Origin of the sequence: Cronobacter sp. HA18006 (assembly GCF_011605445.1) — a bacterium.
Classification (GTDB): Bacteria; Pseudomonadota; Gammaproteobacteria; order Enterobacterales; family Enterobacteriaceae; genus Cronobacter; species Cronobacter sakazakii.
On sequence record NZ_JAANQB010000022.1, the window covers coordinates 228,703 to 286,373 of the forward strand.

Below are 57,671 nucleotides of genomic sequence, written 5' to 3' on the forward strand. Positions count from 1 at the left end.
TTTTTACGCTTATGCTTATTGGTAAAACTGGTTAGTCCATTTGGTTATTTATTATTTCCATCCCTTCTTTAATTGTTATTCTTGCCGCCGTTACCCTTACTTTCTCTTCTGTTTTTGCGATAAAAAACAGCTTTGCTACTGGAACATAACGACGCATGACGACTCAGGCCCCACCGAACGCTTTGCTCCCGCTCAGCCCGGAGCAGCTGGCTCGCCTTCAGACGGCGACTCATGATTTCACCCCCACGCAGCTCGCCTGGCTTTCGGGCTATTTCTGGGGAATGGTAAACCAACAGCCAGGTGCAGCGGTGATGCAAACGCCCGCGGCGCCGGCGTCGGTGATTACGCTGATTTCCGCTTCCCAGACCGGCAACGCGCGCCGCGTGGCGGAAGCGCTGCGCGACGATCTGCTGGCGGCGCAGCTCAATGTGAATCTGGTAAACGCGGGCGACTATAAATTCAAACAAATTGCCCAGGAAAAACTGCTTATCGTCGTGGCCTCAACCCAGGGCGAAGGCGATCCGCCGGAAGAAGCCGTCGCGCTGCACAAATTCCTGCTATCGAAAAAAGCGCCGAAGCTTGATGGCACGGCTTTCGCCGTCTTTGGCCTTGGCGACACCTCTTATGAACACTTCTGCCAGGCCGGTAAAGATTTCGATACCCGTCTTGCGGAACTCGGCGCCGAGCGCCTGCTGGATCGCGTGGATGCCGATGTCGAATACCAGGCGGCTGCCCAGGCGTGGCGTCAGCGCGTGGTAGATGTCCTGAAAGCGCGCGTGCCGAAAGAAGCGCCGTCCCAGGCGGCGATCACAGCCAGCGGCGCGGTCAATCTGGTCGATTCGACCCCTTATACCAAAGAATCGCCGCTTACCGCGACGCTCTCGGTGAATCAGAAAATCACCGGTCGTCATTCAGAAAAAGACGTGCGCCATATCGAAATCGATCTCGGCGATGCGGGCCTGCGCTATCAGCCGGGCGACGCGCTCGGCGTCTGGTATCAGAACGATCCGGCGCTGGTGCAGGAACTTCTTGAGCTGCTGTGGCTGAAAGGCGACGAGCCGGTGACGGTGGGCGAGAAAACGCTGCCGCTCAGCGAAGCGCTGCAATGGCATTTCGAGCTGACGGTGAACACCGCCGCTATCGTTGAAAATTACGCGACGCTGACCCGCAGTGAAGCGCTGCTGCCGCTGGTAGGTGATAAAGCGAAGCTGCAGGACTATGCCGCCAGGACGCCCATCGTCGATATGGTGCGCTTCGCACCGGCCCAGCTTGAGGCCGACCAACTGCTCGGTTTGCTGCGCCCCCTTACGCCGCGCCTCTATTCCATCGCTTCGTCACAGGCGGAAGTCGAAAACGAAGTGCACATTACCGTCGGCGTGGTGCGTTTCGACATCGAAGGCCGCGCGCGTGCGGGCGGGGCGTCGAGCTACCTTGCCGACCGTCTGGAAGAAGATAGCGAAGTGCGTGTGTTCATCGAGCACAACGACAACTTCCGCCTGCCGGCAACGCCTGAAACCCCCGTCATTATGATTGGCCCCGGCACCGGCATCGCGCCGTTCCGCGCCTTTATGCAGCAGCGCGAAGCCGATGGCGCGACCGGTAAAAACTGGCTTTTCTTCGGCAACCCGCACTTTACAGAGGATTTCCTCTACCAGGTCGAATGGCAGCGCTATGTCAAAGAAGGGCTGTTGACCCGCATCGACCTTGCCTGGTCACGCGATCAGGACCATAAAATTTACGTACAAGATAAAATCCGCGAGCAGGGCGCGGAGCTGTGGCGCTGGATCCAGGAAGGCGCACACCTTTATGTCTGCGGCGACGCTAATCGCATGGCGAAAGATGTTGAGCAGGCGTTACTGGAAGTGATTGCGGCTTACGGCGGGATGGATGCCGAAGCGGCGGATGAATATTTAAGTGAGCTGCGCGTTGAGCGCCGTTACCAGCGAGACGTCTACTGATGAGCGAAAAATACCCAGGACCTTTGGTGGTCGAAGGAAAACTTTCCGATGCGGAACGCATGAAGCGTGAAAGTAACTTCCTGCGCGGCACCATTGCCGAAGATTTACATGACGGGCTGACCGGCGGGTTTAATGGCGACAACTTTCTGCTGATCCGCTTTCACGGCATGTATCAGCAGGATGACCGCGATATCCGCGCCGAGCGTGCTGCCCAGAAGCTGGAGCCGCGTCACGCGATGATGCTGCGCTGCCGTCTGCCGGGCGGCATCATGACGCCGCAGCAGTGGCTGGCTATCGACAAGTTCGCTGAAGAAAACACCATTTACGGCAGCATTCGTCTGACCAACCGCCAGACGTTCCAGTATCACGGCCTGCTGAAGAAAAACGTCAAGCCGGCGCATCAGATGCTGCATTCCATCGGGCTTGACGCGCTGGCGACTGCCAACGACATGAACCGTAACGTGCTCTGCACGTCAAACCCGGTCGAGTCGCAATTGCATGCCGAAGCTTACGAGTGGGCGAAGAAGCTCTCTGAGCATCTGCTGCCGCGCACCCGCGCGTATGCGGAGATCTGGCTCGATCAGGAGAAAGTGGCGACCACCGACGAAGAACCGATCCTCGGCGCGACCTATCTGCCGCGTAAGTTCAAAACTACCGTTGTGGTGCCGCCGCAGAACGAGGTCGATCTGCACGCGAACGACATGAACTTCGTCGCCATTGCGGAAAACGGCAAGCTGGTAGGCTTTAACCTGCTGGTGGGCGGCGGGCTCTCTATTGAGCACGGCAACAAGAAAACCTACGCGCGCACCGCGACCGAGTTTGGCTACATTCCGCTGGAGCATACCCTGGCGGTGGCCGAAGCGGTGGTGACGACCCAGCGCGACTGGGGCAACCGCACCGATCGTAAAAACGCCAAAACCAAATATACGCTGGAGCGCGTCGGGCCTGACGTCTTTAAAGCGGAAGTGGAACGTCGCGCAGGCGTGACGTTTGAGCCGGTGCGTCCGTATGAATTTACCGGCCGCGGCGATCGCATTGGCTGGGTGAAAGGTATCGATGATAAATGGCACCTGACGCTGTTTATCGAAAACGGCCGTATTCTCGATTTCCCGGACAAGCCGCTGAAAACCGGCCTGAAGGAAATCGCCAAAATCCATAAAGGCGATTTCCGCCTGACCGCCAACCAGAACCTGATCGTGGCGGGCGTGCCGGAAGGCGATAAGGCGAAGATCGAACAGCTCGCCCGCGCGCACGGCCTGATGGCGGGCGTGACGCCGCAGCGTGAAAACTCGATGGCGTGCGTCTCTTTCCCGACCTGTCCGCTGGCGATGGCTGAGGCGGAGCGTTTCCTGCCGCAGTTTATCGATAAAGTCGACGGGATCATGGCGAAGCATGGCCTGGCGGAGGAGCACATTGTATTGCGCGTGACCGGCTGCCCGAACGGCTGCGGCCGCGCGATGCTGGCGGAGCTGGGCCTGGTGGGTAAAGCGCCGGGGCGCTACAACCTGCACCTTGGCGGCAACCGCATTGGTACGCGTATTCCGCGGATGTATCGTGAGAACATTACCGAATCGGAGATCCTCGATAATATCGACGAGCTGGTCGGCCGCTGGGCGCAGGAGCGCGAGCCGGGCGAAGGGTTTGGCGATTTCACGGTGCGCGCCGGGATTATCCGTCCGGTGCTCGATCCGGCGCGGGATTTCTGGGAATAAGCGGTTAGCGCGGTGGGCGGTAACGGTGGATGCGCTGCGCTTATCCACCCTACAACTGCCACACGAAAGGCTGAAATTTCGTAGGGCGGGTAAGCGTAGCGCACCCGCCGACGCGTGAAGGGTTCGCCATCGCCTGGCGCGTCACCGCCACACCGGTATCACATTCATGCAAGCGAGGTTCACATGTCCGTACTCGATCTACATGCGCTGAACGCACTGGAAAAAGACGCCCGTGCCGGGGCGCTGGCCGACACCAACGCGCAGCTTGAGGCGTTAAGCGCCGAGGCGCGCGTCAGCTGGGCGCTGGAAAACCTGCCGGGCGAGTTTGTGCTCTCCTCAAGCTTCGGCATCCAGGCGGCGGTCTGCCTGCATCTGGTCACGCAGCAGCGCCCGGATATTCCGGTGATCCTCACCGATACCGGCTATCTCTTCCCGGAAACCTACCGCTTTATCGACGAGCTGACCGAAAAGCTCAACCTGAACCTGAAAATCTACCGCGCCGAGCAAAGCCCGGCCTGGCAGGAGGCGCGCTACGGCAAGCTGTGGGAGCAGGGCGTTGAAGGGATCGAGAAATACAACGACATCAATAAAGTCGAGCCGATGAACCGTGCGCTGAAAGAACTTAACGCGCAGACCTGGTTTGCGGGCCTGCGCCGCGATCAGTCCGGTAGCCGCGCGAATCTGCCGGTGCTGGGCGTGCAGCGCGGCGTCTTTAAAATTCTACCGATCATCGACTGGGACAACCGCACTGTTTATCAGTACCTCCAGAAGCACGGGCTGAAATACCACCCGCTGTGGGACGAAGGCTATCTCTCGGTGGGCGATACCCATACCACCCGTAAATGGGAGCCCGGCATGGCGGAAGAAGAGACCCGCTTCTTTGGTCTTAAACGCGAGTGCGGCCTGCACGAAGGCTAATAAAAAGCGCGCCCTGAGGCGCGCTTTTTTACTTCTCCGCTTTCGCCAGCGTTTTCACCAGCGGCAGCAGTACGCGCATCACGTCGCGACAGCGTTTGTCGATACGCCCCGGCAGCGTCTGATCCAGATATTGCAGGCTATCCTCGCGGGCGTTGTGCGCCATCGCGAGCGCATGACGCCCGCGATGGCGGGTGGCGTCATTGACGGCGGCAATCGCCAGCACCGGGATACCCGCGTTATCAAACGCGGCGGCATCGTTATCCTCAGGCAGCACGCTGTTTGCCGCGACCGGAATGCCAAAACGGCGCGCAAGCTTCACCGCGCTGTCGCGCGTGAGCTGGCGCACTGCGGCAGGCGTACGCTTACCGCTGGTAAACGCGAGTTTATCGCCCGCCACCAGATGGCTGAGGTTAATCACCAGCAGCGTCTGTTTTTTCTCAATGTCGCTCATCCGCTTAAGCAGGTTCTCCGCGCCCATGCCGCCTTCTTCTTCGCCGCTGGTGGCGATAAAGCGCACGCCGTAGCGCGTCGGCACATCTTTAAGACGCTCCGCCAGCTCCAGCATCACGCCGACGCCCGCCGCGTTGTCATCCACGCCCTGTAGCGTCAGCCCGCCAAGATTGTTATCGACATCCGCGTCGCTCTGCGGCGCATAGGTATCAAAATGCGCCATCACGATAATCTGTTGCGGCGATGTGCCTTCGTGGGCGGCAATGACAGTGCTGCCGGTCACGTTCTGCCAGTTGGTACGATGGTTTCCGGCGGTGTAGATATAGCGGCTGTGAAACGCGCGAATATCGCTCTGGTAACCGAGACGCACAAATTGCTGACGCAGATAATCTGCAGCGAGCATCTCAGCGGGCGATCCGGTCATGCGGCCTGGAAATAACGTCGCGATATGACGGGTTTGCTCACTGGCGATATCGCCGGGATGAAGGGGTTGCGAAAAAGCGGGCAGGGTGAAGCATACGCTCAGCGCCAGGCTCAGGGTGCAGTGGCGCACTGCGGAAAACATAGAACGTCCTTACTCAAAAAAGCGCGACCAGTTAATGGCGCTTAGTATGAAACTGTGACGTCGGTTATACAATTTGATTTACCGTTAAACGCCAGAAATTTCACGGCTTAAGCACTTTTTGATATTTGCATTTCTGCGGCCTTATTCCTTTGTGGAACTATAAATGCCAATTCGTAATTTCATCTGCGATCGGCCTCCCCCTATAGTCCCCTCTGGTCCCCTGTTGTTAGCGAGTTGTATCGTCGTGGAATATCTCCCGTTATTTGCTCAACTGAAACACCGCCCGGTGCTGGTGGTCGGTGGCGGCGAAGTGGCGCTGCGTAAAATCGCGCTGCTGCGTCGCGCGGGCGCCTGCGTCTCTGTCGTGGCGAAAAAGCTGCACCCGGAGCTCGCAGCGCTTGAGCAGGAAGGCGCGCTGCGCTGGCTGGCGCAGACATTTGAGCCTGCGCAGCTCGACGCCGTGTTTCTCGTTATCGCGGCGACCAGTGACGCGGCGCTCAACTGCCGGGTCTTTGATGAGGCTAACGCCCGTCAGCGCCTGGTCAACGTGGTGGACGATCAGCCGCTGTGCTCGTTTATTTTCCCCTCAATCGTTGACCGCTCGCCGCTTATCGTCGCTATCTCCTCCAGCGGCAACGCGCCGGTGCTGGCGCGGCTGCTGCGCGAGAAAATCGAATCTCTGCTGCCCGCAAGCCTCGGACGAATGGCCGAGGTAGCGGGCGGCTTTCGCGATCGCATTAAAGCGCGCATTCCCACGACCGACGGACGCCGCCGCTTCTGGGAGAAAGCCTTTCGCGGACGCTTTGCGAGCCTGATGGCCGCAGGCGACACCCGCGCCGCCGAAGCGGTGCTGGAAGCCGAACTCGACGCGCCGCAAGGCCCGCAGGGGGAAATCATTCTGGTGGGCGCGGGCCCTGGCGACGCGGGGCTGTTGACGCTGCGCGGTTTGCAGGTGATGCAGCAGGCGGACGTCGTGCTTTACGACCATCTGGTGAGCGACGGCGTGCTGGATCTGGTGCGCCGCGACGCCGACCGCATCTGTGTGGGCAAACGCGCGGGCGCGCACGCTGTGGCGCAGCATGAAACCAACCAGATGCTGATTGATTTCGCCCGCGAGGGCAAAACCGTGGTGCGCCTGAAAGGCGGCGACCCGTTTATTTTCGGGCGCGGCGGTGAAGAGCTGGAAGCGGCGAAAGCCGCAGGCGTGCCGTTTCAGGTCGTGCCCGGCGTCACGGCGGCCAGCGGCGCCACGGCCTATGCCGGTATTCCGCTGACCCATCGTGATTACGCCCAGAGCGCGGTGTTCGTCACCGGCCATTACAAACCGGACAGCGAGCCGTTCGACTGGGCGCTGCTCGCCAAAAGCCGCCAGACGCTCGCTATCTATATGGGCACCATGAAAGCGGCGGAGATAAGCCAGCAGCTTATCGCGCATGGCCGCGACGCCAAAACGCCGGTCGCGGTGATAAGCCGCGGCACGCGTGAGGATCAGCGCGTTCTGACCGGCACGCTCGACACACTCAATATTCTTGCGAAAGACGCCCCCATGCCCGCGCTGCTCGTTGTGGGCGAAGTGGTGCAGCTCCACCAGCAGCTCGCCTGGTTTCAACATTCAACCGACGCGGAAAACCCTCGTTCTTCCGTGGTGAATCTGGCTTAAGGAAAGGTTATGGATCAAAAACGACTCACTCACCTGCGGCAACTGGAGGCGGAAAGCATCCATATCATTCGTGAAGTGGCTGCGGAATTCGCCAACCCGGTGATGATGTACTCCATCGGTAAAGACTCCAGCGTCATGCTGCATCTGGCGCGCAAGGCGTTTTACCCCGGCACGCTGCCGTTCCCGCTGCTGCATGTGGATACCGGCTGGAAGTTTCGTGAAATGTACGAATTTCGCGACCGCACCGCCAAAGCCTACGGTTGCGAGCTGCTGGTGCACAAAAACCCGGAAGGCGTGGCGATGGGCATTAACCCGTTCGTTCACGGCAGCGCCAAGCACACCGACATCATGAAAACCGAAGGGCTGAAGCAGGCGCTGAACAAATACGGTTTCGACGCGGCCTTCGGCGGCGCGCGCCGCGATGAAGAGAAATCGCGCGCGAAAGAGCGTATCTACTCCTTCCGCGACCGCTTCCACCGCTGGGACCCGAAAAACCAGCGCCCGGAGCTGTGGCACAACTACAACGGCCAGATCAACAAAGGCGAAAGCATCCGCGTCTTCCCGCTCTCCAACTGGACCGAGCTGGATATCTGGCAGTACATCTACCTGGAAAATATCGAGATTGTACCGCTGTACCTGGCCGCCGAGCGTCCGGTGCTGGAGCGCGACGGCATGCTGATGATGATCGACGACGATCGTATCGATTTGCAGCCGGGCGAAGAGATCAAACCGCGCATGGTGCGCTTCCGTACTCTGGGCTGCTGGCCGCTGACCGGCGCGGTGGAATCGAACGCGCAGACGCTGCCGGAGATCATCGAAGAGATGCTCGTCTCCACCACCAGCGAGCGCCAGGGGCGCGTTATCGACCGCGACCAGGCAGGCTCAATGGAGCTTAAAAAACGTCAGGGTTATTTCTAAGGAGCCGCCATGAACACCACTATCGCACAACAGATCGCCAAAGAAGGCGGCGTGGAAGCCTATCTGCACGCTCAGCAGCACAAAAGCCTGCTGCGCTTTCTGACCTGTGGCAGCGTGGATGACGGGAAAAGTACCCTGATTGGCCGTCTGCTACACGATACCCGCCAGATTTATGAAGATCAGCTCTCGTCGCTGCATAATGACAGCAAGCGCCACGGCACCCAGGGCGAGAAACTGGATCTCGCGCTGCTGGTGGATGGCCTTCAGGCCGAGCGCGAGCAGGGCATCACGATCGACGTGGCGTACCGCTATTTCTCCACCGAAAAACGCAAATTTATCATCGCCGACACCCCGGGGCATGAGCAGTACACCCGCAATATGGCGACCGGGGCTTCGACCTGCGATCTGGCTATTCTGCTGATGGATGCCCGTAAAGGCGTGCTGGATCAGACCCGCCGCCACAGCTTTATCTCCACGCTGCTCGGCATCAAGCATCTGGTGGTGGCGGTGAACAAAATGGATCTGGTGGATTTCAGCGAAGAGACGTTTGAGCGCATTCGCCAGGATTATCTGACGTTCGCGGGCCAGCTGCCGGGAAACCTGGACATTCGCTTTGTGCCGCTGTCGGCGCTGGAAGGCGACAACGTGGCGGTGCAGAGCCAGAATATGCCGTGGTATACCGGCCCGACGCTGCTGGAAGTGCTGGAAAATATCGAGATCCAGCGCGTGGTCGATGAGCAGCCGCTGCGCTTCCCGGTGCAGTACGTTAACCGCCCGAACCTCGATTTCCGTGGTTACGCGGGCACCGTCGCGGGCGGCGTGGTGAAAGTGGGCCAGCGCGTGAAGGCGCTGCCGTCCGGCGTGGAGTCGAGCGTGGCGCGCATCGTCACCTTTGACGGCGATTTAGAGGAAGCGGGCGCGGGCGAAGCCGTCACGCTGGTGCTGAAAGATGAAATCGACATCAGCCGCGGCGACCTGCTGGTGGACGCCTCCCAGACGCTGGCCGCGGTGCAAAGCGCGGCGGTGGATGTGGTCTGGATGGCCGAGCAGCCGCTGGTGCCTGGCCAGAGCTACGACATCAAAATCGCCGGGAAGAAAACCCGCGCGCGCGTGGATAACATCCACTATCAGGTCGATATCAACAATCTGACCCAGCGCGTGGTGGAAAACCTGCCGCTCAACGGCATCGGCCTTGTGGATCTGACCTTCGACGAGCCGCTGAACCTCGATAAATACCAGGAAAACCCGGTGACCGGCGGGCTTATCTTTATCGACCGCCTCTCTAACGTGACGGTCGGCGCGGGTATGGTGCGCGAGCCGCAACAGAATGTGTATCAGGAGCCTTCCGCGTTCAGCGCGTTTGAGCTGGAGCTGAATCAGCTGATTCGCCGTCACTTCCCGCACTGGGGCGCGCGCGATCTGCTGGGAGGCAAATAATGGCGCAGCATGACGAAAATGTCGTCTGGCACGCCCACCCGGTGACCGCGGCGCAGCGCGAGCAGCTCCACGGCCACCGCGGCGTAGTGCTGTGGTTTACGGGGCTTTCGGGCTCCGGAAAATCCACCGTCGCGGGGGCGCTGGAAGAGGCGCTGCATCAGCTTGGCGTCAGCACCTATCTGCTGGATGGCGACAACGTGCGCCACGGCCTGTGCAGCGATCTGGGCTTTAGCGACGACGATCGTAAAGAGAACATTCGCCGCGTCGGTGAAGTGGCGAAACTCATGGTGGACGCCGGTCTTGTTGTATTGACCGCGTTTATCTCGCCGCACCGCGCCGAGCGTCAGATGGTGCGCGATCAGCTGGGCGAAGGGCGCTTCATCGAAGTGTTTGTGGACACGCCGCTTTCGGTGTGCGAAGCGCGCGATCCGAAGGGGCTCTATAAAAAAGCCCGCGCCGGAGAACTGCGTAACTTTACCGGTATTGATGCCGTGTATGAGGCACCCGAGAGGCCGGAAATTCATCTCGACGGTCAACAATTGGTAACAAATTTGATGGCGCAATTGTTAGACCTGCTGCGTCGCGAAGATATCATCAAATCCTGAGACCGCGCCGGGAGTCCTTTTCCCGGCCCGTCACGTCACAGGATAAGCGATGCGGAATACCACGAATATGATTGTCACCCAGGCGGATAGCGCGCCTGCCGTCGAAGAACCCACCTGGGCCTGGCCTGGTGCCGTGGTGGGCTTTATTTCGTGGCTGCTGGCGCTTGGCGCGCCGTTTCTGCTCTACGGCTCCAATACGCTCTTTTTCATGCTCTATACCTGGCCGTTTTTTCTGGCCTTGATGCCGGTGGCCGTGGTGGTCGGCGTGGCGGTCTTTTCGCTGCTGGAGCGCCGTCTGGTCTACAGCACGCTTGCCACGCTCATCAGCGTCGGGCTGATGTTCGGTCTGCTCTTTCTCTGGCTGGTGAGCTAACCTTTCGCGATTTTCACACTCTCTCTACTGGCGCATGCGCATCGGCGCGCTTTCTGTGGTACATTCTGCCGCTGTTTAATTTCTTAACCTGCACGTCGTAGCAAGCCGGGTAGAGTCCGGCGGGAAGTTATGGGATGATGAGGCCGTTTTTCAGGGGGCAGAATGGGTAAACTAACGCTGCTATTGCTGGCTTTGCTGGTCTGGCTACAGTATTCGCTGTGGTTTGGAAAAAACGGCATCCACGACTATTCCCGCGTAGCCGACGACGTGGCGGTACAGCAGGCCACGAACGCCAAACTCAAAGCGCGTAACGATCAGCTTTTCGCCGAGATAGACGATCTCAACGGCGGTCAGGAAGCTATCGAAGAGCGCGCGCGCAACGAATTAAGCATGACCAAACCGGGCGAAACCTTCTATCGTCTGGTGCCGGACGCCACAAAACGCGCCGGTGGGCCTGCGCAAAATAATCGATAACCAGAAGCGGGTTTTACACATGGCGCCTTCCTTTGCGGACGTGATTGCCGTGGTGCCGGCGGCCGGAATCGGCAGCCGTATGCAGACGGAATGTCCCAAACAATACCTCACCATCGGGAACCAGACGATTCTCGAACACGCGGTCGCCCCGCTGTTGCAGCATCCGCGCATCAGCCGGGTGATCATCGCGATAAGCCCTGCTGACACTGCCTTCGCCCGGCTGCCGCTTGCGGCGCATCCGGATATCCAGGTGGTGCGCGGCGGCGCGCAGCGGGCTGATTCCGTACTGGCCGGGCTTCAGGCCGCGGGCGACGCGCGCTGGGCGCTGGTGCATGACGCCGCGCGCCCGTGTCTTAGCGCCCAGGATCTCGAACGGCTGCTGGCCTTAACAGAAACCAGCCAGGTCGGCGGCATTCTCGCCGCGCCCGCCTGCGACACCATGAAGCGCGCGGAGCCGGGCAAACCCGCTATCGCGCATACCGTCGATCGCGAAAACCTCTGGCATGCGCTCACCCCGCAGCTGTTCCCGCTGGAACTGCTGCGCGACTGCCTGACGCGCGCGCTCGCGGAAGGCGCGACCATTACCGACGAAGCCTCGGCGCTGGAGCACTGCGGTTTCCACCCGGAGCTGGTCGCCGGTCGCGCGGACAATATTAAAGTGACCCGCCCTGAGGATCTGGCTCTGGCGGCGTTCTATCTTACCCGCTTAACCCCTATGGAGACGGCATAATGCGTATCGGACATGGTTTTGACGTACACGCCTTTGGTGGCACAGGCCCGATTATTCTTGGCGGCGTCCGTATTCCTTATGAGCAAGGGCTGCTGGCACACTCTGACGGCGATGTGGCTCTCCACGCGCTGACCGACGCGCTGCTTGGCGCGGCGGCGCTGGGCGATATCGGCAAACTCTTTCCGGATACCGATCCGGCCTTTAAAGGCGCTGACAGCCGCGAACTGCTGCGTGAAGCCTGGCGTCGTATCCAGGCGAAGGGCTACACGCTTGGCAACGTCGATGTCACCATCATCGCTCAGGCACCGAAAATGGCTCCGCACATCCCGCAGATGCGCGTGTTTATCGCCGAAGATCTGGGCTGCCATATGGATCAGGTGAACGTGAAAGCGACCACCACGGAAAAACTCGGCTTTACCGGCCGCGGCGAAGGCATCGCCTGCGAAGCCGTGGCGCTGCTGATGAAGGCTGGCGCATGAGTGATTTCAACACGCTGCGCTGGCTGCACGGTCAGCCGCAGGGGCAGGGGCGTCTGAAGGCCAGCCCGACTGATTTTCAGGTGGTCGAGGATTTAGGCTTCGCGCCGGACGGCGACGGTGAACATCTGCTGGTGCGCATCCGTAAAACCGGCTGCAACACCCGCGCGGTGGCGGACGCGCTGGCGAAGTTTCTCGGCATTGCGGCGCGTGAAGTCAGCTTTGCGGGACAGAAAGATAAATACGCGGTCACGGAGCAGTGGCTGTGCGCGCGTCTGCCGGGCAAAGAGATGCCCGCGATGCGCGCGTTTACGCTGGAAGGCTGTGAGGTGCTGGAGTTCGCCCGTCACCGCCGCAAGCTGCGTTTAGGCGCGCTGAAAGGCAACCGCTTCTCGCTGGTGCTGCGCGATATCACGCACCGCGATGAAATCGAACAGCGCCTGGGCCTGATTAGCGAAAAGGGCGTGCCGAACTATTTCGGCCCGCAGCGTTTCGGGCGGGGCGGCAGCAATATCTACCAGGCGAAGCGCTGGGCGCAAACCGGCCAGCCGCCGCGCGAGCGCAATAAGCGCGGCTTCGCGCTCTCTGCCGCGCGCAGCCTAATGTTTAACACGCTGGTCAGCGAACGTCTGCAACGCTTCGGGGTAAATCAGGTGATGGACGGTGATGCGCTGCAACTCGCCGGACGCGGCAGCTGGTTTGTCACCACCCCTGAAGAGCTTACTGATTTACAGGCTCGCGTGGACAGCGGCGAGCTGCTTATCACCGCCGCGCTGCCCGGCAGCGGCGACTGGGGTACGCAGCGCGCGGCGCTGGCGTTTGAGCAGACGACGCTTGCAGATGAAACCGAGCTGCTCACGCTGTTGACCCGTGAAAAGGTCGAGGCCGCCCGACGCGCCATGTTACTGTTCCCGCGCGAACTGCGCTGGCAGTGGCAGGACGATGCGACGCTTGAGGTGAGCTTCTGGCTGCCCGCCGGCAGCTTCGCCACCAGCGTTATCCGGGAGCTGTTTAATACCGCTGACGATGTCTCGGATATCAGCGAGTAACACCCCATTGCGTTTTCTTCTTCGCGACGCATTCAAAAACCGCCTCCGGGCGGTTTTTTTGTCTTCACGCTCAGTCAAACAGCCAGCGCCCGGCTTTCGCGGATTGCGCTTTTCCTGAACACCACTGTTTGGCTTTCCTGGCAAAAATGAACTAATAACTGATGACGCGAAGCGCGGGACGTTATTCCTCCTGCTCATGTAACGACATGATATTGCGAAAATCGACCCTACCGGACAGCGGCATCGCGCGTTAGAATGCCAGCGAGCGGCTATCCGGCCTTCTGCCTGAATCAGCTTCAGCGCAGGCAAACTGAAAAAGCAGAATGAGATTTAGGAATCACGCTTGCATGTTTAACACCAGGAAAGGATTACGCGCGTTATGCGGATATTGTTAAGTAATGATGACGGGATCCACGCGCCGGGCATTCAGGCGCTGGCGAAAGCGCTGCGTGAATTCGCCGACGTTCAGGTAGTGGCTCCCGACCGCAACCGTAGCGGCGCGTCTAACTCCTTAACGCTCGAATCTTCGCTTCGCACGTTCACCTACCCCAACGGCGACATCGCGGTGCAGATGGGCACGCCCACCGACTGCGTCTTCCTCGGCGTTAACGCGCTGATGCGCCCGCGCCCCGATGTGGTGGTCTCTGGCATTAACGCCGGGCCGAATCTTGGCGATGACGTCATTTACTCCGGCACCGTGGCCGCGGCGATGGAAGGCCGTCATCTGGGCCTGCCGGCGCTCGCGGTGTCTCTTAACGGCCACGAGCACTACGAGACCGCCGCTGCCGTGACCTGCACGCTGTTACGGGCGCTGGCCCGCGAGCCGCTGCGCACCGGGCGCATCCTCAATATCAACGTGCCCGATCTGCCGCTTGAGGAGATCAAAGGCATTCGCGTTACCCGCTGCGGCAGCCGTCATCCGGCGGATAAAGTCATTCCGCAGGACGATCCGCGCGGCAACACGCTCTACTGGATTGGCCCGCCGGGCGAGAAGCTCGACGCCGGCCCGGATACCGATTTTGCCGCGGTGGACGAAGGCTACGTCTCCGTCACGCCGTTGCATGTCGATTTAACCGCGCACAGCGCGCAGGATGTGGTAACCCGCTGGTTATCCAGCGCCGGAGTGAACGGGCAATGGTAAACAATCGTGTTCAGACCCTTCTGAATCAACTGCGTGCTCAGGGCATTAAAGATGAACGCGTGCTTGAGGCGATTTCGCGCGTGCCGCGTGAAAAATTTGTCGATGAAGCGTTTGAGCACAAGGCCTGGGAAAACGTTGCGCTGCCTATTGGTTCAGGGCAAACCATTTCTCAGCCTTATATGGTGGCGCGGATGACCGAGCTTCTGACGCTCACGCCCGCCTCCCGGGTGCTGGAAATCGGCACCGGCTCCGGCTACCAGACGGCGATTCTGGCCCATCTGGTGCATCATGTCTGTTCTGTCGAGCGCATTAAAAGCCTGCAATGGCATGCCAGACGGCGTTTAAAGCAGCTCGATCTGCACAATATCTCCACCCGCCACGGCGATGGCTGGCAGGGCTGGCAGGCGCGCGCGCCATTTGACGCTATTATTGTGACTGCCGCTCCGCCTGAAATCCCGACAGCCTTGCTGTCGCAACTGGACGAGGGCGGCATTCTGGTTCTTCCCGTGGGCGACGAACAGCAGGTGTTAAAGCGCGTTCGTCGGCGGGGGAGCGAATTTATTATCGACACCGTAGAAGCCGTACGCTTTGTGCCTCTGGTAAAAGGGGAGCTGGCGTAAACCAGGAATTTTTCCTGAGTTTTTAGCGCGTTTTTGGCGTATGGTGGGCGAAAATCGCGCCGGCCAGACGCCGGGCAGAGCGGTTGTCATCGTATTTATAGAGAAGTAAACCATTCCAGGGGGATAAATGAGCGCGGGAAGCCCAACCTTCACAGCACGCCGTGTCGCGGCGCTGTCACTGATTTCGCTTTGTCTGGCGGCATGTAATTCAAATAACTCCTCCGCACCGGCGCCTGTCAGTTCCGTTGGCGGCAGCGCGAGCAGCAGCGCAGAAGCCAGTTCCGGCGCAGGCGGCGGGATGATTATGCCGCCATCGAATATCTCCACGCAGGCAAGCCAGCCGCAGATTCAGCCAGCGCCGGTTCAGCCAGCGCCGGTTCAGCCGCAGATAAGCCAGCCGCGTCAGGCGCAGGTTATTCCCGAACAGCCGGTTCAGACCCAGAACGGCCGTATTGTTTACAATCGCAAGTATGGGAATATTCCGAAAGGCAGCTATGCGGGCGGCAGCACCTATACCGTAAAACGCGGGGATACGCTGTTTTATATCGCCTGGATTACCGGGAACGATTTCCGTGACCTCGCGCAGCGTAACCATATTGAAGCCCCGTACAGCCTTAATGTCGGTCAGACGTTGCAGGTAGGTAACGCATCTGGTACGCCGATCACAGGTGGCAATGCAATTACACAAGCTGATGCAAGCGCACAAGGAATAGTCTCAAAACCTGCGCAAAATACCAGCACAGTAGTTGCGTCCAAACCGACAATTATTTACTCTGAGGATTCAGGTGAACAGAGTGCTAACAAAATGTTGCCTGGGAATGTGAGCTCTGGGGCAGTCGTGGCTCCTTCCACAGCACCTGTTGTTAGCACGCAAGAACCGACCGTAAGCAGCACGACCAATAGCGCACCTGTCGCTACCTGGCGCTGGCCGACTGAAGGCAACGTTATCGAGAACTTCTCCGCCGCTGAAGGGGGGAATAAAGGGATCGATATCGCAGGCAGCAAAGGACAGGCAATCATCGCGACCGCAGATGGTCGTGTTGTGTACGCCGGTAATGCGCTTCGCGGTTACGGTAATCTTATTATCATCAAACACAACGATGATTACCTGAGTGCCTACGCCCATAACGACACAATGCTGGTCCGGGAACAACAAGAAGTTAAGGCGGGGCAGAAAATCGCTACCATGGGTAGCTCCGGAACCAGTTCAACACGCTTACATTTTGAAATTCGTTACAAGGGGAAATCCGTAAACCCGCTGCGCTATTTGCCGCAGCGATAAATTGGCAGAGTGCGCTTCTTCAGGCGCTTTGCTCAGGGATCACGGGTAGGAGCCACCTTATGAATCAGAATACGCTGAAAGTTCATGACTTAAATGAAGACGCGGAATTTGATGAGAACGGAGTAGAGGCTTTTGACGAAAAAGCCTTGGTAGAAGAGGAACCCAGTGATAACGACCTGGCTGAAGAAGAGCTGCTGTCGCAGGGTTCAACACAGCGTGTATTAGATGCAACTCAGCTGTATCTTGGTGAGATTGGTTATTCGCCTCTGCTAACCGCTGAAGAAGAAGTTTATTTCGCACGCCGCGCTCTGCGTGGTGATGTAGCCTCCCGCCGTCGCATGATTGAAAGTAACCTGCGTCTGGTGGTGAAGATTGCCCGCCGTTATAGCAATCGTGGTCTGGCGCTGCTGGATCTGATTGAAGAGGGCAACTTGGGGCTTATCCGCGCTGTTGAGAAATTTGACCCGGAACGCGGGTTCCGTTTCTCTACGTACGCAACCTGGTGGATTCGTCAGACCATCGAACGGGCAATCATGAACCAAACCCGTACGATTCGCCTGCCGATTCACATCGTAAAAGAGCTTAACGTCTATCTGCGTACCGCTCGTGAACTGTCCCATAAACTGGACCACGAACCGAGTGCAGAAGAGATTGCAGAACAGCTGGATAAACCAGTTGACGACGTTAGCCGTATGCTGCGCCTGAACGAGCGTATTACCTCTGTTGACACCCCGCTGGGTGGCGATTCAGAGAAAGCGCTGCTGGATATCCTGGCCGATGAGAAAGACAACGGCCCGGAAGACACCACGCAAGACGATGATATGAAACAGAGCATCGTCAAATGGCTGTTCGAACTGAACGCCAAACAGCGTGAAGTTCTGGCCCGTCGTTTCGGTCTGCTCGGTTACGAAGCGGCAACGCTTGAAGATGTCGGCCGTGAAATTGGCCTGACTCGTGAACGTGTTCGCCAGATTCAGGTTGAAGGCCTGCGCCGTCTGCGTGAAATTCTGCAGGGCCAGGGGCTGAACATCGAAGCGCTGTTCCGCGAATAATCACCATTCCCGTCAAAAGGGCCAGTCATCCGACTGGCCTTTTTCTTTTGTGCCTTACGCCTGCCGTGTTTCATGCAAGTGACGCCAGCGCGGCTCTCCCTCATGAAGTTCAAACACGACGGTTGACCAGCGCACCGTGCTCTCCTGCGCTATCCGCTGCGTTTCGCGATACCCTACAACCGCGCCTTCGGGCCATTCGGCGATCACCGAAAGCGCGTCCACCTGAATCTCAAGCCCGGGTTTACTGCCGCCCGCAGCGGTAAAGAACGCGTTAAGCGCGTGCATATCGAGCGGCACGCCGTTCAGCGGGATCATGGAATAGTCCGGGCTAAAGCGGCCCAGCAATTCCTGGACATCGCCCTCGCCCCGGCCGAGCCAGCGTTCAATCGCCACATGGGCGTCGAGAACTTCTTTAAACCAGCGATTCATCACTTCTCCTTCTTTTCGACAAATGACAGCGTGACAGCCTGACGGGGCAAGCGCCACGCGAAAACCAGCGGCACCAGCGTCAGCGCCGCCGCGAGGGTAAACGTCGCCTGCCAGGCGATAAGTGGCGAAAGCCACATCAGCAGCGCATTCAGCGCGAGGCTCACCAGCGTGACGCCAAAGCAGAAGCTGAGCTGGCGGTTGATATTCCACAGCGCGCTGGCGTCGGGCATATTGGCGTTGGCGGTATGCAAAAACGCGCTGCTCTGCGCGGTACTGCTGCACAGGCTGCCGCCTGCGCCCATCAGAAAGAACGCCGTCACCAGCAGCGCCCACGGGCTCTGCGCATCGGTTTGCGTCAGCAGCACAATCCCGCCCGCCTGCAACAGGCAGCCGAGGGAAATTAACGGCCGCGGGCCGAGGCGGTTAAACAGGCGGGCGGTCGCGGAAATCGCCATAAATGACGCCACCGACCACGGCACCATCAGCGCGCCGCTGGCGGCAGGTGAAAGCCCCGCGACGGTTTGTAGCCAGAACATGCCGACCACGTTAACGCCAATAAACATGCCGGGCACGCACTGATAAACCAGCATCGAAAAACGCATCAGCGGCTCGCCCAGCAGATGCACTCTCAGCAGCGGCGCGGGATGACGACGACAGCGGCGCAGCATCAGCGCCATAAGCACCATGCCCGACGCCAGACCTGCCGCGGCAAGCCACGGCGCCGTTTTTTCGCTAAGCCCGTTCAGCCCGAACAGCACCAGCAGCAGGCCGCCTGCGCCGGTAATAACGCTTATCGTATCGAGCGGGCGTTTATCGGGCGCTGGCGCATCGGGTTTGAGCCAGCAGAACGCCATCACAAGCGCCAGCATCGAGAGCGGCAGGCTCGCCAGAAAAACCCACTGCCAGCCCGCCGTCTGAACAATAACCCCGCCTGCGACCGGCGAAAGCGCCGGTGCCAGCAGGCCCGTCAGCATCACGGCGGAAGAGAGCCCGGCACGCTCGTGTTTTGCATATAACTGCCAGACCAGCGCCTGCCCGACCGGGATCAACACGCCGCCGCCCGCGCCCTGGATGATGCGCCAGAAGATGAGCGACTCCAGTGACGTCGCCATACCGCAGGCCGCTGTCGCCACGGTGAACAGCGCCAGCGACAGTAAAAACAGACGCCGCGCGCCGAGGCGCTGCGTGAGCCAGGCGCTGAGCGGGATAACCACCGTCAGCCCGGCTATGTAGGCGTTGCTAATCCATGAAAGCTGCGTCACTGACGCATGCAGCGCCTCGCCAATGGCCGGAAAGGCCACCGCCGCGATAAACATATTGATGAGATCGAGAAAAAAGCCCAGCAGATAAATCAGGGTAACTCTGTTTCGATAGGTCATGGCACGCCCTCTGTGGAAGAGGGGCACTCTAACCGCTCGCCATGAAAGGAAAAACGGCGTCCGGGTTGATATACTGTCAAACCCTTTTTGACAATCGGCGCAAAGACGATGCTGAATTTATCGCGGCTGGCTATGTTTGTCGCCGTTGTGGACGCGAAAAGTTTTACCGGTGCCGCAGCGGCGCTCGGGCAGACCAAAGCTGTAGTCAGCTTTAATATCCGCCAGCTTGAAAGCGAACTCGGCGTGACGCTGCTGCTGCGCTCGACGCGCCGCCTGACGCTGACCGACGCGGGCGAGCGGTTATACCAGCGCAGCCTGGTATTGCTGAAAGATGCTGATGCGTTGCTGGACGATGTGCAGGCAAGCCATGATGGGTTCAGCGGCGAGCTGCGTGTGACCACCACGCCGGAATATGCAACGCACGTGGTCGGCCCGGCGCTCGCCGCCTTCAGCCGCGCGCATCCGGCGCTGCGCATCCGCCATTTCTCGTCGTCGCAGCACGCCGATTTAATCTCAGAGCGGGTGGATGTCGCTATCCGGCTCGGCACGTTGCAGGATTCCGCCTACCGTGCGGCGCTGATTTCCCGTTTTGATATTTTCCCCGTCGCGTCGCCCGCGTGGCTTGAGCGCCACCCGATCTCAACGCCCGGGGCGCTCGGCGATGCGGACTGGCTGGTGCATACCCGGCTGGCGTCGCCACTGCGCTGGGAACTCACCGGCCCGCACCACGAGACGCTGTGGTTTGAGATAACGCGCCCGCCCGTGATTGCGGCCGACGGCGCAGGCGCGCTGATGACGTTCGCGCTGGAGGGCTGCGGCGTGGCGCTGCTGCCCGCGTGGCTGGTTAAAACCGCGCTGGAAGAGGGCAGGCTGGTGCGGCTGCTCCCTGCGTATCGCTTCCCCGCGCAGGGCGTTTATGCGGTTTACCCCGACGCGCGCCACGTTTCCGGCAAAGTGCGGGGGTTTATCGATTTTCTGCGCGCCCGCGAAGCGCAGGCGACAGCCGGAAAATAGCGTTACGGTTTGTCTATCATCCGCGTGATGAGTGCTGCGAACAGCGCCCGCTCTTCGGCGTTCAGCTTGCCTAAAAACGCTTCATCCACGGCGTCGCCCTTCGGAATACTGGCGTGCAACAGCGCCTCGCCTTCTGGCGTGAGGTATATAAACCGGCGGCGCTTATCCTCCGGCGCGCTTTCACGGCGCACCAGCCCGCGGCTCTCCATCCGGCTCAGCATTTCGGCAAGCGTCGCTTTGGTGCTGACGGCGGCTTCGGTCAGCGCCACCTGTTCGATGCCGGGGTTTTCGGCTATCGATCGCAGCACCGCGTATTGCGGCTTGGTCAGCTCAGGCAGCGCCAGCTGCCACTGCGCCGTATGCTGCTGAAAAAGCTGGCGTAACAGATGAAAGGCTTGTTGTTTTACGGCCATATACTCTCCGGGATCAGGATCTTCTCACCATCATAACCGCTGCGATGCGGAAAGCTAACGCGGCGCTTTTTAGCAAAAAGTGTGACTGTACACGAACGATCTTGCCAGATTCCCCTGCCGGGCGTACTTTTAATTTATATGTTCGTACACGAACAATAATTGAGGTAACGCATGAGGCTAATTGTCGGAATGACGGGCGCAACCGGCGCGCCGCTTGGGGTCGCGCTGTTGCAGGCGCTGAAAGCGATGCCCGAGGTGGAAACCCATCTGGTGATGTCAAAGTGGGCGAAAACCACGATTGAACTGGAAACGCCGTTCTCCTGGCAGGATGTCGCGGGGCTGGCGGATGTGGTGCACAGCCCGGCAGATCAGGCCGCGACGATCTCCTCAGGATCGTTTCGCACCGACGGCATGGTGATCATTCCGTGCAGCATGAAAACCCTGGCGGGCATCCGCGCGGGTTACGCCGACGGGCTGGTGGGCCGCGCCGCTGATGTGGTGCTGAAAGAGAACCGAAAACTGGTGCTGGTGCCACGCGAAACACCGCTTAGCACCATTCATCTGGAAAACCTGCTGGCGCTCTCGAAGATGGGCGTGGCCATCGTGCCGCCCATGCCCGCCTGGTACAACCATCCCGCGACGATCGACGACATCATCAACCATATCGTCGCTCGCGTACTCGATCAGTTCGGGCTCGATGCCCGCAACGCCCGCCGCTGGCAGGGGCTGAATTCTGCGAAAACAGCCGACACCCATTCATCACGAGGAGGAAACACGCATGGCGTTTGACGATCTGCGCAGCTTTTTGCAGGCGCTTGAAGAGCAGGGACAACTGCTGAGGATCAGCGAAGAGGTGCAGGCGGAGCCAGATATCGCGGCGGCCGCCAACGCGACCGGACGCATCGGCGAAGGCGCGCCCGCGCTCTGGTTTGACAATATCCGCGGCTTTACCGACGCGCGGGTGGCGATGAACACCATTGGTTCATGGCCGAACCACGCGATCTCGCTCGGTCTGCCGCCTGCCACACCGGTAAAGCAGCAGATAGAAGAATTTATTCGCCGCTGGGATACCTTCCCGGTCGCGCCCGAACGCCGCGATAATCCGCCATGGGCGGAAAACAGCGTCGACGGTGATGACATTAACCTGTTCGACATTCTGCCGCTGTTTCGCTTAAACGACGGCGACGGCGGGTTCTACCTTGATAAAGCGTGTGTGGTCTCGCGCGATCCGCTCGATCCCGAACACTTCGGCAAGCAGAATGTCGGCATCTACCGGATGGAAGTGAAAGGCAAGCGCAAGCTCGGGCTGCAACCGGTGCCGATGCATGACATCGCGCTGCATCTGCATAAGGCCGAGGAGCGCGGCGAGGATTTGCCGGTCGCCATTACGCTTGGCAACGATCCGATCATTACGCTGATGGGCGCCACGCCGCTGAAATACGATCAGTCTGAGTATGAAATGGCGGGCGCGCTGCGTGAAAGCCCGTACCCGATAGCCACCGCGCCGCTGACCGGTTTCGACGTGCCGTGGGGGTCGGAAGTGATCCTCGAAGGGGTGATTGAAGGACGCAAACGCGAGATAGAAGGGCCGTTCGGCGAGTTTACCGGGCACTACTCCGGCGGGCGCAACATGACCGTGGTGCGTATCGATAAAGTCTCTTATCGCACCAAACCGATTTTCGAATCGCTCTATCTCGGTATGCCGTGGACCGAAATCGACTACCTGATTGGCCCGGCGACCTGCGTGCCGCTTTACCAGCAGCTTAAAGCGGAGTTCCCGGAAGTGCAGGCGGTGAACGCGATGTATACCCACGGGCTGCTCGCGATTATCTCCACCAAAAAACGCTACGGCGGTTTCGCCCGCGCGGTGGGCCTGCGTGCGATGACCACACCGCACGGGCTTGGCTACGTGAAGATGGTGATTATGGTGGATGAGGATGTCGATCCGTTCGATCTGCCGCAAGTGATGTGGGCGCTGTCGTCTAAGGTCAACCCGGCGGGCGATCTGGTGCAGTTGCCGAATATGTCGGTGCTGGAGCTTGATCCTGGCTCAAGCCCGGCGGGGATTACCGACAAGCTGATTATCGACGCCACGACGCCGGTCGCGCCGGATAACCGCGGGCATTACAGCCAGCCGGTGAAAGACCTGCCGGAAACCCCGCAGTGGGTAGAGAAGCTGACCGCCATGCTGGCTAACCGTAAAAAATAAGGAGACGAGATGATTTGTCCACGTTGTGCCGATGAAACCATCGAAATCATGGCGACGTCGCCGGTGAAAGGCGTCTGGACGGTGTATCAGTGCCAGCATTGTTTGTACACCTGGCGCGACACCGAGCCGCTGCGCCGTACCAGCCGCGAGCATTACCCCGAGGCGTTCCGGATGACGCAGGCCGATATCGATAACGCGCCGGAAGTGCCAACGGTGCCGCCGCTGCTGGCGGATGGTAAGCGTTAACCCTCTGGTGCGATGGTTTAAATGGCGGGTGTGAAACTTTAAACGGCGGGTGCGCTACGCTTACCCGCCCTACACGACAAAATGATGGCATTCACGTAGGGTGGGTAAGCGAAGCGCACCCACCATTCACGCCCCGCCATCACCAACGACATCCACCCTACGAAACATAAGGCGTTGAAATTATGTAGGGCGGGTAAGCGAAGCGCACCCGCCACCTCAAACTACCCATCTACCACATCAAACTTACACCAGGCTTTTCAGGCGGTAGATCCACTCCAGCGCCTGGCGCGGCGACAGCGAATCCGGGTCGAGATTCTCCAGCGCCTCTACCGCCGGGCTGGTATCTTCGGCGGCGGCGAGCAGCGACATCTGCGTGCCGTCCACCTGCGTTGCCGCCGCGTTACCGGAAAGGCTCTCCAGCTCGCGCAGCTTCTGGCGCGCGCGCTTAATCACCTCTTTCGGCACGCCCGCCAGCGCCGCAACCGCCAGGCCGTAACTCTTGCTCGCGGCGCCGTCCTGAACGCTGTGCATAAACGCTATCGTATCGCCATGCTCAATCGCATCCAGATGCACGTTGGCGACGCCTTCCATCTTCTCCGGCAACTGGGTCAGTTCGAAATAGTGCGTGGCGAACAGCGTCAGCGCTTTAATACGGTTGGCGAGGCTCTCCGCGCACGCCCACGCGAGCGACAGCCCGTCATAGGTAGATGTGCCGCGGCCAATCTCATCCATCAGCACCAGACTGTGCTCGGTGGCGTTATGCAGGATATTGGCGGTTTCGGTCATCTCGACCATAAAGGTCGAACGCCCGGAAGCCAGATCGTCGGCGGCGCCCACGCGGGTAAAAATGCGATCGATCGGGCCGATTTCCGCCTGTTCGGCGGGCACGAAGCTGCCGATATACGCCATCAGCACAATCAGCGCCGTCTGGCGCATATAAGTGCTCTTACCGCCCATGTTCGGGCCGGTGATAATCAGCATCCGGCGCTGCGGGCTGAGCGACAGCGGGTTGGCGATAAACGGCTCGTTCAGTACGCGCTCCACCACCGGGTGACGGCCTTCCACCAGGCGAATGCCGGGCTTGTCGGTCAGCGTCGGGCAGTGATAGTTCAGCGTGTCGGCGCGCTCGGCAAGGTTTGTCAGCACGTCGAGCTCAGCAAGCGCCGCGGCGCTTTTTTGCAGTTCCGCCAGGTGCGGCAGCAGCAGATCGAACAGCTCGTCATAAAGCTGTTTTTCCAGCGCCAGCGCTTTGCCTTTGGAGGTCAGAACTTTGTCTTCATACTCTTTGAGCTCAGGGATGATATAGCGCTCGGCGTTTTTCAGCGTCTGGCGGCGTACATAGTGAATCGGCACCATATGGCTCTGCCCGCGGCTCACCTGAATAAAGTAGCCGTGCACGGCGTTGAACCCTACCTTGAGCGTGTCGATGCCGAGCTTCTCGCGCTCGCGGATCTCCAGGCGGTCGAGATAATCGGTCGCGCCGTCGGCCAGCGCCCGCCATTCATCAAGCTCTTCATGGTAGCCAGGCGCAATCACGCCGCCGTCGCGCACCAGCACCGGCGGCGCTTCAATAATCGCGCGCTCCAGCAAATCTCTCAGCTCAGCGAAATCGCCCATCTGTTCGCGCAGCGTCTGTACATACTCAGCGTCAATATCGGCAAGCAGCGTATTGAGCGTCGGCAACTGCTGGAAGGCGTGACGCATGCGCGCCAGATCGCGCGGGCGGGCGGTACGCAGCGCCAGGCGCGCCAGAATACGCTCCAGATCGCCCACCTGGCGCAGCACCGGCTGGATCTCTGTGCTGTATTCCATTAGCGCCGCGATGGCCTGCTGACGGTGGCGCAACACGCTCGTATCGCGCACCGGCATATGCAGCCAGCGTTTTAACATGCGGCTGCCCATCGGCGTGACGGTGCAGTCGAGTACGGAGGCCAGCGTATTTTCCACCCCGCCCGCCAGATTCTGGGTGATCTCCAGATTACGGCGCGTGGCGGCGTCCATAATGATGCCGTCCTGCTGGCGCTCCATGGTGATCGAGCGGATATGCGGCAGGCTGGTGCGCTGCGTGTCTTTCACGTATTGCAACAGACACCCGGCGGCGCACAGCCCGCGCGGCGCGTTCTCAACCCCAAAGCCCACCAGATCGCGCGTGCCGAATTGCAGATTAAGCTGCTGGCGCGCGGTATCGAGTTCAAACTCCCAGAGCGGGCGACGACGCAGGCCGCGTCGGCCTTCAATCAGCGACATCTCGGCGAAATCTTCCGCATACAGCAATTCCGCCGGATTGGTGCGCTGTAATTCCGCCGCCATGGTCTCGCGGTCCTGCGGCTCGCTTACGCGAAAACGCCCGGAGCTGATATCAAGCGTTGCGTAACCAAAGCCTTTGCTATCCTGCCAGATGGCGGCCAGGAGATTATCCTGACGCTCCTGCAACAGCGCTTCATCGCTGATGGTGCCGGGGGTGACGATGCGCACCACTTTGCGCTCCACCGGGCCTTTTGACGTGGCCGGGTCGCCAATCTGCTCGCAAATCGCCACCGACTCGCCAAGGTTAACCAGCTTCGCCAGATAGTTTTCCACGGCGTGGTGCGGCACGCCCGCCATCGGGATCGGCTCGCCCGCCGAAGCGCCGCGTTTGGTCAGCGAAATATCCAGCAACTGCGACGCGCGTTTCGCATCGTCATAAAAGAGTTCGTAAAAATCGCCCATGCGATAAAACAGCAGGATGTCAGGGTGCTGCGCCTTGAGCTTCAGATACTGCTGCATCATGGGCGTGTGGGCGTCGAAGGTTTCGCTTGTGCTCATGGAGTGGAGATGTCCATTTCGTTGGATTTCAAAAGGATGTGATATTTGTAGTTATCGTGGGTTATCACGCAGAAGGGTATGATAACCAAGTCTCGGGAGCAGGGAAACTGGTGGCGTGCGGCAATGCGCGACACCCTGAAGCCGGGTCGCAAAAATGCGCGCCGAGGAACCGCGCGTGGGCAGGGCTCCTCTTTTTTACTGATAAAAAACCGCGCCGCAATCATTCGCGATTTTACATCTGGTCACGCCTTTATTTGTCCTTAAACTCGTCCAGATGTTTAATCTGCCGACCGCGCTCATTAAAGTTTTCCGGGCGCAACCAGGCGCGCAGCGCTTTGGCGTGATGCGGCCATTCGGCTTCGACAATCGAATACCAGTTCACATTACTGTTGCGGCCTTTTCGCACCTGACATTCCCGGAATGTCCCTTCATAAATAAAGCCGAGACGTTGAGCAGCCTGAATGGCAGGCGTATTCAGCTCATCGGTTTTCCATTCGCAGCGCCGGTATTTTAATTCTTCGAAAACATACGCCAGTAATAAGCAGATAGCCTCCGTACCGTAATGGGTTCTTTTCATGGAAGGCGACCAGTTCACATTGCCAATTTCAATCACGCCGTGGGTTTTATCGACATTCATCAGGCAGAGTGTGCCGGTGGGCTGGCCGCTAATATTTTCCAGCACGGTGAAATACCAGGCGTCCGGCGTGGCCTCCAGACGACGCAGATAATATTCAGTGGCGGTCAGCGTCGGCGGGCGCTCATCGGCGAGATAAGTCCAGTCGCGGGTGTCGTCAATGCTGTGCCAGGCGTGGTGCAGCGCCAGCGCGTGGCGCACGCTGACTGGCTCAAGGTGACAAAAATGCCCGGCGAACATTTTCTTTTGTGGCAGCTCACGCGGTTTCCACTCCGCCACGGGCTGGCCGACATACTGACCGAAGCTGTTTAGCTCTTTCATTGTGCCTCCTTAAAACCCGGAAGGGGACGTTCTGGAACGCTCGCGGGGTGAAAGGGATACTTTGACTATCGGTCAAAAAGGTAAGGTTTTTATCTTTTTATTTTAAATTATGGCGTCGTTCGCATATTTCAGCCGGGTGGATAAAGTTTGTGCGCGCTATTCCGATAACAGCTTCACACGAGCGCCTTGTTCAGGGGATAGTTAACGATGATTAAAAATATAAAAGTGGTTAGCGGGATTATTATTATCCTGTTGACCTTTACGGTGTTGCAGATGGTCACCGGCAGCCTTTTTTATTCGGCAGTCAATAATGACAGAAATAATTTCCAGAATGCGAATTTACTTAATTTTCAGCAGGAGCAGCTTGGCGACAGTTTTCAGACGCTGGTAAAAACCCGCGTGACGGTGAACCGCGTTGCGATCCGTTTTCTGAAAAATCAGCGCGATCCGGCGTCGCTTGCGGCAATCAACAAACTGCTGGCGACCGCTTCCACCTCGCTTGGCAAAGCGGAAAAACATTTCGCACTCTACAAAGGCTCGCCGCGTCTGAACGGGCAGGATGAGGCGACGGCCAGCAAAATAACTGAAAAATACCAGGCGCTGCATGACACGCTTCAGGCGTCCATTGGTTATCTTAGCGCGAATAACTATGAGGCTTACGGCAATCTCGACGCCCAGAAAGCGCAGGACGAGATGGAGGAGATCTACACCACGTGGCGGGCGCAGAACACCACGCTGCTGCAGGCCGCCGCCGAGGAGAACCAGCAGAGCTTTACCGGCATGCTCTGGACGCTTGGCGTTATCGCGGTGATTGTCGTACTGGCCATCGCCACTATCTGGCAGGGCTTACGTCATCTGCTGCTGGGGCCATTGCGTGACGCGATGGAGCATATCCGCGCCATTGCTGGCGGCGATTTAACGCGCCAGATCGCGGTAGAAGGGCGTAACGAGATGGGGCAGCTTGCCGCGTCGCTTCTGGCGATGCAACAGGCGCTGGCGGGCACCGTCACGGCGGTACGCGACAGCACGGAATCCATTTACACCGGCGCGGGGGAAATCTCCGCAGGCAGCAACGATCTCTCCGCGCGCACCGAGCAGCAGGCCGCGTCGCTGGAAGAGACCGCCGCCAGCATGGAGCAGTTGACCGCGACAGTGAAACAGAACAGCGATAACGCGCGTCAGGCGTCGCAACTGGCGAAAAACGCCTCGGAGACCGCGGATAAAGGCGGGCGCGTGGTGGAGAACGTGGTGCAGACCATGAAGTCCATCGCCGAAAGTTCGCAGCAGATTGCGCACATCACAAGCGTTATCGACAGCATCGCCTTCCAGACCAACATTCTCGCGCTTAACGCCGCGGTAGAAGCGGCGCGCGCTGGCGAGCAGGGCCGCGGCTTCGCGGTGGTGGCGGGTGAAGTGCGCACGCTTGCCAGCCGTAGCGCCAACGCGGCGAAAGAGATCAAAGCGCTTATCGAAAATTCAGTAAACCGCGTCGATACCGGCTCCGGCCAGGTACAGGAAGCGGGCGATACTATGAAAGAGATCGTGCAGGCGGTCACCCGCGTGACCGATATTATGGGTGAAATCGCCTCAGCCTCTGATGAGCAGAGCCGCGGTATTGAGCAGGTAAGCCTTGCGGTGTCGCAGATGGACAGCGTTACGCAGCAGAACGCCGCGCTGGTGCAGGAATCCGCGGCAGCGGCCGCAGCGCTGGAAGATCAGGCAGAGCAGCTGCGCCAGGCCGTGGCAGCCTTTAAGGTCTCCCACGGCGTCGTCAGTGCATCAGCACGCACCGGTGCCGCGCCGCTTGCCCGCGTCGAGCCGGTAAAACCCGCGCTGGCAGCGCCTGCGGGCGGTGATAACTGGGAAACGTTCTGATCTCTGCCTGTTAGCGAAATAAAAAAGCGTGGCGAGCCACGCTTTTTTTATGCCTTCTGTTTATCGCTTCAGCTGACGGACACTTTGAAAAAGCTGCTTTTGACATTGCTGTTGAACCAGCTCTCTTTCTCGTTGCTCATCAGAAACGTTTGCCAGGTTTTCGCCGGTACGCCGAGAAACTGCTCCACGCGCCCATTGGCGTACTCAATTTCCATAATCGAACAGGTTGGATCGTAGCCTGCGCTTTTAAACGTTCTCGACTGGACAGGATGTCGTTTCATTTCAGCCCCTTGATTTGAAAACCACTGAGCGTTATCGGCATTTCACCCGCTGCGCTTGACTACCAGAACTGGCGGGGCGGGTGGAGCGGCGAAGAATATATTCTTGTTGCGCGGCTTGACTAATCTATGTATTTTTATTCACATTGAGTGCATAAAAATGAGGGTTGCGATCATGGTGAAATCTTTACTCAAGGCCGGTTTATTAATGGCAGCCCTCGCGGGCAGCGCGCTGGCAACGCAGGAAACCTATGTTGTCGGCGCGGGCGGCACCTATCGTCCGTTTGAATTCGAAAACAGCCAGAAACAGCTGGAAGGCTTCGATATCGACATCATTAAAGCCATCGCCAAAGCCGAAAACTTCAACGTGAAGCTGGTGAACACGCCGTGGGAAGGGATTTTCGCGACGCTCGGTTCAGGCGATCGCGACATTATCATCTCCGGCATTACCATCACCGATAAGCGTAAGCAGATGGTCGATTTCTCAGCGCCTTATTTCCCGGCGGAACAATCCATCGTCGTTGCGGCAGATTCGAAAGTGGATTCACTGGCTGCGCTGAAAAATGAAAAAGTCGGCGTGGTGAACTCCAGCACCGGGGATATCGTGGTCTCTGATGTGCTTGGCAAAAACAACACGGCGATTAAGCGCTTCGATAACACGCCGCTGATGCTTCAGGAGCTGTTTGAAGATGGCGTCAGCGCCGCTGTGGGCGACGTGGGCGTGGTGAAGTACTACATCAAACAGCACCCGGAGAAACAGTTCAAACTGGTGCCGGACGCCAAATTTGAACGCCAGTATTTCGGGATCGCGGTGGCGAAAGGCAACGACGAACTGCGCAATAAAATCAACGCGGGCCTGGCGAAGATCGTCGCTGACGGCACTTACGCGAAAATCTACAAAGCCTGGTTTGACGACAACGTGCCGACGCTGCCTGCGCAGTAATCGCGCGCTTTCGCTTCCTGTTATTTAGCGGCTGACCGTCTCTGCGGCAGCCGCCTCTTTTTCGGAAATGGACATGTCAGGATTTCATTGGGAGATAATCCAGGAGTATGGCCCGCTGTTTATGCAGGGCGCCTGGATGACCATCAAATGCACCATAATTTGCGTGATCCTCGGCACGCTGTGGGGCTTGACGCTCGGGCTGGGGCGCATGGCGCACGCGGAGCACGGGCCGTGGAAATATGTGCTGCGCTACCTGGTGCAGTTCCCGGTGCGCTTTTATGTCAGCGCGTTTCGCGGCACGCCGCTGTTTGTACAGATAATGGTGGTGCACTTCGCGCTGGTGCCGCTTTTTATTAACCCGCGCGACGGCTGGCTGGTGGAAAGCGGCCTGATGAGCAGCGAATTCGCCCGTATGCTGCGCTCCGATTACGGCGCGTTTCTCTCCTGTATCGTGGCGATCACCCTTAACGCGGGCGCGTATGTTTCCGAAATTTTCCGTGCGGGTATTCAGTCTATCGACCGCGGGCAGATGGAAGCGTCGCGCGCGCTCGGCATGCCGTGGTGGAAAACCATGCGCAAAGTCATTCTGCCGCAGGCGTTTCGCCGCATCCTGCCGCCGCTTGGCAACAATGCGATCGCCATTGTGAAAGATTCATCGCTCGCGTCTGCCATCGGTCTTGCGGATCTGGCTTACGCGGCGCGTACCGTCTCCGGCGCTTACGCCACATACTGGGAGCCCTACCTGACCATTTCACTGGTCTACTGGGTGATTACCTTCCTGCTATCGCAACTGGTGGCGCGGCTGGAAAAGAGGTTTGGCAAAAGTGATTCACGTTAAAAATCTGCATAAGCATTTCGGCGCAAGCCACGTTCTGCGCGGTATTCATTGCGACATCAAGCCGGAAGAAGTGGTCTGCGTGATTGGCCCTTCGGGCTCCGGGAAAAGCACCTTTTTACGCTGCCTGAACGCGCTGGAGACGGCAGAAGAGGGCGAAATTATCGTGAACGGTTTTGCGGTGCATGACCGCAACGCCGATATAAACCAGCTGCGCGCAGGCGTCGGGATGGTGTTCCAGCGCTTTAATTTGTTCCCGCATATGACGGTGCTGGAAAATCTCATTATGGCCCCGATGAGCGTGAAGGGCATGAAACGCGCGCAGGCGGTGACGCTCGCCGAAGGGCTGCTCGCCAAAGTCGGGCTTAGCGATAAGCGCGACGCGTGGCCTTCGAGCCTCTCCGGCGGCCAGCAGCAGCGTGTGGCGATTGCCCGCGCGCTGGCGATGAACCCGTCGGTTATGCTGTTTGATGAACCGACCTCCGCGCTGGATCCGGAGCTGGTGGGTGAAGTGCTGGCGGTAATGAAAAATCTTGCCGAAGAGGGCATGACAATGGTTATCGTCACCCACGAAATGGGATTTGCGCGTGAAGTCGCCGACCGGGTGATTTTTATCGACAGCGGCGTGATTCAGGAAGAAGGCCCGCCCGAGCAGCTTTTTACTGCCCCGCAAAACCCGCGCACCGCGGCTTTTCTTAGCAAAGTTCTCTGATGGCGGGCGCAGGCGGAAAAATTTACCGCCTGCGCCTCATGCCCGCGCTTCCTCGGCTGGCCCAGGATGATCTACCATTACTCCCATTCGTTCTGAACAGCCATATGGATATCTCATGTTAAAGCGTCGCTATGTCGCCCTGTTGCCGCTGATGATGGCGCTTGCCGCCTGCAGCAGCAAGCCGAAGTCTCAATCTGCAACTACTCAGACCGCAGGCGCAAGCCAGGGCGGCTTCCTGCTCCAGCCGCAGCACGATATGTTGCTGCCAACCGGCGATTTCACCGGCAACCCGGCGGCGGAAAATTTCATCAACATGATGGTCAGCAAGCACGGGTTTAACCGCCAGCAGCTCCAGGAAGTGTTTTCACAGACCAAAAGGCTCGATTACGTGCTGCGTCTGATGGACCGCCAGGCACCGACCACTCAGCCTGCACCGGGGCCAAACGGTGCCTGGCTGCGCTATCGCAATAAATTCATCACGCCGGACAACGTGCAAAACGGTGTGGCGTTCTGGAACCAGTATCAGGATGCGCTTAACCGCGCCTGGCAGGTTTACGGCGTGCCGCCGGAAATCGTCGTCGGTATCATCGGCGTGGAGACGCGCTGGGGCCGCGTGATGGGCAAAACCCGTATTATCGACGCGCTGGCGACGCTCGCCTTTAACTACCCGCGCCGCGCTGACTATTTTGCCGGTGAGCTTGAAACTTTCCTGCTGATGTCGCGCGATGAAGGCGACGATCCGCTGGCGCTGAAAGGCTCGTTTGCGGGCGCGATGGGCTACGGCCAGTTTATGCCGTCCTCTTATAAAGAGTACGCGGTCGACTTTAACGGCGACGGGCATATCAACCTGTGGGACCCGGAAGACGCGATCGGCAGCGTCGCGCACTACTTCCAGCAGCACGGCTGGGTGAAGGGCGATCTGGTGGCGGTGCCCGCCAACGGCCAGGCACCGCAGCTTGAGAATGGCTTTAAAACCAAATACAGCGTCGGCCAGCTGGCTGCGGCAGGCTTAACGCCGCAGCAGCCGCTTGGCGATCACACCGAAGCGAGCCTCCTGCGTCTTGATATCGGCAGCGGTTATCAGTACTGGTACGGCCTGCCTAACTTCTACGCCATTACGCGCTATAACCATAGTACGCACTACGCGATGGCGGTCTGGCAGCTCGGCCAGGCGGTGGCGCTCGCCCGGGTACAGTAACGTATTTCCCCGTCTGTTCAGGCGGGGAAATAAACACGACCTCAAACCTTGAATTCGCCTCGTAAAACCCGATGTAACTGCCTGCAACGCTTAAAAATCGCTGTGGGATGCCTGGGGTTACGTTTACAATCGGAGCCGTCATGACAGATAACGAATTAATGCAGTTAAGTCAGCAGCTTGGCGCTGCGCTGAAGGCGCAGGGCGCGACCGTGACGACGGCGGAATCCTGCACCGGCGGCTGGGTGGCGAAAGTCATTACCGATATCGCCGGTAGTTCCGCCTGGTTTGAACGCGGCTTCGTGACCTACAGTAATGAGGCTAAAGAACAACTTATCGGCGTGGATGGCGCTACGCTCGCGGCGCACGGCGCGGTCAGCGAGCCGGTCGTCAGGCAAATGGCGCAGGGCGCGCTGAATGCCGCAGCGGCCTCTTATGCTGTTTCTGTGAGCGGTATTGCCGGGCCCGATGGCGGCAGCCCTGACAAGCCCGTCGGCACCGTCTGGTTTGGCTTTGCCGACAACCAGGGAAGAGTGGAGGCACACGTGCAACGCTTTGATGGTAATCGGGATTCCGTACGCCGCCAGGCGACCGCGTTTGCGCTGCAAACCTTGTGGCAACATTTTATACAAAAGACTTGATACTGTATGCTCATACAGTATAATTGCACCAACGAAACAAATTCGCAGCGTGGCGCAATTGGGCTCACCCTGCATGACAGGAGTAAAAATGGCTATCGACGAAAACAAGCAGAAGGCGTTGGCGGCAGCACTCGGCCAGATTGAGAAGCAATTCGGCAAAGGCTCCATCATGCGTTTGGGTGAAGATCGCACCATGGATGTGGAAACGATCTCCACCGGCTCTCTCTCCCTGGACATCGCGCTGGGAGCGGGCGGTCTGCCGATGGGGCGTATCGTGGAAATTTACGGCCCGGAATCTTCAGGTAAAACCACGCTGACGCTGCAGGTGATTGCCGCAGCACAGCGCGCGGGTAAAACCTGTGCGTTTATCGACGCAGAGCACGCGCTCGATCCCGTCTATGCCCGTAAACTCGGCGTAGATATCGATAACCTGCTCTGCTCTCAGCCGGACACCGGTGAGCAGGCGCTGGAAATCTGTGACGCGCTGGCGCGCTCCGGCGCGGTAGACGTGCTGGTGGTCGACTCCGTTGCGGCCCTGACGCCGAAAGCGGAAATCGAAGGGGAAATCGGTGACTCTCACATGGGCCTCGCGGCACGTATGATGAGCCAGGCGATGCGTAAGCTTGCTGGTAACCTGAAAAACTCCAACACCCTGCTTATCTTCATCAACCAGATCCGTATGAAGATTGGCGTGATGTTTGGTAACCCGGAAACCACGACCGGTGGTAACGCGCTGAAATTCTACGCGTCTGTGCGTCTCGACATCCGCCGTATCGGCGCGGTGAAAGAGGGCGAAGAAGTGGTAGGTAGCGAAACCCGCGTGAAAGTGGTGAAAAACAAAGTCGCTGCGCCGTTTAAACAGGCTGAGTTCCAGATCCTCTACGGTGAAGGTATCAACTTTTACGGCGAGCTGGTTGACCTTGGCGTGAAGCACAAGCTGATTGAAAAAGCGGGTGCCTGGTACAGCTACAACGGCGAGAAGATCGGCCAGGGTAAAGCGAACGCGACCAACTTCCTCAAAGAGAATAAGCCGATGGCTGACGAAATTGAGAAGAAGCTGCGCGAAATGCTGCTCAACAATCAGGACTCTACGCCTGACTTCACCGTCGATGATAACGACGGCGGCGTTGAAGAAACCAACGAAGAGTTTTAATCTCAAGGGCTGCTGATGCAGCCCTTACTTTTTTCTGTCTCCTCAACTTCGCCACTGTTATTCACGCCTATGACTGACGCTACTCCCCGTCGCTCCGCTTACTCCCGCCTTCTTGACCGCGCCATGCGAATACTCGCGATGCGCGACCACAGCGAGCAAGAGCTCAGGCGTAAGCTTGGTGCCGTGTTGCCGGGCAAAAATGAAGATGAGCAGGCGCAGGCGACGCCGGAAGATATCGAGAAAGTGATTGCGTGGTGCCACGAGCAGCATTATCTCGACGATGCGCGTTTCGCCGAGCGCTATATCGCCAGCCGTGGCCGCAAAGGCTACGGGCCGCAACGCATTCGTCAGGAGCTGCAGCAGAAGGGTATTTCCCGAACCGCGTGCGACAGCGCCTTCGCTGACTGCGAGGTGGACTGGGAGGAACAGGCCCGCGATCAGGCCGAGCGCAAATTCGGCGCGCCGCTGCCGCGCGCCTTTCCCGAAAAAGCCAAAGTCCAGCGCTTTTTACTGTATCGCGGCTATTACATGGAAGATATCCAGGCGATCTACCGAAATTTTGAGTGATGACCCCATGCGGGGTTTTACTTCCCTGTAAAGAAAACTTATCTTATTCCCACTTTTTTCCGTTTAGCCTGGTCTGGCGGCAGCGTGCTGCGCCACTCGGGTGACACATTTCGTTAGCTTGATTTCAGGATAATTATGAGCAAGAGCACCGCTGAGATCCGTCAGGCGTTTCTCGACTTTTTCCATAGCAAGGGACACCAGGTAGTCGCCAGTAGCTCTCTGGTCCCGAATAATGACCCGACTTTGCTGTTTACCAACGCCGGGATGAACCAGTTCAAGGACGTGTTCCTTGGTCTCGACAAGCGTAATTATTCCCGCGCGACGACGGCGCAGCGCTGCGTGCGCGCTGGTGGTAAGCACAACGACCTGGAAAACGTCGGTTACACCGCCCGCCACCACACCTTCTTCGAAATGCTGGGCAACTTCAGCTTCGGTGACTACTTCAAACATGACGCTATCCAGTACGCCTGGGAGCTACTGACCGGCGCGCAGTGGTTTAACCTGCCGAAAGATCGCCTGTGGGTAACCGTCTACGAAACCGATGACGAAGCTTACGAAATCTGGGAAAAAGAAGTCGGGATCCCGCGCGAACGCATCATCCGCATCGGTGATAACAAAGGCGCGCCTTACGCGTCTGACAACTTCTGGCAGATGGGCGATACCGGTCCGTGCGGCCCGTGCACCGAGATTTTCTACGATCATGGCGACCACATCTGGGGCGGGCCTCCGGGCAGCCCGGAAGAAGATGGCGATCGTTATATTGAGATCTGGAACATCGTGTTTATGCAGTTTAACCGTCAGGCTGACGGCACCATGGAACCGCTGCCGAAGCCGTCCGTGGATACCGGGATGGGCCTTGAGCGTATCGCCGCGGTGCTGCAACACGTTAACTCCAACTACGAAATCGATCTGTTCCAGAAGCTTATCAAGGCAGTGGCGAACGTCACTGGTGCCACCGATCTGACCAACAAATCGCTGCGCGTTATCGCCGACCATATCCGTTCGTGCGCATTCCTGATCGCTGATGGCGTCATTCCGTCTAACGAAAACCGCGGCTATGTGCTGCGTCGCATCATTCGTCGCGCGATTCGTCACGGCAATATGCTGGGCGCGAAAAACACCTTCTTCTACAAGCTGGTTGGGCCGCTGGTGGACGTGATGGGCGCGGCGGGCGAAGAGCTGAAACGCCAGCAGGCGCAGGTGGAACAGGTTCTCAAAACCGAAGAAGAGCAGTTTGCCCGTACGCTGGAGCGTGGTCTGGCGCTGCTGGATGAAGAGCTCGCTAAGCTTACCGGCGATACGCTCGATGGCGAAACGGCTTTCCGTCTGTATGACACCTATGGCTTCCCGGTCGACCTGACCGCGGATGTCTGCCGCGAGCGCAACATTAAAGTTGACGAAGCGGGCTTTGAAGCCGCTATGGAAGAGCAGCGCCGTCGCGCGCGCGAATCCAGCGGTTTCGGCGCGGATTACAACGCGATGATCCGCGTTGACGGCGCGTCAGAATTCAAAGGCTACGATCACACCGAACTGACTGCGAAAGTCACCGCGCTGTTTGTCGACGGCAAATCCGTTGAGCAAGTCACTGCGGGCCAGCAGGCTGTCGTCGTGCTGGATGAAACGCCTTTCTATGCGGAGTCCGGCGGTCAGGTGGGCGATAAAGGCGAGCTGAAAGGCAACGGCTTTACATTCACCGTTAACGACACCCAGAAATATGGTCAGGCAATCGGTCATATTGGCGAGCTGGCCAGCGGCGTTCTGAAAGTGGGCGAGGGTGTTAAAGCGGAAGTGGACCATGCGCGCCGCGACCGTATCCGTCTCAACCACTCGGCGACGCACCTGATGCACGCCGCGCTGCGCCAGGTGCTTGGCACCCATGTCGCGCAGAAAGGTTCTCTGGTCAACGACAAAGGCCTGCGTTTCGATTTCTCCCATTTCGAAGCGATGAAGCCGGAAGAGATCCGTAAGGTGGAAGATCTGGTCAACGCCCAGATCCGCCGTAACCTGCCGATTGAAACCAATGTGATGGATCTGGAAGCGGCGAAAGCCAAAGGGGCGATGGCGCTGTTCGGCGAGAAATATGAAGACCGCGTACGCGTACTGAGCATGGGCGATTTCTCCACCGAGCTGTGCGGCGGTATCCACGCGTCGCGCACTGGCGATATCGGCCTGTTCCGCATCGTTTCTGAATCCGGCACTGCCGCAGGCGTGCGCCGTATCGAAGCGGTAACCGGCGAAGGCGCGCTATCTCTGGTTCATGCCCAGAACGACCGCCTGAACGAACTCTCTCACCTGCTGAAGAGCGACAGCCAGACGCTGAACGATAAAGTTCGCGCGATGGTTGAGCGCACTCGTCAGTTGGAAAAAGAGCTGCAGCAGCTCAAAGAACAGCAGGCGGCGCAGGAAAGCGCTAACCTCAGCAGCAAAGCCGTGGACATTAAAGGCGTGAAACTGCTGGTGAGCGAGCTTGCAGGCGTCGAGCCGAAAATGCTGCGCACGATGGTTGATGATCTGAAAAATCAGCTCGGTTCTTCGGTTATCGTGCTGGCGACCGTCGCGGAGGGGAAAGTCTCTCTGATCGCGGGCGTGTCAAAAGATGTGACGGATCGCGTCAAAGCTGGCGAGCTGGTGGGCATGATCGCTCAGCAGGTCGGCGGTAAAGGCGGTGGCCGCCCGGATATGGCGCAGGCAGGCGGCACCGATGCCGCTGCGCTGCCCGCAGCGCTGGGCAGCGTTGAAAGCTGGGTAACCGCGAAGCTGTAAAACCAAAACGGCAGTAAAGACGCCATAACGCATTGTTGTTATGGCGTCTTTATCTGTGCCCGAACTATAACGATAAAGTCGGGTTGATTTTTTCTGGATCGGCTAAACTTAGGTTTAACAGAATGTAATGCCGTGACTGCTTACACCTCAGGTGTTTGTCATCGCTTACTTTTTGGCGTTATATGATGGATAATGCCGGGATACAGAGAGACCCGACTCTTTTAATCTTTCAAGGAGCAAAGAATGCTGATTCTGACTCGTCGAGTTGGTGAAACCCTCATGATTGGGGATGAGGTGACCGTGACAGTTCTTGGGGTAAAAGGCAACCAGGTACGTATTGGCGTTAACGCCCCCAAAGAGGTATCTGTACACCGTGAAGAGATCTACCAGCGTATCCAGGCTGAAAAATCGCAACAGTCCAGTTACTGAGTTGTCGCGTCTCGCTCATACCGGCGAGGCGCATCCCCCTTTTGGTTTCTTCCTCGCATCTTCCTGTTTCTCCGTCTTCTGACGCGCTTTTCCGTTCCCCTTTTCCTCATTTGATACGCCCCTGTTGCAGCGCATTTGCGTTGATAAAACAGCCTTTTTGTTGGCAAAGCAGGCGGATTGGGCGGTAATTGTGCAAACGATACAGAGTCGGGAAAAATTGTTTGACTTATAAGTCCCAGAAAGTAATATGTGCGCCACGCAGCGACGATGAGACGAAACAAGCTCTTCGAAGCACTCGTAAGAGGCGTGTGGTGAGGTGGCCGAGAGGCTGAAGGCGCTCCCCTGCTAAGGGAGTATGCGGTCAAAAGCTGCATCGGGGGTTCGAATCCCCCCCTCACCGCCATTTTGCATCCGTAGCTCAGCTGGATAGAGTACTCGGCTACGAACCGAGCGGTCGGAGGTTCGAATCCTCCCGGATGCACCATCTCTTACTTAGTATGGCTTTCGTAGCGATACTAATATCAGCAGTAAAGCAGTATTCCCGATGCATCCGTAGCTCAGCTGGATAGAGTACTCGGCTACGAACCGAGCGGTCGGAGGTTCGAATCCTCCCGGATGCACCATTATTTTTCACGCTGTCTTTATGATGACGTGAACCGCAGTAAAGCAGTATCCCCAATGCATCCGTAGCTCAGCTGGATAGAGTACTCGGCTACGAACCGAGCGGTCGGAGGTTCGAATCCTCCCGGATGCACCATATTTCTCCACGTTATCGGCAATGATGACGTGACCTGGTGAGCGATGATTATCGCGAATTCCAGGGAGGATAACGCTGCCCTGGCAGCGGCCCGTCAGGGTGAGGCGAAGCCGAATAATCCTCCCGGATGCACCATTATTTTTCACGCTGTCTTTATGATGACGTGAACCGCAGTAAAGCAATATCCCCGATGCATCCGTAGCTCAGCTGGATAGAGTACTCGGCTACGAACCGAGCGGTCGGAGGTTCGAATCCTCCCGGATGCACCACCTTCCTGCACAGTATCAGCAATGATGACGTGACCTGGTATGCGATGATTATCGCGAATTCCAGGGAGGATAACGCTGCTTTAGCAGCGGCCCGTCAGGGTGAGGCGAAGCCGAATAATCCTCCCGAATGCACCATTTCCTCACCTGAATCTACCCTTGCTCTGCCAAAGATATTTCGCAACGCCTCCTTTCCCTTTTTATACTTTCCCTGAAATCACTTTTACCAGCTTGATTCCTTAAGCCATCACCATCGCCCGCAAGCCTTAACAGCGACAACATTAACGGTTTAGGCTAAAGTAACATTCCTGGCGGTCAGGTGATGAGGACATGATGTACGAGCGTTACGACGGGCTGATTTTTGACATGGATGGCACCATCCTCGATACCGAGCCGACGCACCGGAAAGCCTGGCGCGACGTTCTTGGCCGCTACGGCATGCAGTTTGACGAGCAGGTGATGGTCGCGCTGAATGGTTCGCCCACCTGGCGTATCGCCCAGGCGGTCATTGAACTGAATCAGGCCGATCTCTGCCCGCATGCGCTGGCGCGTGAAAAAACGGCGGCAGTGCAGGCGATGCTGCTGGATACGGTGCGTCCACTGCCGCTGATTGACGTCGTTAAGGCGTGGCACGGCCGTCGTCCGATGGCTGTCGGCACCGGCAGCGAAAGTGCGATGGCGGAAGCGCTGCTGGCGCATCTTGGCCTTCGTCACTATTTCACCGCGGTGGTTGCCGCCGATCATGTACAGCATCACAAACCCGCTCCCGATACGTTCCTGCGCTGTGCCACGCTCATGGGCGTCGCGCCTGAGAAATGCGTCGTGTTTGAAGACGCGGATTTCGGTCTCGAAGCGGCGCGTCTCGCGGGAATGGATGCCGTGGACGTGCGTTTGCTGTGAGCGACGCGCTGTCGCTCCTCTCGCTCTTCACCAGCAGTTTTCTGAGCGCCACGCTGCTGCCGGGCAGTTCCGAAGCGGTACTGGTGGCGCTGTTGGTTAGCGTAAAAACCGCCCCCTGGCTTTTGGTATTAACCGCAACAATAGGTAATAGCCTTGGGGGGTTAACTAACGTTATTCTTGGGCGGCTGTTTCCGCTGCGCGAGTCGTCGCGCTGGCAGGAGCGCGCGCAGGGCTGGCTGCAACGATTCGGCGCGCCGGCGCTGCTGTTAAGCTGGCTGCCTTTAGTCGGTGATTTATTATGCCTGCTGGCAGGGTGGCTGCGTCTTCCCTGGGGGCCGGTGATTTTTTTTCTGTGCCTTGGCAAGGCGCTGCGCTACATCATCATTGCGGCAGCGACTTTACAGGGTATGACGTGGTGGCACTAATTGGATTGTTTGAGCGACCTTTCATCGTCAACCTTTACCATTACAATTATGCTTAATAAAAATATTTTCGACACGACAGGCGGGAGGTCAATTTGATCCCGGACGTATCACAGGCGCTGGCCTGGCTAACCGAGCATCCTGAGGCATTGAAAGGCATTCGCCGTGGGCTTGAGCGCGAAACACTGCGCGTCACGCCCGAAGGCGAGCTGGCGACCACGGGGCATCCGGAAAGCCTGGGCGCCGCGTTAACCCATAAGTGGATCACGACGGACTTTGCCGAAGCCCTTCTGGAATTTATCACGCCGGTAGATGGCGATATCGACCACATGCTGACGGTTATGCGCGATATCCATCGCCACACCGCCAGAGCGCTCGGCGACGAGCGCATGTGGCCGCTCAGCATGCCCTGCTATATCAAAGAGGGGCAGGACATTGAGCTCGCGCAATATGGCACCTCGAATATCGGGCGTTTTAAAACGCTCTATCGCTCAGGGCTGAAAAATCGCTATGGCGCGCTGATGCAGACGATTTCCGGCGTGCACTATAACTTCTCGCTGCCGCTGGCGTTCTGGCAGGCGAAGTGCCAGGTGGACGATGCCGAAAGCGGTAAAGAGGCGATTTCAGCGGGCTATTTCCGTCTGATCCGCAACTACTACCGTTTTGGCTGGGTGATCCCGTACCTGTTTGGCGCATCACCGGCGATCTGTTCGTCTTTCCTGCAGGGTAAGCCGACCAAACTGCCGTTCGAGAAAACCGACTGCGGCATGTATTACCTGCCTTACGCGACGTCGCTGCGCTTAAGCGATCTGGGCTATACCAATAAATCGCAAAGCAATCTCGGGATTACGTTTAACGATCTGCACGGTTATGTGGCAGGATTGAAGCGCGCGATTAAAACCCCGTCGGAAGAGTATGCGAAGCTGGGGCTGAAGAAAGACGGCGAATATCTGCAAATCAACACCAACATTTTGCAGATTGAAAATGAACTCTACGCGCCCATTCGTCCGAAGCGCGTCACGCGTGATGGCGAATCGCCGTCCGATGCGTTGCTGCGTGGCGGTATTGAATATATCGAAGTGCGTTCGCTCGATATCAACCCGTTCTCACCGATTGGCGTTGATGAAAATCAGGTGCGTTTCCTCGATCTCTTTATGGTCTGGTGCGCGCTGGCGGATGCGCCGGAGATGAGCAGCGATGAGCTGTTGTGTACCCGCACCAACTGGAACCGCGTGATTCTGGAAGGCCGCAAGCCGGGGCTGACGCTTGGCATCGGCTGCGAAACGGCGCAGTTCCCGCTGGAGAAAGTGGGCAAAGATCTGTTCCGCGATTTACGTCGCGTGGCGCAAACGCTCGACGGCATTCACGGCGGCCAGGAGTACCAGCAGGTCTGTGACCGACTGGTGGCCTGTTTTGACGATCCCGAGCTCACTTACTCGGCGCAGATTTTGCGTTCGATGATTGAAAACGGGATTGGCGGCACCGGACGGATGCTGGCGGATCGCTACCGCACCATGCTGCGTGAAGAGCCGTTGCAGGCGTTGCATGAAGAAGATTTTCGTCAGGAGCAGGCGGCGTCGCTGGCGCGCCAGCGTGAGATTGAGGCCGCGGATACCGAACCGTTTGATGAATGGCTGGCGAAGCAGGCGTAACACAAAAGAAAAAGGCCACATCGCTGTGGCCAAATTGTCATCTCTGAACTCAGTGATGATGATAACAAATGCGCGTCTTTCATAGATTCAGACCGGGCCCGCGAACATAAGTTCAGTTAAATTTAAAAAAATCACTACTCGGAGGTGATCAGATGCCATTGCTTGATAGCTTCACTGTCGACCATACCCGTATGGAAGCGCCTGCGGTACGTGTGGCGAAGACCATGAACACGCCGCACGGCGATACCATCACCGTGTTCGACCTGCGTTTTTGCGTGCCGAACAAAGAAGTGATGCCGGAAAAAGGCATTCACACGCTGGAGCACCTGTTTGCCGGTTTCATGCGCGATCATCTGAACGGCAACGGTGTGGAGATCATCGATATCTCCCCGATGGGCTGCCGCACCGGTTTCTATATGAGCCTCATCGGCCAGCCTGACGAGCAGCGCGTGGCTGACGCCTGGAAAGCGGCGATGCAGGACGTGTTGAAAGTCAAAGAGCAGAATCAGATCCCTGAGCTGAACGTCTACCAGTGCGGCACTTATGAGATGCACTCGCTGGAAGAGGCCCAGGAAATCGCCCGCCACATTATCGAACGCGGCGTAGGCGTTAACAGCAATGATGCGCTGGCGCTGCCGAAAGAAAAATTACAGGAACTGCATCTGTAAGCCGTCAAAATAAATAATGAAAAGGGAGCCTTAATGGCTCCTTTTTTATTATATGATTGCCGTAACGGTTATATTTACGCGCCACCTGGCGCCATCCGGGCGACTTAAAACAAATTTTTTTGTAAGCCTTAAAATAGGACCGCCAAATAAAATATCGGTTTTCAATCATTAACCCCTTAACGAATAGCCTGAGCAGCGTTGCAGATGCGTGGCGGGCCGCGTCCGGTCTTGCATATCGTCAGCGTCATGCGTTCAGGGGTAACACCGTGAATAATAATGATATCGCGCGCTGCGCAGATCTTTTCACGGACGTCATACTATTATCAAGGCTATTGCAGACTGGGAACGAGGAATGAGGGGTTTATTCAGACGCGGCGTTTCTGACTTATCCGGTAACGAGACGGGAAATACCACCCGTTTTATCCGACGAACATTACTTTTTATGGGCGCTCTGTTAGGGCTGTTTTTCCTGATAGCGATGCTTTCTCTTCTGCACATTGCGAATACTATCAACGAGCGCGCGGATGCACAAAGCCGTCATCTGTTATTAAAAGCCCTGCAAAATCGCCAGGATACGATAAAAACCACGCTTAATGACTACTCTGACTGGGGCGAGGCTTACCTGAATTTGCATCAGGCGGTCAACGTGACCTGGGCGTGGGACCGCGGAAATCTGGGCGCATCGCTCTATGAGATGTTCGGCTATGACGGCGTTTTTGTCGTTGATGGCAGCAATGCGACCCGCTACAGCGTTGTGAACGGCAAACTCAGTCACCAGAAAGTGGAGCACTGGACAGGCGCGCCGGTGTTGAGCAGTCTGCGCACCGCGCTTGATGCCTCCGATGGGGCTTGTGTCATCACGCCGATGGAATACCACGGCCAGCCCGCGCTGGTGGGGGCCGCCTGGATACGCAGCGGCGGGGACAAAAATGTTGCCGCTGAACCCGGCACGCCGTCGCTGCTGGTTTTTATCGATGTGCTGAGTGGCGCGGAGCTCGCGCAGATGGGCCACGAATATGGCATTGAGGATCTGCATGTGCGTAAACCCGGCGACGCATCGCCTGGCTACCGTGAGGTGACGCTGAGCCTGCCGCTTGGCAACGGCCACGTCACGATGGTCTGGCGCAGCGAAGATCCCGGCCACAACCTGATTGTCGTTATCCTGCCGCTGCTGATTTTCCTGATGTGTTTTACGGGGCTGGTCGCAGGTATTTCCATGCGTAACGCGCTCAATAAAGCGCGGCTCAATGATGAAAATGCCTTTTTGCTGGAGCAAAACCGGCTCGCGCTGGCTGCCAGCGAACGGCGTTTTCGTGATGTCGCGGAAGCGACCACCGACTGGATCTGGGAAACGGACGACGAGCTGCGCTTCACCTGGCTTTCCGAGCGTTTTCCGGTCATTACCGGCTATCGCATCGCCGACTGGTTAGGGCGGCGCGTCACCGAGTTTATTCAGGAGGACAGGGCGACGCTGGAAGCGTGGTTCCATCAGCCGGGGCACGGCGGACACCGCAACATGACCCACTGCCGCTATCTGTCCGCGCAGGGACATCAGCGCTACTGCAATTTGGTGGCGAAGCCCATCGCTACACCGGAAGGCGGGCTAAGCTTTCGCGGCACCGCGACCGACGTCACGCTTGAAGTCGAAGCGCAGGCGCGCGTGCAGTATCTCTCGCTGCATGATGAACTGACCGGCCTGCCTAACCGGGTGCGCATGAAAGAGTTTCTGGAAGGCAAACTTCAGTCGCGCCCGACGCGCGAGCATCCGCTGGCGATGATTAGCCTCGATCTCGATAAGTTTAAACCGGTTAACGATCTCTTTGGCCACGGCGTCGGCGACGAACTGCTGCATCAGGTTTCCGAGCGTCTGCGCGCCTGCCTGCGCGATTTCGATCTGGTGGCGCGTCAGGGCGGCGATGAATTTATCCTGATTATCCCGGATATCGAACGCAAGGAAGCGCTGGAGCAACTCTGCGCGCGCATTCTTGCCGAGCTCAACCGGCCCTTCAGCGTGCAGGATCATGAGATCCTCATCGGTGCCAGTATGGGGATCGCGCTCGCGCCGCAGGACGCGGTAAACGCGACCGATCTGCTGCGCTTCTCGGACATCGCGCTCTATAAAGCGAAAAGCCGCGGGCGCAACGGCTGGGTATTTTATAACGCCGATATGGCCGAACAGATTGTCCAGCGCCGCGAAATGGAGAACAGCCTGCGTGAAGCTATCCGCGAGCAGCAGTTCCGGCTGGTCTATCAGCCGCGCTATGACGTCAACGCTGAAAAGGTGGTGGCGGTTGAAGCGCTGTTACGCTGGCATCACCCAACGCTCGGGCTGCTGATGCCGGATCAGTTCATTCCGCTCGCCGAAGAGACCGGGCTGATTATCGCCATCAGCGACTGGGTGCTGAACGCCGCCTGCCGCGATGCGCAGCGCGACATGCCCGGGCTTTCTGTCTCCGTGAATATTTCGGCGATGGAGTTCCGAACGCCAGGGCTGGTGGAGCGGGTGCAGGAGGTGCTGAACACGACCGGGCTTGCGCCAGAAAGGCTTGAGCTGGAAGTCACAGAAAACGCCACGCTCTCAAACCCTGAGCAGAGCCTTGCGCTGATGAATGGCCTCAAAGCGCTCGGCGTGCGGCTGCTTATCGATGATTTCGGCACGGGCTATTCGTCGTTGAGCTACCTGCGCACGTTCCCGTTCGATGGCATTAAGCTTGATAAATCCTTTGTGGCGGGCATGCCGCACTCGGATAACGCCAACAGCATCGTGGAGAATATCATCGGGCTTGGCAAAGCGTTCTCACTCAGCATCACCGCGGAAGGCGTGGAGACGCCGGAGCAGCTGGCGCAGCTTAAAATGTATCAATGCGATGAAACCCAGGGATATCTGATGTGTCGGCCACTGCCGCTGGAGCGTCTCATCGCGCAATTGCGTAAGCAGGGCATGCCCCCCGCGAAGGAATAATCCGCATCAATAAAAAAGGCCCGCCAGTGCGGGCCTTTTTACAGAACCATCAGTGAGCGCCACCGCCGCCACCGCCCGCGCCGAAAGGCGGTCTCGCGAACCAGATAAGCCCGAGCAGGACGAGGAACACGCCCGCAGACGCCCAGAAAATCTCATTGGCGGAGATAATCAGCCCCTGGTTGGTAATCTGCTGCGCAATATACCCGGACGCCTGCTGCTGCGTCATTCCCATGCCCTGGAGCTGGTTATACATCTCCTGCGCGTTGGGGTTAAACGGCGTGACCGACTCGGTCAGCTGCGCGTGGTGCATCGATTCCCGGTTGGTCCACAGCGTCGTGGTTATCGAGGTGCCGATGGAACCTGCGAGCGTCCTTAAGAAGTTCGACAGGCTCGACGCCGCGGCCAGCCGCTCCGGCGGCAGGCCGGAGAGGGTAATAGTAGTGAGCGGCATAAAGAAGCACGCTACCGCGAAGCCCTGAATAAACTGCGGCCATGCCGACGCCCCGAAATCCATTCCCGGCTCGAAGGTATACGCGCGCCAGTAGAAGCACACCGCGTACATAATAAAGCTGAATGTCACCAGGCGGCGCATATCCAGCCGGTGCGCAAAGCGCCCGATAATCGGCGAGAGAATCACCGGGATTATCCCGACCGGTGCCGACGCCAGCCCCGCCCAGGTCGCGGTATAGCCGTAGACCTCCTGCAACAGCTGCGGCAGCAACACAATCGAGCCGAAGTAGAGCATATAGGCAAGACTGATACTCAGACAGCCGATGGTAAAGTTGCGCGATTTAAACAGCGAGAGATCGACAATCGGATGTTCGTCGGTCAGCTCCCAGACAATCAGGAAGCTCAGCGCCACTACCGCCACAACGGTCAACACAATGATTTCGGTCGAGTTAAACCAGTCGAGCTCTTTACCCTGGTCGAGCATCACCTGCAGGCAGCCGATGCCTATCACCAGCAGCCCCAGCCCCACGGCGTCGATGCGCCGCTGCTCGGTGCGGGTTTCACGCCCGCGCAGCGATTGCAGCGTCATCAACACCACGACGATGCCGATCGGCACGTTGATAAAGAATATCCAGCCCCAGTGATAGTTATCGCTGATCCAGCCGCCGAGAATGGGCCCGCAGATGGGGGCGACGATGACCGTCATCGACCACAGCGCCAGCGCGACAGAACGTTTGGCGGGCGGATAGTTGCTCAGCAGCAGACTCTGAGAGAGCGGAATCAGCGGCCCGGCCACGATCCCCTGAATCACGCGGAAGAAAATCAGCATGTTCAGACTGTTTGAGACGCCACAGGCCCAGGAGGCAATCGCGAACGCGATAGTCGACCAGACGAACAGCTTCACCTCGCCGACGCGCTTCGCAAGCCAGCCGGTCAAGGGAATCGAGATGGCGTTTGCCACCCCGAAGGAGGTTATGACCCAGGTGCCCTGGCTTAACGAGGCACCGAGGTTACCGGCGATCGTCGGGATCGCCACGTTCGCGATGGTGGAATCCAGCACCTGCATGAAGGTGGCAAGCGAAAGGGCGATGGTCATGACGACCAGTTGCGCCCCTTCAAGCGGTTTACGTTGCTGCATACAACCTCCGCCGGTTAACCCGCGTTCGCCTGCACGATATCGTTAATCAGCTTGTTCACCGGCTCCAGCGCGATTTCGCGCGCGTTGCTCTGGTACGCAGGCTCAGAGCGCGTCTGGGTCGCGAGGACGCCGCCGTCGCGGTTGGTGGTATCGACTTTCACCAGCATGGACAGGCCGATGCGCAGCGGATGCTGCTCCAGCTGTTTCGCGTCCAGCTCGATACGTACCGGCAGACGCTGAACCACTTTGATCCAGTTACCGGTGGCGTTCTGCGCAGGCAGCAGGGAGAAGGCGCTGCCGGTGCCCATATCGAGGCCGACCACTTTACCGGTGTACTCCACGTCATCGCCGTAGATATCGCTCACCACGGTAGCCGGCTGGCCGATGCGCATATGCGCCAGCTGGGTTTCTTTAAAGTTCGCGTCCACCCACAGACCGCTCGACGGAACGATGGCCATCAGCGGCGTCGTCGGGCTAATCTGCGCGCCGACCTGAACAGAGCGGCGCGACACATAGCCGGTCATCGGGCTGACGATTTTGGTACGCTCAAGCGCAAGCCAGGCGTTGCGCACTTCGGTGGCGGCCTGTTGCACCGCAGGCTGGTCTTCAAGCTTCGTGCCGAGGATCATCGCCTGGTTGGCGTTGTACTGCTGGATAGCGACATCCAGCTGCGCCTGGGCGCTCGCGACCGCATCGCGGGCATGCTGCAGTTCTTCACGGCCAATTAAATTCGCGCTGCCGAGCGGCACGCGGCGGTTTAAGTCGCTCTGCGCCTGCGCCAGTGCGGTTTTCTTAACCTCAATATTCGCGGCGTACTGCTTGCTGTTAATCATCAGCTGTCGGGTCTGACGTACGCTTGAGGCCAGTTCCGTTTTCGCTTTCTCAAACGCCTGCTGGGCGTCGGTCGGGTCGAGCGTCACCAGCACGTCGCCTTTTTTCACAAAGTCGGTGTTCTCCACCCAGACTTTGGTGACGCTGCCGGAGACCTGCGCCATGATTTGTACCTGATTCCCGGCCACGTAGGCGTCATCGGTCTCTTCAAAATGACGCGCCACTAAAAACCAGTAAACGCCATACGCCACGGCAATAACAACAAAGAGCAAGGTTAATAACAGCAGGGCGCCTTTGCGTTTGCCCTTTTTGTTACTGACCGGTTGCTGCGGGGTGGTGTTCTCCGCATTTGCGCTCATGTTTATCTCCACGTTCTTATTGTTGTTGTCGGCGATAGCCGACCTCTGTTGTCAAAAAGGCCAGCATGAAAATGCTGGCCTGTCAGTGTAGCGGTTTCCTTGCAACGGCACGTTTGCGAAACGAGCGCTTATCGGCGCGTTAGCGAACGGCCTCAAGCAGCGTATTGTCCTCTTCCATCTGGTCGAGGCGGTCGAGCAATTTGCGGGTTATCTGCTCAAGCTGCTCTTTTTCCTGGCTGTTTAAAGAGGACCAGAGCAGATGCAGGCAGTGATGCTGCGGCGGCAGTACCTGACGTAAGAATTCCTGACCTTTCTCGGTCAACTGAAGATGCAGGCAGCGGCGATCGTTATCGCTTTCACGACGCTCGATCCAGCCGCGTTTTTCCAGCTCATCGGCAATACGGGTGGCGTTCGTGCGCGACGATCCCAGTGCGCAGCTCAGCTCGCTCGGCTGAATGCTGTGATTCTCCTGCGATTCCAGGGTCAGCAACGCCATAAACAATGTCTCGTTAATCCCCTGAGCCTTCAGCATTTTATTGCGGTTTTCCAGCAGCTTGCCCTGCATGTGCATGCACAGGCGAGTCAGGAGAATTTCCTGGTACGGAAAATCCTCATAGCGACTGGCGCGAAATTTAAGCATCTGTTCAATGGGCGTAAACGAACTATCCATTTGGGTATAACCTCATTAATTGCAGCCGATATAATAACGACGGTAACAAATCATGTAAATCTATTATTCAGATGAATCATTAATGGCTACGTTACCGTCATGAGCTTCCGGGCTATTCCATACCCGGAGCGCCCGCCGCCTGCGACCTGGCGGGCAGAATATGAAATCGACGACCCCTGCGCGGTATGCGTATCGGCGAAAAACGGTGCGGGTCGGCGGTCGTTCATATAAGCGACAGAAAAGTAAAAAGTGGATTCGGATGATGTCAAACCAGACGGTAGCGAGCACAAACGCGGGATAACAGCCACGGACAAGCCGCTGAAAAATGATGGCAAAGTTTCGCTTATGCTCCCTGCCAGCGAAAATGCGCGAGGAGGCAGGGAGGGGCTTAAAGGTGTGGGTATATCCATATACGTTTTTGATATATTACCGAAGTTAAAATCACTCGAATAAATAACTCCGCATAACCTTAACAGAGTGTTACCGCCCTTAACACCCTTCGCAGGCATTCAGGACGGCAAAGGTGCGACGCAGACCTCACTCTGTCCCGCTATGACGGTGATAGCCGCACCACCACACTACCAGATTTAGTAGGGCGATAATGGCACCTGCGGCGCAGACACCGTTCCATCCCGCGTGTTGCCACGCCGAGGCGGAGATAAGTGAACCCGCCGCGCCGCCAATAAAGTAGCTGGTCATATAACCGGCGGTAAGACGGTTACGGGCGTCCGGGTGGATGCGATAAATCACGCTCTGGTTGGTGATATGTACGCCCTGTACCGTAAGATCGAGCACCAGAATGCCGATGATGAGCGCGATAACCGAAAACTGTCCGAACGCCACGGCAATCCACGACAGCAGCAGCAGGACCAGCCCCCAGGTCGTGGTGAGGTGCGCTTTGCCTTTATCGACAAAACCGCCTGCCGGACGCGCGCCAAGTGCGCCTGCCGCACCCGCCAGGCCAAACAGCCCAATCACGCCGTCTGAGAAATGAAACGGCGCGCCCGCCAGTAAAAACGCCATCGATGTCCAGAGAATGCTGAAGTTGGCGAAGGTGAGGCAGCCCAGCAGCGCGCGGGTGCGCAGCAGTTTATCGCGGGTAAACAGGCGGAAGATGGAGCCGAGCAGTTGCGGATAGTTAAGCGTACTGGTCTGCCTGACGACAGGCAGGCCGCGCCAGAGCGCCAGCGCCATAACGGCCATCAGCACCGTCGCGACCCAGTACACCGTGCGCCAGCCGCCGAGGTTTGCCAGCGCGCCGGAAACGGTACGCGCCAGCAGAATGCCGAGCAGCAGGCCGCTCATAATAGTCCCCACGACCTTACCGCGTTTTTCCGGCGCGGCGAGCGTGGCGGCAAGCGGCACCAGGATTTGCGCCACGACGGAGAACAGGCCGGTCAGCGCGGTGCCCAGAATCATCATCGCGAGCGTATGACTGCTCGCGGTGATAAGCATCCCGGCGGCGGCCAGCAGCGTCATCACCACGATCATGCGGCGGCGTTCAAACATATCGCCGAGCGGCACCAGAAACAGCAGCCCGAAAGCGTAGCCGAGCTGGGCGGCGGTGACGATAAAGCCCGCCTGGTTAGCGGTAATGGCGAACGCGTGGGCAATGGTGTCGAGCAGCGGTTGAGCATAGTAGTTGCTCGCGACCACAAGCCCGGTAGCGACGGACATCAGTACCGTCAGCGATGTGCTAAGTCCTTGAGTCTGTTTGGTCATAATGGTTCTGTATTGTTATCCAGAGAGGCGGGAAAACGCTTGCCGAAAGCCATTATGATAACGGAACCGCATCGTAGCGCCAGAATGTTGGGGATTTGTTAAGTGTCGGATTGTGCGTTTTGGGGCGGTGGGTGCGCTGCGCTTACCCACCCTACATCAAAGCAGCGATTCCATTTGCAGGGCGGGTAAGCGAAGCGCACCCGCCATTAAAACAAAACACCTACCCGGAAGAAGGGATGTTACGCCCAGGGCGGGTAAGCGAAGCGCACCCGCCATTAAAACAAGACACCCACCCGGAAGAAGGGATGTTACGCGTAGGGCGGGTAAGCGCAGCGCACCCGCCGTTAAAACAAGACACCCACCCGGAAGACACGATATTACCTGTAGGGCGGGTAAGCGAAGCGCACCCGCCGTTAAAAATACACCCGCCGTTAAAACAAAACACCCGCCGGGTGGCGGGTATTATCTCTCATCGCAAAGCGCTTACTTCTGCGCGGCCAGCGCTTCCTTGATCCAGCCATCGAACTGCTGCTGGTGGGCTTTAATCCAGCCATCCACATGGCTTTCGATATCCGCCTCGCTCGCTCTGCCGCTGTGCATCATCGCGTTCTGGGCGTTGATATCGGTAATCGGCAACTTCATTACCGCGAACAGTTTCGCCGCCGCCGGGTTCTTCTCCGCCCAGGCTTTATTCGCCACAATGTGCATTGTATTCACCGGGAAGCCGAAGTTATTGCCGTTTGAAAGTTTAGTGTCGATATCCTTTTGCTCGCCCGGCAGGGACGAGAACGGCACCTGCAGCCACACCACATCTTTACCCGGCTTCAGCACGTCGCTCACCCAGTACGGCGTCCAGGTGTAATAGAGCACCGGTTTACCTTCTTTATAACGCGCAATGGTATCGGCCATCATCGCCGCGTAGTTGCCGTGGTTCACGGTCACGGTGTTTTGCAGGCCATACGCCGTGTTCTGATGGTTAATCACCGCCTCGCAGCCCCAGCCAGGCGTACAGCCCATCATGTCCGCTTTGCCGTCGCCGTTGCTGTCGAACAGCTTCGCGAGCTTCGGATCTTTCAGTTGCGCGATATTGGTAATGTGATATTTCTCGGCCGTTTTACGGTCAATCAGATACCCTTGCGCCGCGCCCGTCACATAGGTGCCTTCACGGTAAAACTTCTTGTCGCCGCCTGCGGCCGCGTACATATCGTCATGCAGCGGCTGCCAGTTCACGGCGGTAAAGGTAGCGTCGCCGGAGGCAATCGAGGTGTAGCCGACGTTGTAATCCACTTCGCTGGTTTTATTCACGGTATAGCCGAGCTTCTCCAGCGCGCGGCTCACTAACCGCGTCTGAAAGCTCTCTTCGGAAATTGTGCTCTGCACCGGCTGGACGGTAATGCCTTTGCCCGGCAGATCGGCGGCAAAGGTGCTGGTGGTAACGAGTGTGGCAAAGGCTGTGGCGAAAAGAACAGAATGTCGCATCGTTATTCCTTTTATTCAGATGAGGGAAAGCGGGCGGCCTGCGCCGCCAGCGCTTTATTTAATGAATGGACGGGTGATAAGACCAAGCGGGCCGCTGGCGTACCAGCGACGGTTGCCGCGGCTGCGGGCGTCGCGGCCCACGGCCTGCGTCAGCCGGTCGAGAATAATGGCGAGGATAACAATCCCTACGCCGCCGACCGTGGCAAGCCCCATGTCGAGGCGGCCAATACCGCGCAGTACCATCTGGCCCAGCCCGCCGACGGCGATCATCGAGGCGATCACGACCATAGAGAGAGCCAGCATCAGCGTCTGGTTAATTCCCGCCATAATGGTGGGCATGGCCAGCGGCAACTGTACTTTAAACAGCATCTGGCGCGGGCTGGAGCCAAACGAGCGCGCCGCTTCGATAAGATCTTCCGGCACCTGGTTAATCCCGAGGATCGTCAGGCGCACTACCGGCGGCAGGGCGAAGATAATCGTTACCACCACGCCCGGCACGTTGCCGATGCCAAACAGCATCACAATCGGCACCAGATAAACAAACGCGGGCGTCGTCTGCATCGCATCCAGCAGCGGGCGAATAATTTTCGCCGCGCGTGGGCTACGCGCCAGCCAGATCCCAAGCGGCAGGCCAATCACCACGCAGAACAACAGCGCGGTCAGCACCAGCGCCAGCGTCACCATCGCCTGCGACCAGGCGCCAATGGCGCCGATGAGGATCAGCGATACCAGGGTCGCAACACCCATACCCGCGCCGGAAATCTGCCAGGCGATCAGCGCGAACAGGATAATCGCCACCGGCGCGGGCATCCCCAGCAGCAGTTGCTGGAAGGCGTTCAGGATGTAATCCACCGGCACGCGAATGCCCTGGAACAGCGGGCGGAAGTGCGTCACCACCCAGTCGATGCCTTCCGTCACCCAGCGGTCAAGCGGGATCAGCGTGTTATGGAACGGGTCCATAATGTTGAAATGCTCGGGCGCAGGCGCGGGCGCGCTGTTCAGCCAGTCGGTGGAGCCGCTCTCGGGCGCAGGCGTCGGGCTGCCCCAGGCGTCTGCGCTGCTGGCGCTGTTCGCGGCGGCGTCAGCGGCGCCGGTATCCCACGGATTTTGCGTCTGATCAGTCATTGGTGGCCCCCTCGCGATCTAAAGCTTTCAGCAATACCCCTTTTGAGATAACGCCCACATACTGTTGCTCGTCGCCGACGACCGGGACGGCGCACGGCGCGACCCCAACCGGCGAGAGCAGTTCGCTTAACGGCGTGTCGGCGCTTACCGCCGCGGGCGTCTCCAGCAACGCGCTGTCCAGCCCCTGGCCTGCCGCCAGCGCCGCTTTCAGGGAATCGACAGACACGGTGCCGACAAAGCGGTTGCCGCGCTCGACGACATAACCAAATTCGCGGTCTTCATCCTGCAACAGCTTGATGGCCGAACGTGGGCCGAAACCTGGCGTTTTACGCAACAGGCCCGCCGGGCTGCGGCGCGCGATATCTTTCGCGCTAAAGACCTGGCTAATATCGACACCGCGGAAAAACGTGCGCACATAATCGTTCGCCGGATTATTCAAAATTTCATCCGGCGTGCCGACCTGCACCACTTCGCCGTTTTGCATAATCGCGATGCGATCGCCAATTCGCATGGCTTCATCCAGGTCGTGGGAAATAAACACGATGGTGCGCTGGTGGCGCGACTGAAGCTTAATTAATTCATCCTGCATTTCACTGCGAATTAACGGATCGAGCGCCGAGAAGGCTTCATCCATTAACAGGATGTCAGGGTTAATGGCCAGCGCGCGCGCAAGCCCGACGCGCTGGCGCATTCCGCCTGAAAGTTCATCGGGATACGCGTGGGCGTAATTCTCAAGCCCGACCTGGCGCAGAGCGTCAAGCGCTTTTTCCTGACGCTCTTTTTGCGGCACGCCAGCTAATTCCATGCCGAAGGCGGTATTATTTAAAACCGTCATATGCGGCATTAGCGCAAATGACTGGAATACCATCGCTATCTTTTTCTTGCGCACCTCGCGCAGCGCGGCGTCAGATATTCTGGCGATATCCTCGCCGTCAATCAGCACCTGGCCGCGGGTGGGTTCAATCAGGCGATTGAGAAGGCGAACCATAGTGGATTTACCCGAGCCGGATAACCCCATGATCACAAATATCTCGCCTTCTTCAATGGCCAGAGTGGCGTCTTTTACGCCGACAGACAGCCCGGTCTTTTCCAGTATTTCGGCTTTTGAAAGCCCTTGTTCAATATATTTAAAGGCCCGCTGTGGGTGCTCTCCAAATATTTTATATAGATTCTTAATTTCTAATTTAATTGCCATGCAATAGCGTGAGTCCTGTTATATTTTGCCGTTAAGATGATTCCTGCAGGAAATAGTTACCGGGGCATACCCTAGCATACTGAGATTCTGAGACAACCCTCAATTTCCGCAATGTGAGGTGAATTGCGTCGCCGAATTGCGATTATTTCCCGCTATTGCTGGGCTGAGCGGCAATGAATGAAGTGTGATATTTTTGCGGCCAGGTGTCGAAATGGCGGGTGAATCGGCGTGATTCACCCGTGAGAGTCCGGAAATAGCAGTCAGGAATGTCGCAGAGATATTTTCGTGGATTTTACAATTTTGCAGCAAATAATTCTGCGAAATTTATAGCGATTATTTGCGCCTGAGGGCGAATTAAAAATCCCAGTCTTCGTCTTCGGTTTCCACCGCTTTGCCCATGACATAAGACGAGCCAGAGCCGGAGAAAAAGTCGTGGTTTTCATCGGCGCCGGGGGAGAGGGCGGCCAGAATCGACGGGTTCACCTGCGCCATTTCCGGCGGGAACAGCGCCTCATAACCGAGATTCATCAGCGCTTTGTTAGCGTTGTAGCACAGGAACGCGCTGACATCGTCCACCCAGCCGACGTCACGATACAGCGCCTCGGTGTACGCAAGCTCGTTATCGTAGAGTTCCATCATCAGATCCAGCGCGAAAGTTTTGAGCGATTCGCGGCGCGCGTCGTCCACCTGCGCCAGTGCCTGCTGATATTTGTAGCCGATGTAATACCCATGTACCGCCTCGTCGCGAATGATAAGACGAATCAGATCGGCGGTATTGGTGAGCTTGCCGCGGCTCGACCAGTACATCGGCAGATAAAAGCCGGAGTAGAACAGGAAGGATTCCAGAAACACGCTCGCGATTTTCTTCTTCAGCGGATCGTCCTCGCGATAGTGCGCAAGGATAATCTGCGCTTTGCGTTGCAGCGGCGCGTTCTCTTCACTCCAGGCGTAGGCGGCGTCCACGTCCGGCGTCTGGCAGAGCGTGGAGAAAATCGAGCTGTACGAGCGCGCGTGTACCGCCTCCATAAAGCTGACGTTTGAGAGCACCGATTCTTCGTGCGGCGTCAGCGCGTCGGCCATCAGCGCGGGCGCGCCCACCGCGTTCTGAATGGTGTCGAGCAGCGTCAGCCCGGTAAAAACGCGGATGGTCAGCTGCTGCTCGCCGGGCGTTAAGGTCTGCCAGGCCGGAATATCGTTTGAGAGCGGCACTTTTTCCGGCAGCCAGAAGTTACTGGTGAGCCGGTTCCACACCTCCAGATCTTTTTCGTCCTGAAGTTTATTCCAGTTAATGGCGCTAATACGGCTTAAACGGATCATGGTGTTTCCTCACAGGGCGCAGGAGACGCAGCCCTCAATTTCGGTGCCTTCCAGCGCCAGCTGGCGCAGTCGAATGTAATAGAGCGTCTTGATGCCTTTCTTCCAGGCGTAAATCTGCGCTTTGTTGATATCGCGCGTGGTGGCGGTATCCGGGAAAAAGAGCGTCAGCGACAGCCCCTGATCCACATGGCGCGTCGCCTCGGCGTAGGTGTCGATGATTTTCTCGGGGCCGATTTCATACGCATCCTGGTAGAGCGACAGATTCTCGTTAGTCATAAACGGCGCGGGGTAATAGACGCGGCCGATTTTGCCTTCCTTGCGGATTTCGATTTTCGAGACGATCGGGTGGATGCTTGACGTCGCATGGTTGATATACGAGATAGAGCCGGTCGGCGGCACCGCCTGGAGGTTGCGGTTATAGAGCCCGTGATGCATCACGTCGTCGCGAAGCGCACGCCACATCTCTGGCGTCGGCAGCGTAATGCCCGCGCGCGCGAATAATTCTGCGACCCGCGCGGTGCGCGGCGTCCATGTCTGCGTAAGGTATTTGTCAAAGTACTCGCCGCTCGCGTAGCGCGACGCTTCGAACCCTTCAAACCGCTCGCCGCGCTCGCGCGCCAGTTTCATCGACGTGTTCAGCGCATGCCAGGTGACGGTATAGAAATAGAGATTGGTGAAATCGAGCCCTTCCGGCGAGCCATAAGCGATGCCTTCGCGCGCCAGATAGCCGTGCAGGTTCATCTGCCCAAGCCCGATGGCGTGGGATGCGGCGTTACCCGCTTCAATCGACGGCACGCTGCGGATATGGCTCATGTCAGACACCGCCGTCAGCGCGCGTACCGCCACGTCCACCGTCCGGCCGAAATCGGGCGAATCCATGGTATGCGCGATATTGAGCGAGCCGAGATTGCAGGAGATATCGTGGCCTGTAGTCGCGTAATTAAGGTTTTCATCAAACGTGGAGGCGCTGTTGACCTGCAAAATCTCCGAGCACAGGTTGCTCATGTTAATGCGCCCGGCAATCGGGTTGGCACGGTTCACCGTATCCTCAAACATGATGTACGGATAGCCGGATTCAAACTGAATCTCCGCCAGACGCTGGAACAGCTCGCGGGCGCTGATATAGCGCTTGCGGATACGCTCGTCTTCCACCAGTTGTGAATACATCTCGCTGACGCTGATATCGCCGAACGGCTTGCCGTAAATACGCTCCACGTCATAGGGCGAAAACAGCGCCATCTGCGCGTTGGCTTTCGCCAGCTCAAAGGTGATGTCGGGGATCACTACGCCGAGCGAGAGTGTTTTGATGCGGATTTTCTCATCGGCGTTTTCACGTTTGGTATCGAGAAAACGCAGGATATCCGGGTGATGCGCGCTCAGATAGACCGCCCCCGCGCCCTGGCGCGCGCCGAGCTGGTTGGCGTAAGAAAAGGCGTCTTCCAGCATTTTCATCACCGGGATAACGCCGGAGGACTGGTTTTCGATGCGCTTAATCGG

The 57,671-nt window shown here is 58.1% G+C and carries 52 protein-coding genes and 5 tRNA genes (1 of these 57 running past the window's edge); 40 read left to right on the forward strand and 17 right to left on the reverse strand.

The features are described 5' to 3' along the window. Positions 1–31 precede the first annotated feature (31 nt). The gene (locus G9X48_RS21620; protein WP_007701306.1) at positions 32–157 is read right to left on the reverse strand and encodes a hypothetical protein; all 126 of its coding nucleotides are present in this window, start codon (positions 155–157) and stop codon (positions 32–34) included. On the opposite strand from G9X48_RS21620, the gene cysJ reads away from it, so the two are divergent. The 3 genes from cysJ to cysH all read left to right on the forward strand — a co-directional run bounded on the left by cysJ (position 156) and on the right by cysH (position 4,588). Then, a complete protein-coding gene (cysJ, locus tag G9X48_RS15685; protein ID WP_088276341.1) occupies positions 156–1,958 on the forward strand; it encodes an NADPH-dependent assimilatory sulfite reductase flavoprotein subunit in 1,803 nt (600 codons plus the stop codon). The two genes, G9X48_RS21620 and cysJ, sit on opposite strands and share 2 nt — an antisense overlap. Then, positions 1,958–3,670, forward strand: a complete 1,713-nt coding sequence (gene cysI / locus G9X48_RS15690) for an assimilatory sulfite reductase (NADPH) hemoprotein subunit (RefSeq protein WP_097641946.1) — start codon at positions 1,958–1,960, stop codon at positions 3,668–3,670. Before cysJ ends, cysI begins: the two co-directional genes overlap by 1 nt. A gap of 183 nt (positions 3,671–3,853) precedes the next feature. After that, positions 3,854–4,588, forward strand: a complete 735-nt coding sequence (cysH, locus tag G9X48_RS15695; protein WP_004387915.1) for a phosphoadenosine phosphosulfate reductase — start codon at positions 3,854–3,856, stop codon at positions 4,586–4,588. A gap of 28 nt (positions 4,589–4,616) precedes the next feature. Here the strand turns inward: cysH and G9X48_RS15700 are convergent, their stop codons facing one another. After that, positions 4,617–5,603: an aminopeptidase gene (locus G9X48_RS15700; RefSeq protein WP_097641947.1), complete on the reverse strand. Its 987-nt coding sequence runs from the start codon at positions 5,601–5,603 to the stop codon at positions 4,617–4,619. 244 nt (positions 5,604–5,847) lie between these two features. Between G9X48_RS15700 and cysG the strand changes: the two genes are divergently transcribed. The 13 genes from cysG to rpoS all read left to right on the forward strand — a co-directional run bounded on the left by cysG (position 5,848) and on the right by rpoS (position 17,420). After that, positions 5,848–7,263, forward strand: a complete 1,416-nt coding sequence (cysG, locus tag G9X48_RS15705; protein ID WP_097641948.1) for a siroheme synthase CysG — start codon at positions 5,848–5,850, stop codon at positions 7,261–7,263. 9 nt (positions 7,264–7,272) lie between these two features. Beyond that, entirely contained in the window at positions 7,273–8,181 is a 909-nt protein-coding gene (cysD, locus tag G9X48_RS15710) for a sulfate adenylyltransferase subunit CysD (RefSeq protein WP_004387918.1), read from the forward strand. A 9-nt stretch (positions 8,182–8,190) separates the two neighbouring features. Further along, the gene (gene cysN / locus G9X48_RS15715; protein ID WP_007777742.1) at positions 8,191–9,618 is read left to right on the forward strand and encodes a sulfate adenylyltransferase subunit CysN; all 1,428 of its coding nucleotides are present in this window, start codon (positions 8,191–8,193) and stop codon (positions 9,616–9,618) included. Beyond that, on the forward strand, positions 9,618–10,223 hold the full coding sequence (gene cysC, locus G9X48_RS15720; protein WP_097641949.1) for an adenylyl-sulfate kinase: 606 nt from the start codon (positions 9,618–9,620) through the stop codon (positions 10,221–10,223). The genes cysN and cysC overlap by 1 nt, the downstream gene beginning before the upstream one ends. 49 nt (positions 10,224–10,272) lie before the next feature. Beyond that, positions 10,273–10,596: a DUF3561 family protein gene (locus G9X48_RS15725; RefSeq protein ID WP_004387921.1), complete on the forward strand. Its 324-nt coding sequence runs from the start codon at positions 10,273–10,275 to the stop codon at positions 10,594–10,596. 162 nt (positions 10,597–10,758) lie between these two features. Further along, entirely contained in the window at positions 10,759–11,070 is a 312-nt protein-coding gene (gene ftsB / locus G9X48_RS15730) for a cell division protein FtsB (protein ID WP_004387922.1), read from the forward strand. A 19-nt stretch (positions 11,071–11,089) separates the two neighbouring features. Beyond that, positions 11,090–11,800: a 2-C-methyl-D-erythritol 4-phosphate cytidylyltransferase gene (ispD, locus tag G9X48_RS15735; RefSeq protein WP_012123931.1), complete on the forward strand. Its 711-nt coding sequence runs from the start codon at positions 11,090–11,092 to the stop codon at positions 11,798–11,800. Further along, positions 11,800–12,279, forward strand: a complete 480-nt coding sequence (ispF, locus tag G9X48_RS15740; RefSeq protein ID WP_007851809.1) for a 2-C-methyl-D-erythritol 2,4-cyclodiphosphate synthase — start codon at positions 11,800–11,802, stop codon at positions 12,277–12,279. Before ispD ends, ispF begins: the two co-directional genes overlap by 1 nt. Continuing rightward, a complete protein-coding gene (truD, locus tag G9X48_RS15745) occupies positions 12,276–13,325 on the forward strand; it encodes a tRNA pseudouridine(13) synthase TruD (protein ID WP_085046283.1) in 1,050 nt (349 codons plus the stop codon). Before ispF ends, truD begins: the two co-directional genes overlap by 4 nt. 379 nt (positions 13,326–13,704) lie before the next feature. Further along, the gene (gene surE, locus G9X48_RS15750; RefSeq protein WP_004387924.1) at positions 13,705–14,466 is read left to right on the forward strand and encodes a 5'/3'-nucleotidase SurE; all 762 of its coding nucleotides are present in this window, start codon (positions 13,705–13,707) and stop codon (positions 14,464–14,466) included. Continuing rightward, on the forward strand, positions 14,460–15,086 hold the full coding sequence (locus tag G9X48_RS15755) for a protein-L-isoaspartate(D-aspartate) O-methyltransferase (RefSeq protein WP_012123933.1): 627 nt from the start codon (positions 14,460–14,462) through the stop codon (positions 15,084–15,086). Before surE ends, G9X48_RS15755 begins: the two co-directional genes overlap by 7 nt. Positions 15,087–15,213: 127 nt before the next feature. Next, entirely contained in the window at positions 15,214–16,368 is a 1,155-nt protein-coding gene (nlpD, locus tag G9X48_RS15760) for a murein hydrolase activator NlpD (RefSeq protein WP_054625629.1), read from the forward strand. 59 nt (positions 16,369–16,427) lie between these two features. Continuing rightward, positions 16,428–17,420 carry an RNA polymerase sigma factor RpoS gene (rpoS, locus tag G9X48_RS15765; protein WP_007663544.1) on the forward strand — a complete coding sequence of 331 codons (993 nt, stop codon included), beginning with the start codon at positions 16,428–16,430 and terminating at the stop codon, positions 17,418–17,420. A 54-nt stretch (positions 17,421–17,474) separates the two neighbouring features. Here rpoS and G9X48_RS15770 read toward each other — a convergent pair whose 3' ends face one another. Further along, entirely contained in the window at positions 17,475–17,849 is a 375-nt protein-coding gene (locus G9X48_RS15770) for a DUF4440 domain-containing protein (protein ID WP_097641950.1), read from the reverse strand. Further along, complete coding sequence (locus G9X48_RS15775) at positions 17,849–19,228, reverse strand: MFS transporter (protein ID WP_097641951.1); 1,380 nt, start codon at positions 19,226–19,228, stop codon at positions 17,849–17,851. The genes G9X48_RS15770 and G9X48_RS15775 overlap by 1 nt, the downstream gene beginning before the upstream one ends. Positions 19,229–19,336: 108 nt before the next feature. Between G9X48_RS15775 and G9X48_RS15780 the strand changes: the two genes are divergently transcribed. After that, on the forward strand, positions 19,337–20,242 hold the full coding sequence (locus tag G9X48_RS15780; RefSeq protein WP_097641952.1) for a LysR family transcriptional regulator: 906 nt from the start codon (positions 19,337–19,339) through the stop codon (positions 20,240–20,242). 2 nt (positions 20,243–20,244) lie between these two features. On the opposite strand, the gene G9X48_RS15785 is transcribed toward G9X48_RS15780, so the two are convergent. After that, positions 20,245–20,655 (reverse strand): MarR family transcriptional regulator, encoded by a 411-nt coding sequence (locus G9X48_RS15785; protein ID WP_007870392.1) that lies wholly within the window; start codon positions 20,653–20,655, stop codon positions 20,245–20,247. Between the two features lie 171 nt (positions 20,656–20,826). Between G9X48_RS15785 and G9X48_RS15790 the strand changes: the two genes are divergently transcribed. Genes G9X48_RS15790 through G9X48_RS15800 form a run of 3 tightly spaced genes read left to right on the forward strand, consistent with a single transcriptional unit; the run spans position 20,827 to position 23,110 of the window. Continuing rightward, positions 20,827–21,444: a non-oxidative hydroxyarylic acid decarboxylases subunit B gene (locus G9X48_RS15790; RefSeq protein WP_087600200.1), complete on the forward strand. Its 618-nt coding sequence runs from the start codon at positions 20,827–20,829 to the stop codon at positions 21,442–21,444. Next, positions 21,434–22,864, forward strand: coding sequence for a non-oxidative hydroxyarylic acid decarboxylases subunit C (locus G9X48_RS15795; protein ID WP_012123939.1), 1,431 nt, complete (start codon positions 21,434–21,436; stop codon positions 22,862–22,864). Before G9X48_RS15790 ends, G9X48_RS15795 begins: the two co-directional genes overlap by 11 nt. A gap of 9 nt (positions 22,865–22,873) precedes the next feature. Further along, on the forward strand, positions 22,874–23,110 hold the full coding sequence (locus G9X48_RS15800) for a non-oxidative hydroxyarylic acid decarboxylases subunit D (protein WP_007894575.1): 237 nt from the start codon (positions 22,874–22,876) through the stop codon (positions 23,108–23,110). Between the two features lie 243 nt (positions 23,111–23,353). On the opposite strand, the gene mutS is transcribed toward G9X48_RS15800, so the two are convergent. Beyond that, entirely contained in the window at positions 23,354–25,915 is a 2,562-nt protein-coding gene (gene mutS, locus G9X48_RS15805; RefSeq protein ID WP_097641954.1) for a DNA mismatch repair protein MutS, read from the reverse strand. A 250-nt stretch (positions 25,916–26,165) separates the two neighbouring features. Next, the gene (locus G9X48_RS15810) at positions 26,166–26,870 is read right to left on the reverse strand and encodes a GNAT family protein (protein WP_007870382.1); all 705 of its coding nucleotides are present in this window, start codon (positions 26,868–26,870) and stop codon (positions 26,166–26,168) included. 207 nt (positions 26,871–27,077) lie between these two features. On the opposite strand from G9X48_RS15810, the gene G9X48_RS15815 reads away from it, so the two are divergent. Beyond that, positions 27,078–28,745: a methyl-accepting chemotaxis protein gene (locus G9X48_RS15815; protein WP_105536280.1), complete on the forward strand. Its 1,668-nt coding sequence runs from the start codon at positions 27,078–27,080 to the stop codon at positions 28,743–28,745. Between the two features lie 68 nt (positions 28,746–28,813). On the opposite strand, the gene G9X48_RS15820 is transcribed toward G9X48_RS15815, so the two are convergent. Continuing rightward, complete coding sequence (locus G9X48_RS15820; RefSeq protein WP_007870378.1) at positions 28,814–29,026, reverse strand: KTSC domain-containing protein; 213 nt, start codon at positions 29,024–29,026, stop codon at positions 28,814–28,816. A 172-nt stretch (positions 29,027–29,198) separates the two neighbouring features. On the opposite strand from G9X48_RS15820, the gene G9X48_RS15825 reads away from it, so the two are divergent. The 19 genes from G9X48_RS15825 (at position 29,199) to G9X48_RS15915 (ending at position 45,888) form a co-directional block, all read left to right on the forward strand. Further along, positions 29,199–29,966 carry a basic amino acid ABC transporter substrate-binding protein gene (locus G9X48_RS15825; RefSeq protein ID WP_097641971.1) on the forward strand — a complete coding sequence of 256 codons (768 nt, stop codon included), beginning with the start codon at positions 29,199–29,201 and terminating at the stop codon, positions 29,964–29,966. A gap of 73 nt (positions 29,967–30,039) precedes the next feature. After that, on the forward strand, positions 30,040–30,804 hold the full coding sequence (locus G9X48_RS15830; RefSeq protein WP_004387893.1) for an amino acid ABC transporter permease: 765 nt from the start codon (positions 30,040–30,042) through the stop codon (positions 30,802–30,804). Then, positions 30,791–31,513, forward strand: coding sequence for an amino acid ABC transporter ATP-binding protein (locus G9X48_RS15835; protein WP_097641972.1), 723 nt, complete (start codon positions 30,791–30,793; stop codon positions 31,511–31,513). The genes G9X48_RS15830 and G9X48_RS15835 overlap by 14 nt, the downstream gene beginning before the upstream one ends. Positions 31,514–31,628: 115 nt before the next feature. Continuing rightward, positions 31,629–32,711 carry a lytic murein transglycosylase B gene (mltB, locus tag G9X48_RS15840; protein WP_004387895.1) on the forward strand — a complete coding sequence of 361 codons (1,083 nt, stop codon included), beginning with the start codon at positions 31,629–31,631 and terminating at the stop codon, positions 32,709–32,711. 140 nt (positions 32,712–32,851) lie between these two features. Then, complete coding sequence (gene pncC / locus G9X48_RS15845; protein ID WP_004387896.1) at positions 32,852–33,349, forward strand: nicotinamide-nucleotide amidase; 498 nt, start codon at positions 32,852–32,854, stop codon at positions 33,347–33,349. A gap of 88 nt (positions 33,350–33,437) precedes the next feature. Continuing rightward, complete coding sequence (gene recA / locus G9X48_RS15850) at positions 33,438–34,502, forward strand: recombinase RecA (protein ID WP_007777662.1); 1,065 nt, start codon at positions 33,438–33,440, stop codon at positions 34,500–34,502. A gap of 69 nt (positions 34,503–34,571) precedes the next feature. After that, a complete protein-coding gene (gene recX, locus G9X48_RS15855) occupies positions 34,572–35,069 on the forward strand; it encodes a recombination regulator RecX (RefSeq protein WP_004387898.1) in 498 nt (165 codons plus the stop codon). A gap of 135 nt (positions 35,070–35,204) precedes the next feature. Beyond that, on the forward strand, positions 35,205–37,832 hold the full coding sequence (gene alaS, locus G9X48_RS15860) for an alanine--tRNA ligase (RefSeq protein WP_097641973.1): 2,628 nt from the start codon (positions 35,205–35,207) through the stop codon (positions 37,830–37,832). A 243-nt stretch (positions 37,833–38,075) separates the two neighbouring features. Beyond that, entirely contained in the window at positions 38,076–38,261 is a 186-nt protein-coding gene (csrA, locus tag G9X48_RS15865; protein WP_000906486.1) for a carbon storage regulator CsrA, read from the forward strand. A 310-nt stretch (positions 38,262–38,571) separates the two neighbouring features. Then, a tRNA-Ser gene (locus tag G9X48_RS15870) sits at positions 38,572–38,664 on the forward strand. 4 nt (positions 38,665–38,668) lie between these two features. Continuing rightward, positions 38,669–38,745: transfer RNA gene (locus G9X48_RS15875), tRNA-Arg, on the forward strand. Between the two features lie 62 nt (positions 38,746–38,807). After that, positions 38,808–38,884: transfer RNA gene (locus G9X48_RS15880), tRNA-Arg, on the forward strand. Positions 38,885–38,941: 57 nt separating this feature from the next. Then, positions 38,942–39,018, forward strand: a tRNA-Arg gene (locus G9X48_RS15885). Between the two features lie 192 nt (positions 39,019–39,210). Beyond that, a tRNA-Arg gene (locus G9X48_RS15890) sits at positions 39,211–39,287 on the forward strand. A gap of 330 nt (positions 39,288–39,617) precedes the next feature. Further along, a complete protein-coding gene (gene yqaB, locus G9X48_RS15895; protein ID WP_097641974.1) occupies positions 39,618–40,184 on the forward strand; it encodes a fructose-1-phosphate/6-phosphogluconate phosphatase in 567 nt (188 codons plus the stop codon). Beyond that, positions 40,181–40,609, forward strand: a complete 429-nt coding sequence (locus G9X48_RS15900; RefSeq protein WP_007777638.1) for a YqaA family protein — start codon at positions 40,181–40,183, stop codon at positions 40,607–40,609. The genes yqaB and G9X48_RS15900 overlap by 4 nt, the downstream gene beginning before the upstream one ends. 92 nt (positions 40,610–40,701) lie before the next feature. Beyond that, the gene (gene gshA, locus G9X48_RS15905; protein ID WP_004386441.1) at positions 40,702–42,258 is read left to right on the forward strand and encodes a glutamate--cysteine ligase; all 1,557 of its coding nucleotides are present in this window, start codon (positions 40,702–40,704) and stop codon (positions 42,256–42,258) included. A gap of 152 nt (positions 42,259–42,410) precedes the next feature. After that, a complete protein-coding gene (luxS, locus tag G9X48_RS15910; RefSeq protein WP_004386442.1) occupies positions 42,411–42,926 on the forward strand; it encodes an S-ribosylhomocysteine lyase in 516 nt (171 codons plus the stop codon). A 442-nt stretch (positions 42,927–43,368) separates the two neighbouring features. Then, positions 43,369–45,888, forward strand: coding sequence for an EAL domain-containing protein (locus G9X48_RS15915; protein ID WP_097582994.1), 2,520 nt, complete (start codon positions 43,369–43,371; stop codon positions 45,886–45,888). Positions 45,889–45,937: 49 nt separating this feature from the next. Here G9X48_RS15915 and emrB read toward each other — a convergent pair whose 3' ends face one another. The 9 genes from emrB to nrdE all read right to left on the reverse strand — a co-directional run. Further along, complete coding sequence (emrB, locus tag G9X48_RS15920) at positions 45,938–47,476, reverse strand: multidrug efflux MFS transporter permease subunit EmrB (protein ID WP_004386444.1); 1,539 nt, start codon at positions 47,474–47,476, stop codon at positions 45,938–45,940. Positions 47,477–47,490: 14 nt separating this feature from the next. After that, on the reverse strand, positions 47,491–48,666 hold the full coding sequence (gene emrA / locus G9X48_RS15925; protein ID WP_097641778.1) for a multidrug efflux MFS transporter periplasmic adaptor subunit EmrA: 1,176 nt from the start codon (positions 48,664–48,666) through the stop codon (positions 47,491–47,493). Between the two features lie 139 nt (positions 48,667–48,805). Beyond that, positions 48,806–49,336, reverse strand: coding sequence for a transcriptional repressor MprA (gene mprA, locus G9X48_RS15930; RefSeq protein ID WP_004386446.1), 531 nt, complete (start codon positions 49,334–49,336; stop codon positions 48,806–48,808). Between the two features lie 537 nt (positions 49,337–49,873). Beyond that, a complete protein-coding gene (locus G9X48_RS15935; protein ID WP_004386448.1) occupies positions 49,874–51,058 on the reverse strand; it encodes an MFS transporter in 1,185 nt (394 codons plus the stop codon). 483 nt (positions 51,059–51,541) lie between these two features. Continuing rightward, a complete protein-coding gene (gene proX, locus G9X48_RS15940; RefSeq protein WP_007894633.1) occupies positions 51,542–52,537 on the reverse strand; it encodes a glycine betaine/L-proline ABC transporter substrate-binding protein ProX in 996 nt (331 codons plus the stop codon). A 54-nt stretch (positions 52,538–52,591) separates the two neighbouring features. Further along, positions 52,592–53,662, reverse strand: a complete 1,071-nt coding sequence (gene proW, locus G9X48_RS15945; RefSeq protein WP_097641779.1) for a glycine betaine/L-proline ABC transporter permease ProW — start codon at positions 53,660–53,662, stop codon at positions 52,592–52,594. Next, entirely contained in the window at positions 53,655–54,857 is a 1,203-nt protein-coding gene (proV, locus tag G9X48_RS15950) for a glycine betaine/L-proline ABC transporter ATP-binding protein ProV (protein ID WP_097641780.1), read from the reverse strand. The genes proW and proV overlap by 8 nt, the downstream gene beginning before the upstream one ends. A 354-nt stretch (positions 54,858–55,211) precedes the next feature. Beyond that, complete coding sequence (nrdF, locus tag G9X48_RS15955; protein ID WP_097641802.1) at positions 55,212–56,171, reverse strand: class 1b ribonucleoside-diphosphate reductase subunit beta; 960 nt, start codon at positions 56,169–56,171, stop codon at positions 55,212–55,214. Positions 56,172–56,183: 12 nt separating this feature from the next. Further along, a protein-coding gene (gene nrdE / locus G9X48_RS15960; RefSeq protein WP_097641781.1) for a class 1b ribonucleoside-diphosphate reductase subunit alpha crosses the window boundary here: on the reverse strand, positions 56,184–57,671 show its 3' portion. The gene runs 663 nt beyond the window's last position; only the last 1,488 of its 2,151 coding nucleotides appear in the window; its start codon lies beyond the right edge, outside the window — the gene reads right to left on this strand; its stop codon occupies positions 56,184–56,186.

Bases quoted from the DNA above. Each gene is read 5' to 3' on its own strand.
- cysJ (WP_088276341.1), top strand. From the start codon at position 156: ATGACGACTCAGGCCCCACCGAACGCTTTGCTCCCGCTCAGCCCGGAG.
- G9X48_RS21620 (WP_007701306.1), bottom strand. From the start codon at position 157: ATGCGTCGTTATGTTCCAGTAGCAAAGCTGTTTTTTATCGCAAAAACA.
- cysI (WP_097641946.1), top strand. From the start codon at position 1,958: ATGAGCGAAAAATACCCAGGACCTTTGGTGGTCGAAGGAAAACTTTCC.
- cysH (WP_004387915.1), top strand. From the start codon at position 3,854: ATGTCCGTACTCGATCTACATGCGCTGAACGCACTGGAAAAAGACGCC.
- G9X48_RS15700 (WP_097641947.1), bottom strand. From the start codon at position 5,603: ATGTTTTCCGCAGTGCGCCACTGCACCCTGAGCCTGGCGCTGAGCGTA.
- cysD (WP_004387918.1), top strand. From the start codon at position 7,273: ATGGATCAAAAACGACTCACTCACCTGCGGCAACTGGAGGCGGAAAGC.
- cysN (WP_007777742.1), top strand. From the start codon at position 8,191: ATGAACACCACTATCGCACAACAGATCGCCAAAGAAGGCGGCGTGGAA.
- cysC (WP_097641949.1), top strand. From the start codon at position 9,618: ATGGCGCAGCATGACGAAAATGTCGTCTGGCACGCCCACCCGGTGACC.
- G9X48_RS15725 (WP_004387921.1), top strand. From the start codon at position 10,273: ATGCGGAATACCACGAATATGATTGTCACCCAGGCGGATAGCGCGCCT.
- ftsB (WP_004387922.1), top strand. From the start codon at position 10,759: ATGGGTAAACTAACGCTGCTATTGCTGGCTTTGCTGGTCTGGCTACAG.
- ispD (WP_012123931.1), top strand. From the start codon at position 11,090: ATGGCGCCTTCCTTTGCGGACGTGATTGCCGTGGTGCCGGCGGCCGGA.
- ispF (WP_007851809.1), top strand. From the start codon at position 11,800: ATGCGTATCGGACATGGTTTTGACGTACACGCCTTTGGTGGCACAGGC.
- truD (WP_085046283.1), top strand. From the start codon at position 12,276: ATGAGTGATTTCAACACGCTGCGCTGGCTGCACGGTCAGCCGCAGGGG.
- surE (WP_004387924.1), top strand. From the start codon at position 13,705: ATGCGGATATTGTTAAGTAATGATGACGGGATCCACGCGCCGGGCATT.
- G9X48_RS15755 (WP_012123933.1), top strand. From the start codon at position 14,460: ATGGTAAACAATCGTGTTCAGACCCTTCTGAATCAACTGCGTGCTCAG.
- nlpD (WP_054625629.1), top strand. From the start codon at position 15,214: ATGAGCGCGGGAAGCCCAACCTTCACAGCACGCCGTGTCGCGGCGCTG.
- rpoS (WP_007663544.1), top strand. From the start codon at position 16,428: ATGAATCAGAATACGCTGAAAGTTCATGACTTAAATGAAGACGCGGAA.
- G9X48_RS15770 (WP_097641950.1), bottom strand. From the start codon at position 17,849: ATGAATCGCTGGTTTAAAGAAGTTCTCGACGCCCATGTGGCGATTGAA.
- G9X48_RS15775 (WP_097641951.1), bottom strand. From the start codon at position 19,228: ATGACCTATCGAAACAGAGTTACCCTGATTTATCTGCTGGGCTTTTTT.
- G9X48_RS15780 (WP_097641952.1), top strand. From the start codon at position 19,337: ATGCTGAATTTATCGCGGCTGGCTATGTTTGTCGCCGTTGTGGACGCG.
- G9X48_RS15785 (WP_007870392.1), bottom strand. From the start codon at position 20,655: ATGGCCGTAAAACAACAAGCCTTTCATCTGTTACGCCAGCTTTTTCAG.
- G9X48_RS15790 (WP_087600200.1), top strand. From the start codon at position 20,827: ATGAGGCTAATTGTCGGAATGACGGGCGCAACCGGCGCGCCGCTTGGG.
- G9X48_RS15795 (WP_012123939.1), top strand. From the start codon at position 21,434: ATGGCGTTTGACGATCTGCGCAGCTTTTTGCAGGCGCTTGAAGAGCAG.
- G9X48_RS15800 (WP_007894575.1), top strand. From the start codon at position 22,874: ATGATTTGTCCACGTTGTGCCGATGAAACCATCGAAATCATGGCGACG.
- mutS (WP_097641954.1), bottom strand. From the start codon at position 25,915: ATGAGCACAAGCGAAACCTTCGACGCCCACACGCCCATGATGCAGCAG.
- G9X48_RS15810 (WP_007870382.1), bottom strand. From the start codon at position 26,870: ATGAAAGAGCTAAACAGCTTCGGTCAGTATGTCGGCCAGCCCGTGGCG.
- G9X48_RS15815 (WP_105536280.1), top strand. From the start codon at position 27,078: ATGATTAAAAATATAAAAGTGGTTAGCGGGATTATTATTATCCTGTTG.
- G9X48_RS15820 (WP_007870378.1), bottom strand. From the start codon at position 29,026: ATGAAACGACATCCTGTCCAGTCGAGAACGTTTAAAAGCGCAGGCTAC.
- G9X48_RS15825 (WP_097641971.1), top strand. From the start codon at position 29,199: ATGGTGAAATCTTTACTCAAGGCCGGTTTATTAATGGCAGCCCTCGCG.
- G9X48_RS15830 (WP_004387893.1), top strand. From the start codon at position 30,040: ATGTCAGGATTTCATTGGGAGATAATCCAGGAGTATGGCCCGCTGTTT.
- mltB (WP_004387895.1), top strand. From the start codon at position 31,629: ATGTTAAAGCGTCGCTATGTCGCCCTGTTGCCGCTGATGATGGCGCTT.
- pncC (WP_004387896.1), top strand. From the start codon at position 32,852: ATGACAGATAACGAATTAATGCAGTTAAGTCAGCAGCTTGGCGCTGCG.
- recA (WP_007777662.1), top strand. From the start codon at position 33,438: ATGGCTATCGACGAAAACAAGCAGAAGGCGTTGGCGGCAGCACTCGGC.
- recX (WP_004387898.1), top strand. From the start codon at position 34,572: ATGACTGACGCTACTCCCCGTCGCTCCGCTTACTCCCGCCTTCTTGAC.
- alaS (WP_097641973.1), top strand. From the start codon at position 35,205: ATGAGCAAGAGCACCGCTGAGATCCGTCAGGCGTTTCTCGACTTTTTC.
- csrA (WP_000906486.1), top strand. From the start codon at position 38,076: ATGCTGATTCTGACTCGTCGAGTTGGTGAAACCCTCATGATTGGGGAT.
- yqaB (WP_097641974.1), top strand. From the start codon at position 39,618: ATGTACGAGCGTTACGACGGGCTGATTTTTGACATGGATGGCACCATC.
- luxS (WP_004386442.1), top strand. From the start codon at position 42,411: ATGCCATTGCTTGATAGCTTCACTGTCGACCATACCCGTATGGAAGCG.
- G9X48_RS15915 (WP_097582994.1), top strand. From the start codon at position 43,369: ATGGGCGCTCTGTTAGGGCTGTTTTTCCTGATAGCGATGCTTTCTCTT.
- emrB (WP_004386444.1), bottom strand. From the start codon at position 47,476: ATGCAGCAACGTAAACCGCTTGAAGGGGCGCAACTGGTCGTCATGACC.
- emrA (WP_097641778.1), bottom strand. From the start codon at position 48,666: ATGAGCGCAAATGCGGAGAACACCACCCCGCAGCAACCGGTCAGTAAC.
- mprA (WP_004386446.1), bottom strand. From the start codon at position 49,336: ATGGATAGTTCGTTTACGCCCATTGAACAGATGCTTAAATTTCGCGCC.
- G9X48_RS15935 (WP_004386448.1), bottom strand. From the start codon at position 51,058: ATGACCAAACAGACTCAAGGACTTAGCACATCGCTGACGGTACTGATG.
- proX (WP_007894633.1), bottom strand. From the start codon at position 52,537: ATGCGACATTCTGTTCTTTTCGCCACAGCCTTTGCCACACTCGTTACC.
- proW (WP_097641779.1), bottom strand. From the start codon at position 53,662: ATGACTGATCAGACGCAAAATCCGTGGGATACCGGCGCCGCTGACGCC.
- proV (WP_097641780.1), bottom strand. From the start codon at position 54,857: ATGGCAATTAAATTAGAAATTAAGAATCTATATAAAATATTTGGAGAG.